The organism is Melioribacteraceae bacterium 4301-Me (genome assembly GCA_041538185.1).
Taxonomy (GTDB): Bacteria; Bacteroidota; Ignavibacteria; order Ignavibacteriales; family Melioribacteraceae; genus Pyranulibacter; species Pyranulibacter aquaticus.
Genome location: JBGORM010000001.1, coordinates 288,358 through 346,028 on the forward strand (window position 1 = coordinate 288,358; position 57,671 = coordinate 346,028).

Sequence of the window (57,671 nt, forward strand, 5' to 3'; positions counted from 1 at the left end):
TAGTAAGTATAATTTGAGAAACTCATTTTAAGTAGATGAATTTTTGTTGACAAGAAATTTTACTGCATTTCTAAGTATATCATTTGGAACCGGCTTAGCTAAATACATATCCACACCTGAATCAATTGCTGTTTTTCTGTCTTTTAAAAAAGCATGAGCTGTCAGACAGAGTATTGGTATCCTTGATGTTTTAGGAGAAGATTTTAATTCTATTGTTAAATCAATCCCGCTTTTTTCACCTTTAATTGAGATATCCATAATTATTATATCATAGTTTGTGTTCTTTATTTTCTGATAAAACTCATCAGAAGATTCACAAACATCAATCTCAAATTCCTGCTGAAATAACTTGAGAAGTACTTTTTGAGATAAAAAATCATCCTCTACTACTAACATTTTTTTCATTTATCTATCAGCACCATAGTTATTTTCACATTATTTACTTTCGCTGTTTAAGCTTTCAGCAAATATTACCCTAAATGTTGTACCACGACCTTTTTTACTTTCTACTTCTATTTGTGCATTATTTACTTCACAATACTTTTTGACAATTGCCAATCCAAGACCGTTACCTTCAAACTTTCTCGTATAACCTTGACTTTCTTGCCTAAAAGGTTCAAATAAATGTGGAATAAATTCTTCAGCTATTCCAATCCCTGTATCCTTTACTTCTACTACTAAATTATTTTTTTCATTTTTTATGTTAATCTCTACTTTACCATGTTGAGTATATTTAATTGCATTATCAATTAAATTCGAAAATATTTGATTAACGCTATATTCATCTATATTTATTATCGTATTGTCTGTAAATTTATTTAGTGTAAATGTAAGGTTTTTCTCTTGAGCCATTATTTGATATTCCTTATATAATTCTGATAGTATGTCTTCATAAATATCTACATTTGCATAAGACGCTTCATAAGCACCAATTTGCAATTCTGACATGTTTAGTATAGAGTCAACAGTTCTTATTAGCCTTTTGCCAGCAGAGGTAATTAAGTCGCTTATTTCCTTTTTTTCAGGATTATTTTTCAACTCATTATCATCGTTTAATATTTCTGAATAGCTCAACATTATATTTAGTGGTGTTCTTATTTCGTGCGACATTTGAGCAAGGAACTCTGTTTTAAGTCTATTCGATTCTTCAGCCTTTTCTTTTGCTACAACCAAAGCTTTTTCTGCTTCTAATCTTTTTTGGTCGTTGATTAGTTTCTCTATGCAGAATGAAACGTCCATTCCCATTTCTTCGAGAAGAACTATTTCATCTTTGTCAAAGAAATTCTTTTGTTCGTGATATAATTTAATTGCACCATAAGGTTTACCGAATACAATAATTGGAATACAACACGCAGAGTTGCAGCCTTTTTCTAAAGCTACTTGACCAAATAATTCATTTGCGTACGAGCTTTCTAAGTCGTTATAAGTAATACATTTTTTAGAATCTATTGTAATTACAATAGGATTAATTTTGTTTTTTTCATTAGATAAATCGATTTCCGAGTACCTATCGAGAAAATCAGCTCCTTTATTTTCAACTACTTTTAATAATTTATTTTCGGTATCTAATTTCCATATTAAGGCCATTTTAAACTTACCTTCATCAACTGCAACTTTACACACTTCTCTAAATAAAGATTGTTCATCTTGACAGCGAACAATTGATTGGTTAATACTGCTTGTAACCCTGTAGATTCTATTTAACTTACGGAGATGTTCTTCTATTTGAATTCGTTTTTCAATTTCTTGCGAGAGCTCTGCGGTCCTTTCTTTAACTTTACGTTCTAGTTGAGAGTTTAATGCTTCTAATTCTTTTTTAGCCTTTTCTAATTCATTGCTTTTTAATATTGCCGTCTCATATGTCGATAACAACAAATCGATAATTTGTAAGCGGTCGGATGTAATAGTATGACGTTTCCCGCCAAAGGAAATTTCCACACCGAGTCTTGATTTTTCATGTTTGCGTAATTCTGAGTTTGCTTTTATGTATTCTATTCTTGAGATAAGATAATTTTCGTCGTAAGGTTTAATGAGAAAATTATCTGCGCCGCTTGTCAATCCTTTAATTATGTCCTCAGGGTCAGACAATGAGGTAAGCAGTATTACAGGTATATCTCTCAGCTTTTCATTTGATTTAATTTGTTGGCATAGCTCATAGCCATCAATTTCTGGCATTACAACGTCGCTGATTATAATAAATGGTCTGTTTTTTCTTAAATAATCTAAAGCTTTTTTCCCGTCAACGGCTACAGTTACTTTATACCCTCTTTTTTCTAGTATATACCTTAACTGTTCCGCTTGCGTTAAGCTGTCCTCAACAATTAATATATGTTGGTTATGTTCTTCTATATTATTTTTTATCATTGCGTCCTCACTTTTTTAGAACAAAGTAAGCAGGGTAAAGCATTACAGCATCAGCTACAATTTATTCAATAAATTTGCTATTTCCACGGGAGGTAACGTATATACTACACCGTCAAGTTTAATTGCTTCGCCGGGCATTCCATGTACTACAGAACTTTCTAAATTTTGCACAATTGTTAATCCGCCTTTATCTTTTATTAATTTTAATTCTTGAGCACCGTCTTTCCCCATACCGGTGAGCAAAATACCAATTGCATTAGATTTAACTACACTTGCCACAGTACGAAACAAATAAGAAACAGAAGGTTTATGACCATTTTCTGTCCCGCTTTTATCGAGTAATATTTTATTAAAAGAACTTAAGCCCATATTAAAATTTTCTGGTGCAACGTAAACATTCCCAGGCTTAATTAACTGATTATGCTCAGCAATATGAATTGGCAAATTTGAAGATTGTGAAAGCCATTCAACAAACCCTTTAAGAAATCCTTCGGCGATATGTTGGACAATTAAAATTGGCAGACTAAAATCTTTGTTAATGCTTGATAAAATAGTTTGCAATACTAATGGTCCCCCCGTTGAAGCACCAATTGCAACAATTTTATATTCTTTTTTTGAACTTAACTCTGCTCTATTAAAAGACGTTTCTTTAGTTTTATCATAATCAATCAGATTTTTTTGCGCATTAGTTGAGCTACGTCTTACTACTTTAACTTCCGACATCAGCTTAACAGTTGTAATTAACTCTTCAGCTGTTTTTTGATAATCTGGGTGACCAATACCTGCAGGTCTATGAAGTACTGCAAGTGCTCCAGCTTCTATGGCTTGAAATGTACTTGTAACTTCATCGTCTAAAAACGAACTGCTTACAATAATAATTGGAGTTGGGTTGGTTTCCATTATTATTCTTGTTGCTGTTATGCCATCTAACTTAGGCATATGTATATCCATTGTAATTGCATCGGGTCTTTTCTGTTTAACCATCTCAACTGCATCAATTCCATTATTTGCAATACCTACAATTTTAATGGAAGGGTCTGTTTGCAAAATATGTTCCATAAGTTGTTGAACAACTGGCGAATCTTCTACAATAAGTACCCTTATCATCTATTACCTATTTTTATATTAACTGATTAACTATTTCTAGTAAGTTTGCCTGATCAAATTTGCTTTTAACAATATAAGCATCTGCACCGACTTCCATTCCTTGTTTTAAGCTCTCCTCTGAATCTAAAGCGGTTAGCAAAATAACTGGAATTTCTGAAAGTTTTTTTTCAGACTTTATTTTTCTCGCTAATTCAAATCCATTCATCCTGGGCATGTCTACATCAGAAATAACAAGATTAAAATTACCAGAAATTAATTTTGAATAAGCATCAATTCCGTCAATTGCAGTAGTAACTTCGTAGCCCGCAGTTTCAAGCATATTTTGCAGCAATGTGCGTGTTGTGATTGAATCCTCTGCTATTAAAATTGATTTCTTTTTCTTTGCCTCTTTTGTCTCAACAAATTCTGAAACTATAGGAGATGGTTGGCTGACTGATGATTTTATTACTTCACTAACGTTTAAAATTGGTACAACTTTACCACCGCCTGTTATAGTTACTGCTGATACTTTTTTTATTTGAGAATATTGTTCTGGTAATGGTTTTACTAATAATTCTTGTTCTGTTAAAATCTCATCTACTAAATATGCAATGCAATTATTTGAATCGCATAGAACAACAATTTGTAAATATCCATTCTTTTCCATCGTGCCATTACTATTAGAAATTCCTAATACATCTGATAATTTTAACAATGGGATTACTTGGTTTGAAATTTTAATGGTTTCTCTATTTCCAATGGTTTTAATTTCTTCCTTCTTAATTCGTGTAACTTGCTTGATATACAGACTTGGGATAACAAATTTATTTTCACCTACACTAACGAACACGCCATGGAAATTAGTTAGCATTACAGGCAGTTCAATAATAAATGTGGTTCCTTTGTTTATTTCAGAACTAACAGACAATGAGCCCCCAATGTTTTCAATTTTCTCTCGTGCAATTGCTAAGCCGAGTCCTCTTCCAGAAAGGTCGGTTACTGCTTGACTCGTAGTAATTCCCGAATAAAAAATTAATGCTAAGGTTTGCTCAGTTGTTAATTTGTCTTTTTCTTCATCTTTAATTATGCCTGACTTAACCGCAGAATCGATTACTTCCCTAAGATCAATTCCTTTGCCATCGTCTGAAATTTTTATTTCGACTTTGTTACTATTTTTCTGTGAAATTTCAATTTTTATTTCACCTTCTTCAGGTTTGCCATTTTTTATTCTTACTGAAGGCTTTTCTATTCCATGGTCAATGCAATTTCTAATAAGATGCATTATTGGAACTTTCAACTCTTCAAGAATTCTTTTGTCAACTTCTATTTCCGAACCTGTAATAAACAAATTTACTTTCTTTTTTTGGTCCTTTGCTGTATCTCTTACAAATCTTTGGAAAACATTTAATATACTTGAAACAGGCTGCATAAGAACCCTTTTCAAATCATACAGCAGACTATCCACCTTAATGCCAAATGAATGTTCTTCTTGTTTAGTGGTTCTTAGTGCCGCGTTTAATTCATGTTCTATTTTGTTGATGAAGTTGCTGCTCAACTTTACTAATTGAATAGTCTTTTCAACTATGGAATTATTTACATCGATGAATTTTGAGGTGGTTTCGTAAAATTCCATTTTCTTGCTAAGTGATTGTATAGCATTTTGAATTTTCCCCTGTTCTTTTTTCCAGTCAATAAATATTTCTTGAATGGATTTAAGTTTATTTATATGTTCGATAAAAGAAAGTTTTGTAGAAAGTAACTCTTCAGCTTGTAGTAAAATATCATCCAATTTTTGAGTAGATACTTTAATTTGATTGTCAAGCAAAGTCATCTGGCTATCTTTTGGATAAGATTCAGATGGTCTTTCTATTGATGAACCATATTGTTCAGAACTAAGAGTTGTATCCGAACTTGTAATACTTTTATTCTTAATTTTTTCTTTTTTCTCTTGGCTTTTAGTTGATATCTCGTCAAGTATTTTTTGAAGTTTTAATGCTTGATTACTAATTGAATTTTTTTCGCTTGAAGAGAGAGATAAATCAATGGTAATTATGAGCTTAGTAATAAAATCGGTGGTTATATATAGAGTATCGAAAATGTCTGAAGAAAGAGGAATCTCCTTTTTTTTAACAGCGTTAAAAACAGATTCTAACGAACCACAAATCATTTCAATTTCGCTTATATTGACGGACCGCGCAGCACCCTTTAAACTATGAGCTTCTCTGTAAATAGTTTCAATTATTTTATTAGCTCTTTCTTCACTGGGATTTTTCTCTAGTTCAATCAGCCCTTTTGTAATAACATTTATATGTTCCGCTGCCTCTTCTTTAAAGGTAGAAAGTAATTTTTTAAGAAATTTTTGATCATTTGTTTCCATTTATGTTACCTTTGTTTGAGAAGAAGTCCCAGCAGTTTTTCACAGATAAGTTTGTAGTAAAAAGTTTCATAATAATTAAAATTCTTACTTAGTTTTTTTATAAACGTGAAGCTGATCACACTTTAAATTGTTGTACTAACTCTTTTAATTTTGTTCCTAACTCATTCAGATTTTTCGCAGCACTTTCAGCTTGCTTAGTACCAACTGCATTTTGAGAACTGGCTTGTTTAATGTTTTCCATCGCTTGAGCAATTTGTTCCATGCCCACAAACTGCTGTTGACTTGAAGCTGCAATTTGAGTCGCCGCTTGTGCAGCCTCAGTAACACTTTCTGTTAATACACGAATTGATTCGCCAGCTTCTAAAGATTGTTTAACACCGGCTTCTACTGCTTTTGCTGCTTGCTCTGTAGCAAGTACAGCCGAACTCATCGCCTTTTGTATTTCACCTAAAATTGTACGTACTTGTGTAGTAGCTTGTTTTGATTGCTCGGCTAAAGACCTTATCTCTTGAGCAACTACACTAAATCCCTTACCTTGTTCTCCGGCTTTAGCTGCTTCAATTGCTGCATTTACAGCTAATAAGTTCGATTGGTCTGCTAAGTCATTTACTGCTGCAATAATTTCTCCAATAGCTTGACTTTGTTCGCTTAGCCTAACTATGCCTTCGGCAACAAATTCCATTTGCTCTTTAATCTTGTTCATTGCCTCAATTGATTCTTCAACCGACTTTTTACCCGTTTGAGAAAATTGAGAAGCTCTTTGAGAACTTTCTAAAACATATTTGGCTTTTTGAGAAGAAAGTTGAGCAGTTTGTTTTACTTCTTCAACAGTAGTGGTAGTTTGGCTTATTGATGAAGCAGTTTGTGCAGCAGCTGAGGCAATTTGTGTAGTGGTAGCTAATATTTCACTGGCTGAGGAACCTAATACATTTATCCCTTCTGTTATTTCTTTTGTTATGCTGCGAAGATTTTGGAGCATTTGCGTGAAATTATCTGATAAAAAGCCAATTTCATCTTTACGAAGTTTATGAGGTATTGTAATTGTTAAATCACCTGATGATATTTTATTAGTCGCATTAGTTATTTCTTTTAATGGTGAAGCAATAATTTTACTTAAATATAACGTTATGGCAATAGCCAATAAAATAGAAATTATACTTATTATAGTAAGAGCATTGAAGATGGCCTTTATGTTTGCATAGAAATTTTTAATGCTTAATTCAGCATCATTTTTAGCAGATTTTTCAAGTTCAATTGTAAGTTTTCTAATTCTATCATATCGAGTTGATTGAATACCAGTAGCGAGCTTTTGTGCTTCATCATACTTTTTAACTGAGAGTAAATCAAGTATTTGTTGGCGAGTTTTTCTAAACTCGGTTAATAAAGATTTTAATTCGTCAATTTTTGAAAGAGACACAGCATCATTGCTGTTTAGCTCAGTAGCAATTGTTAAAAGGCTATCTAAAGATTTTTCTTTTAAATCTACTTCATGTTTAAATTCCTTTTGGAGTTGTGGATCATTTACAAGCATCATTGTTAAAATCAATACTCGTGCACGATTAAAACTTGATCTTAACTCTGGTAAATTATTTACTAATACAAAGTCATTTTCATATAACACTTTTTGTGATATACGCATGTTCTCAATGTTAGAGTATGTGGTTATGGCAATAATTCCAATTAAGATTATTATTACCGCAAATGCAATGTATAACTTATTTCTAGTAGATAAATTTAAAAACCATCTCATAAGACAACTCCTAATTATGACCGTATTTTCATTGTAGATACTATTTTTTACTAAGTATTACTTGAGAAATTTCATCAATTGTAAAGCCTTCCTGAGCATAAACCAATAAAAAATGCATAAAGTTCTTTTAAGATGTTCTTGTGTATAGTAATGGTTATCTGCCTTTAATCTAATTGTATGTAATAAGTTTAGCTCCATCAAGAACTATTTTATGCTCTTTTGTAATACCCATTAAGAATTCAGTTTTTTTCTCTGTCAAAGCAGTAGGAGGTGCTTGAACATCGGTTAACTTTATTTTTGATATACCTATTATTTTATCTACTACGAAACCAAATTTTATCTTATCTAACTGGATTACTACAACGATGTTTTGGTTAGAAAGATTTTCTGGAGGTAAGTCAAAAATTTTTTTTATATCAATAATGCTAATAATTTTACCGCGGACATTTGCTAAACCTAAAAGATGCGGAGAAACAGCATTTATTTTTGTTATTTCTTTTAACTTGATTGCTTCACTTATATATTTTAATTCAAGGCAATAAATTTCGTTAGCGATTATGAATTCTAATGTCTCGATTAATACGGAAGAAGTTTTATCTTCTTTAGATTCACGAGCAAACAAGCTCGCACGTTTTTCCAGAATTTTGTTTTGTGTATCTATGTCTACACTAAAATTTTGGGTAAGTGACATTTCAGCATCTTTTATTTGTTTTTTTATTTTCTCCCAATTAATCTTTTGTGAACTGTTAACTTTTTCAAATGATAAAAAACGTACCATTTTTATATCTCAATATTGTAAGAAATTTTTATTAACTCTTTTATTTGCTTTACCGTTAAGCCGTCACTTTCAGGTACAATTGAATCATCATGAAATTTTTTAAGTATTGAAAGCGCACTTCTAATATTTCTTTTTGCTTCTTTAATTTTCCCAAGTTTACTAAGTATATTACCTGCTGTTAAATATGCAATAACAAAGTTTTTATCAAGGTAAATTGCTTTTTTGATAGCACTTAACGCTTCCTCTAAACAATTTTGCTCTTGAAGTATAACTGCAAATAAATAATAATTAATTGGATTAAGGCTGTCAATCGAAATAGCTTTTTTGCAATAAAATGAAGCCTCAACTAATTTTTGCAAGTTTGCATATATCCTTGCTAATAATATGAATGCTGCGGAATTGTTAGGCTTTTCATTCAAATACTGAGAGAGTAAATCAGCAGCTTCAGTAAATTTATTTTTTGAATAAAGTTCGCACGCTCGTTGGTAAGTTACAGTGGTACTATCAAGAGTTTTTTCTGTAGAACTTTTTTTGATCTTATTACTATTATTGTTTGTAGTAAGTTCTTGTTTAGTTATATCGTTTAATAAGTTATTGTATGTTAGGTTTTTTTGGGTTTCAGAGTAAGAATCAATTGTTCTCCTATTTTCATTTTTCCTATAAAGAATATTTTCTAAGTAATATTCAGAAGAAAATTTGGAAAATAGTATTTGAGAAAAATCACTTGGACTGACTATTAACCAGCCGTTATCTACTAAGCAGTTATAGAAGTTGTTTATTGTTTTATTAACTGTATCATAATTAAAGTACATGAGCACATTTCTACAGAGAATAATATCCATTGCTGTTGTATTATTATTCAATGATGGGAAATTATCTTTTGCAAGATTAATTATTGCAGGAGTAATCATTTTCTTAAATTTGTTAAGAATTTCATACTGTCCATTTTGAACTTTTGTAAAACAAGATTCTTTTAAGAATGCAGGCACACCTCTAAAAGACCATTCATTATATAGTCCTTTTTTCATTTTTTCGATAGAGATTGGATTAATATCAGAAGCGAGAATAGTAATATTCCATTCATCTATGTTTTGTATTAGTTGATTAAGCAGAAGAGCAATGGAGTATGGCTCTTCACCTGTGCTACATCCAGCACTCCAAATCCGTAAACGCTTTTCTTTTTCTCGAGATTCTATTAAAGATGGTAGAATATGAAACTTAAGTGCGTCAAAAAGCTTTTCGTCTCTGAAAAAATATGTTTCACTATTAGTTAAATAACTAGTAAGAATTTCACACTCGTTCTCAGATAAACTGAATAAGAGTAATGACTGCAAGTACTCTTCAACATTTTTTTTGTTGGATGCCTGCGCTGCTTGCATAATACCTCTTTCAAGTTCTTTCCATCGATCTTGAGGGAATGAAAGACCAAGTTTATCAGCAATAATATTACTTGCTAAATCAAGCAGCTCAGCCGAAAGCGAACTTTCAATCACTTTATACCTTTCTATTTTTCTAATGCTTTTGTTAATTTTTTATCTTCATCTAAAGAAAGAAATTCATCTACATCATGGATTAACACCAACCCGTCATCTAATTGAATAACACCACTGATTAATTTTAACTTAGGAAGAATTTTTTCTGCTGGCACCGGTTTTCTACCCCCAAGTTCAATAGCGCCTTCTACATTGTCTACAATTAAGCCAATTATTCTTTTTTTTGTACGAACGATTATTATTTTGTCGAATATATTTATTTTGCGTTCAGCTATATGAAATCGTTTTCTTGTGTTTACGATAGGAATAATTTGCTCCCCAATTTTAATTATTCCTTCTATTATTGCCGGAGCTTCAGGTAGTTTTGTTATTGCAACTGAGGGTATAACACGCTCTACATTCGAAAGGTTAAGTGCGTATTTGCTATTATCAATTACAAAAACAACTATTTGTTCTTCAATATTCATATAAGCAAATATTGTTAGATTATTGACAGAAAATGGCAGATAAAAATCCAGTAGGGAAAAAAGATCAGAAAAGGTATCTTTTAGTTGTTTTAATTAATGTTTAGGGTAAAACATAACTTAGTTTATAAATCAACAATATGATTAGATAAACTAAAACTTTTTATAAGAACATAACAAGAAATAAAATTCTGATTACCATCTACTTTATAAATTAAAAATTAATCGATATAAGTGCAATAAAAAAATTTGCTTAAAGGTCTTCTGCGAAACTGATATTGTATGAGAAAAAACATTAGAGCTAAATGATAGAATTTTCTATGAAAAGATTTAAGCTGATTATTAAAGATGCTGTGAAAGAATTAAGTCGGGTAGATAGAAAAATCATTATAATTTTTCTTTCTGTGGCAGTGTTGGAAATTCTTTCTTGGTATTATACTTCAAGAAACTTTTTTCATGAGAATTTATACTACAAGTATTTTGTAGACAATCCAAATGTTGATTTGTATGAGTTTTTGTATTGGTTTTTAGGTGACTTCATTGTGTTCTTAATAATTCCCTTGCTTATCATTAAATTCTGGTTCAAAGAAGAAATAAAAAATTATGGAATGAAATTGGGGGAATATAAGGAAGGTATTTCAATAAGCATGATGCTTATTGCAATAATGCTTATAATTGTTTGGTTTGCATCTGCAACAGAAGACTTTTACACTCAATACCCACTTTTATATTTAACAAAATACAATTGGAACATATTTTTCTTATTCGAAATTTTTCTTTTTATTTACATTGTTGCATGGGAGTTCATTTGGCGGGGATATATGCTTTTTGGTTTGGAAGAAAAATTTGGTTTTTATTCAATTTTTGTTCAAATGATTCCGTTCGTAATTTTGCATAATGGAAAACCTGTTGCTGAAGCTTTTGGTGCTATTTTAGGAGCAATTATTTTGGGAATACTTGCTTTACGAACCAGATCATTTTTCTATGGAGTTGTTATTCATTTTACTACCGTTTTTTCAATTGATTTGATTTCAATTCTGCGATACAGGTATAATGAGTATGGCGTAGGTTTAAGTTCAATTTTAAAAATAATAACGAAAACTTTATAGTTGTACAGTTGATACAATTTTTGTTTTGTTCAGCTATTTTTGTCTTTAGTTCAACAAAAAAAATTTATGGAAAACTCACGAAAGGCAATTTTATTGCTTACTTGCAAAGACCGTAAAGGCTTAGTTTCTGGCATCTCCAACTTCGTGTTCGAGCACAATGGAAATATCGTCGATTTGGATGAACATGTTGATGCTGATGAGAAAATATTTTCTATACGAATAGTGTGGGATATGGATAATTTTGCTATAAAGTCAGAACACTTAAGCGACTCACTATTACCTATGGTAAAAGAGTTTAATGCGGATTGGAAATTGTTTTTTAGTGATGAAAAAATTCGTACTGCAGTTTTTGTTTCAAAGCATGAACATTGTTTGCACGAGTTGCTTTGGCGGATGCACTTAGGTGAGTTTTCTATTGAGATTCCTTTAATAATTTCTAATCATGATGAACTAAAATCTTTAGCCGACTATTATCAGATTCCTTTTTACTATTTTCCAATAACAAAAGAAAATAAATTAGAACAGGAAAGAAAGCAGCTCCGTCTGTTGGATGAATTTAAGATTGATTCGATTATATTGGCAAGATATATGCAAATACTCTCAAAAGAATTTGTTGAGCACTATAAGAACAAAATTATAAATATTCATCATTCCTTTCTACCAGCTTTTGTTGGCGGCAATCCATATAAACAAGCTTATCAACGCGGGGTAAAAATTATAGGTGCTACTGCACATTATGTAACAGAAATTATTGATGAAGGACCAATCATTGAGCAAGATATTATTAGAATAACTCATCGTGATTCTTTGAGCGATTTAGTAAGAAAGGGGAGAGATTTAGAACGACTTGTACTTGCCAGGGCAGTTCGCTACCATTCTGAACATCGTATTTTAGTACGTGGCAATAAAACAATTATTTTTGAATGAGCATAATAAAGCAAAAGCACTGCTGTTCCATAATTTTAATTATTTTTTTTATAGACAATTTAAGGAGGGAATATGAAATTTTCTCTAAACATTGACCATATAGCAACATTAAGAAATGCACGGGGAGAAGTTCAACCTGATCCAATTACATTTGCTTTAATGGCTGAACAATACGGCGTCGATGGAATTGTTGTTCATTTGCGCGAAGATAGACGACACATTAATGAACGCGATGTAAGACTGCTTAGAGAATTGATTACAACTAAACTTGATCTTGAAATGGCGGCTGTTGATGAAATTATTGAAATAGCTCGCGATGTTCAGCCCGAATTAGCAACCATAGTACCGGAAAGAAGACAAGAACTTACTACCGAAGGTGGAATTAATGTAATAGATAACATAAATCACTTAAGAAACACAGTTGAAAGACTACATGATGCAGAGGTTCCTGTCTCTTTGTTCATTGAGCCAGATATTAATCAAATAGATGCTGCTTCTGAAATTAATGCTGATTTTATTGAAATACACACCGGCAAATTTGCTAATGCAATTAGCGAAGAGGAGATTTTTGATGAATTAGAACGCATTAGAATAGCTGCGAAACATGCTAAGAAATTAGGACTGGGTGTAAATGCTGGACATGGATTAAACTACAATAACATGAAAGAATTTATTGCAATTAAAGATATTGATGAGGTAAGTATTGGTCATGCCATTATAGCCCGCTCTGTTTTTGTCGGTATCGAAAAGGCAATTAAAGAAATGATTCAAATAATAAATAGAGCTTAATCATGTTGCTTCACTTATTATAAAGTAAACGATAACTTTAACCTTAATTTTGGTAAAAGTAATGTGCAAGAATTAGTTAACCGCAATAAAGTTGTTGTCTCGGACAGTTGACTTTTTGAAAAGTATAAAAGTTTTGACTACTTTTCATTCGTTTTTTATAACTAAATAAGTTATGTATATGAAAATGAATTGGAAGGAATTTGTCGGAAAAGTGTTAAACATAACTTTATTCGAAAATTATGGTGTAGTTTACGGTAAAAAAGATGATGAATTCCCAACTTTTTATGAAATAGTTTTTAAGACAGGTAAACTTATTGACGCTTTTGATGACGGCCTATTGCTTGAAGCTAAGAGAGAAGAGCAGACTTATAAAATTTTTGTGCCTTATTCTTCTATTAAGTGCGTGGAGATTTTTTAATGCCCAGTTTTTTACTCTTCCTTTTTTTTTATTTTCCCTTTAGTTGGTTGACTTACTCCCAAAGCATTTTAATTAAGAGCTTACGTACTTACAATTCAATTGACCAAACTGCCGCTCCAATTATAAATATGCAGGATAAAAATCTAAGTTCATTAACAATTGAGTTCGATGTCCAAAGTGATTATTCACCAAATTTGATTATTAATTTTAAGTATTGCGATCAGCAGTGGAACCCAATTGAAAATATCTTTTTGTTGAATCCCGGCTATAACACAGCATATAACTTGTGGCTGGAAAGTCTGCCAATTACTGTTAATGGTGCAAGATATCACTACATTGGTCACTTCCCTAATAAGGATGTTACTTTCCCTTTTTCGGGTAAGTGGAAATATTTTATTTACGAACAAGCAGGCGGTAATAATGTCCTCGCTACTGGACGGTTTGTTGTAATAAACCCGCAAGTAAACTTACATGTCTCCATCTCAAAGGACAGGTTAGAAGGCATAGCACCTGATAATTCTGAACTAGGAAGAGCAATTGATATTAGTACATCTTTTGAACTGCCGGATTCTTTATTCCCAGAAAATATTATGCACTTAGAAATTATAGAAAACCAAAAGTTTGATTATCCGTTCATTATAAAAAAGGAAATAACAAACAATCGATTTTACAGCTGGGATGGGTTCAGTAAATTTAATTTTACTATAAGGGATATTCTGCCAGGCAATAATTATCGACAGGTTAATTTATTGGATAAAAATAAATATGTGCCTCCATTAACTAATGCCCATTTTGAAAGGATAGAAACTTCTGATTTCTATAAATTTCATCATAACGATTTTAAAGGAGGTTCTAAATTAGTTAATTATAAAGATGATTACGCCCAGTATATGAATGTTGTTTTTAAAATTAGACCTTTAGAAAATATTAATAGTTCGATTTTTTTAGTGGGTTCATTTAATAATTGGCAGGTTTTGCCATCTTACATGCTGAGCGATGATAATGGCTTGATGTCTATAACTATAGAATTGAAAAGAGGTGTTTATGATTATCAGTATGTGACAGGTATTGTGTCTTCTGATTCAGTTAAAGATATAAACTGGCTTACATTGGAAGGAAATTTTTGGGAAGCGAAACACGATTATCATGTTTTTCTCTATTATCAATCTCAAAACTATGGCGGGTATCCTACAATAATTGGATATTCTAAAATTACAAGTGGTGATTTATGAACAAACCGAAAATAGGTGTAGTTGGGGTAGGTCATTTAGGCACACTTCACACAAAACTTTTAAATGAAATTGAATCATGTGAATTGATAGGAATTTTTGATTTGGATTTTAATAAGGCTGAACAAGTGGCCGCACAAATAAATACTTCTGCTTATCAAAGTTTAGAAGAATTATTTAACAAAATTAATTTGGTTGTGATTGCTACTACTACTAGTTCACATTATCAAGTTGTGAAAAAAGCATTAGATTATGGACTGCATGTATTTGTTGAAAAACCGATTACTTCTAAAATTTCAGAAGCTGAAGAACTTGTTAGAACGGCAGATAAATTAAATTTAATTTTACAGGTTGGTCATGTAGAGAGATTTAATCCTGCGTTAATTTCACTTGAAAAGTACAATTTAAATCCATTGTTTGTTCAGACAGATAGATTAGCACAATTTAATCCACGCGGTACAGATGTAGCAGTAGTTTTAGATTTAATGATACACGACATTGATATAATCCTAAGCTTAATTAAAAGTGAAGTAAAAAATATTTACGCAAGCGGTGTTAGCGTTGTCTCTGATACTATCGATATTGCAAATGCGCGGTTAGAATTTGAAAACGGTGCAGTTGCAAATGTAACTGCCAGCAGAATTTCTCAAAAGAAAATGAGAAAGATGAGAATTTTCCAAAGAGATGGTTATATTAGCTTAGATTTTATAACTGGCGTTTCTGAGGTCTATAGATTAATCTCACCGCACGAAATGAAAGAAGGTCATTATATAACTTTTGGTGAAATGGGAATAGGGGATAAAAAAAAGTTAGTTGTTTACGAACAACCTGAAATAAAAGAAATTAACGCACTTAAATATGAACTAGAGCTTTTTATCGATGCTGCTGTTTATCGTAAGAAGCCTGTTGTAAGTGGCTATGATGGACTGAGAGCGTTGAAGGTAGCTGAAATGATTATTAATAAAATAAATGATTCAAAGGTTTTTTTTGCGTAATAACATTCTTAATTATTAATCGTCCAATATATATGTTAAATGCAAAATGAATTTTCTAATTTAAAGGGGAAAATATGGAGAAAGAAAAAATTGCTGTTGGTGTTGACCTTGGAGGAACATCAATTAAAATTGGTTTAGTTAACCAACTTGGAAAAATTAAAAAGAAAATTAGTATTGATAGCCTTGCTGCTGATGGACCAAAAAGGGTAGTATCGCAGATAATAGCTGGTATTTACAAATTGTTAGATGGTCAAAAAATAAAGATAGAAGGTATTGGTATAGGTTCGCCTGGTATAATTATAACTGAAAAGGGGATTGTTGCTGATCCGCCAAATTTCCCCGGCTGGAAGAAAGTACCATTAGGGAAATTAATTGCTGAGGAATTCAATAAAAAAGTAGTAGTAGAAAATGATGCTAACGCAGCTGCAATTGGCGAATTGATTTACGGTGCAGGTAAGAAATTAAATTATTTTATAATGATTACATTAGGTACTGGGGTTGGCGGTGGAATTATAATTAACAAAAAAATTTATCGTGGCGAAACAGGCGGTGCAGGTGAAATTGGACATTCTTCAATTGATTATAACGGTCCTTTGTGCAAATGTGGTTCCAAAGGCTGCATAGAAACTTATATCGGGAATAGTTATTTGGTTAATAATGTTAAACAGCAACTGCCTGACCACCCGCACTCACTAATTGCTAAAATGCTGCAGGACCCAAATACTCAGTTATCACCTAAATTGATTAGTGATGCAGCTTCAATGAATGATGAATTTGCTCTTTCAATTATTGAAAATGCCGGGGAAAAATTAGGCTATGGTCTTGCTTCAGTTATAAATATTTTTGATATCACTAATGTTATTATTGGCGGCGGCGTGGCAGGTTTTGGTAAACCACTTTTTAATGCAGTTGAAAAAGCAATTAAAAGTAGAGTGATGATTCCTTTTAAATCGAGAGTGAAAGTTATACCTGCAAAACTAAGAAATGATGCCGGAATTAAGGGCGCTTCTGCTTTGGTGTTTTATAAGTCTAGTTAGTGTTGTTTCTTTATAATTAATATTGCGATACAATGAAATGGTATGGAATCTTAATATTATTTTTATTTGTTAATCTAATTTCAGCACAAGTTAAAGATTCCCTTAACATACCAATAACTAATACTGCCGTAAGCGATACTTCCTCGCCAAAAGAAAATAATATTGATAAAAAATCAAAAAAATATGATGTAGAAGCAGTTATTTATGCAACTTCTTCAGATTCTTTATTCTACGACGTGACAAACAAGAAAATGTATCTCTTTGGAAAAGGTGACCTAAAGTACAAAGATACTGAGCTACGCGGCGGCAAAATTTCTATTGATTATCAAAAAAATCTTTTGGAAGCAAGCGGCGTTGTTGATACTTCTGATACTGCAAAAGTAAAATTAAAAGAAACACCGGTCCTTACTGAAAACGGTGAAACGTACGAGGGTAAGATGTTATTATATAATTTTAAGACTACCCAAGGCTATATTTCGATGGCAAAAAATCAAGAACAAGACTCGCGCTACGAAGGCGACGAAGTAAAAAAAGTTAACCAAAATACTTATTTTGTAAAAAATGGCATGTTTACAACCTGCGATGAAAAAGACCCTCACACTTACTTTACCGCAAATGAAATGAAAGTTATTCAAAACGATAAGATTATTGCCAAATGGATTTTAATGTGGATTGGCGGAGTTCCGCTCCCTATCCCTCTACCTTTCGCTGTTATACCTAATCAGTCTGGAAGAAGAAGCGGCGTTATAATACCTACTTATGGAGAAATATCTAATAGAGGGCAGTACTTTAGAAATTTCGGCTACTTTTTAGCACTGAGTGATTATTACGACTTAACTCTTACTGGTGATTATTATACAAAAGGAGGTTATGGTTTACGAAGCAGATTTAGGTACGCTAAACGTTATGATTTCAATGGTTCAATTAATGCAGGATATTCTAAAATAATAATAGGTGAACCTTCAGACCCTAATAGAACTGAACAAACTGACTGGAATTTTTCGTTGTATCATAATCAAGATTTAAATCCTACAACAAGACTTGATGCAAACCTTCAGTTCATGTCATCAACTTTTTTGTCGAACAACGCAGTGGATTATAATGACCTTCTTTCACAAGATATTATTTCAAATGCAACTTTTAGCAAAAGATGGGATGAATCCGGCAATTATTTGGTTATTAATTACAGCAGAACTCAAAATCTGCAGAGCGGAAATATTTATGAGACGCTTCCAAGTATTACTTTTACTAAAAATCTTACTTACCCATTTAAAAGTGATAACAGTTTATCAACTTCAAATCAAAAATGGTATGAGCAAATTGCTTATAATTATACTGGGCAATTTGTTAACAGACGAAATAAAATTAATGGTGCATTAAGCATACGTGGCGGTATTCAACATAATTTAGCTTTTAGTGCTTCACCTAAAATTGGTTATTTTAATGTATCTCCGAGAATAAATTACACAGAAAAATGGTACAACAAGAGATTAAAAATTGAAAACCATGTGGTTGCGGTTAAGGATCCTAAAAGTGGACAAATTTCTTACAAAGATTCTACGGTAAATAGAGACATAAATGAAATAAATTCTGTTAGGACATTTGACTTAGGCGTTTCTGCATCAACAAAATTGTATGGAATTTTTCAGCCAAATCTTTTTGGTATTGAAGCATTTCGACACACTTTAATACCGTCAATTTCTTATTCGTACCAGCCAAACTTTGCCAACGATAATTGGGGTTATTATGATTCGTATAAAAAAGCAGATGGAACCATCGTAAGGTACGATAAATTTAATCGAGAAGTTTTTGGTGGTGCTCCAAGCGGTGAAAGACAATTTCTGAACTTCTCACTTGGCAATGTTTTCGAAATAAAAACATTGAAAGACCCGGCTGATACGAATAGATTAGATGATAACAAAATACAATTGCTGAATTTAACTGCTAACATCGGCTATAACTTTGCTGCCGATAGCCTTAAGTTTAGTGATTTGAGTCTGAGTTACAGAACGCAAGTAGGCAAATTGTTCGATTTTTCTGGCTCATCGTCTTACACATTTTATGATTTTAAAGATGGATTAAAGATAAACAAATTTTTAGCCTCAGAAGGTAAAGGATTATTTCGCCTTACTAATTTTAATTTTTCAATATCTACCAATATTAGCGGGAGTAAAAAGCAGACACCTGCTAAGTCCACTAAGAAAACAAAAGAAGAAACTGAGGAAGAGGGATTTAATGCATTTAAAAAAGCTGATTACATTACACTCTATAACGATAATCAACCCGTAGATTTTACTATCCCTTGGAATTTAAGTCTAAGTTATAATTATAATTTATCTAAGCCTACCCCTAACGAGGCTACTAAATTTTCAAACCTTAGTTTAAATATGAGTTTTAATTTGACTGAGTATTGGAAGTTTACAATTAGAGGTAGTTATGATTTTGAAAGGAAAGAAATAACTGCTCCTCAAATTACTATTTATAGGGACCTTCACTGCTGGGAGCTAAACTTTACTTGGAATCCTACAGGTTACTACAGAGGTTATAGATTAGAAATTAGAATGAAAGCACCTGAACTGCAGGATATAAAAGTTACAAAATCTGGTGGTCTATATTCTGGCAGAAGATAAATGATAGGTCTATCTTTGTGCTAATACTTTATTTAATTCAAAAAATTCATGAGAATCTACCACTTTGTGGTATGTCATCATAGTTATTATTGCTATTCATGTAACTTGTTTAACTCACTTTTCACGAAGTGTGGGAATCCACCACTTCGTGGATGAATTCCCATTTTTCTAGCCTCTCAGCAGGCTGGTGGAAAATTTAGCTTAAAGGAAGAAATGTGAGGGATAAGCTAATAAGGTTGTGTTTCTATGAAGAATGTGACATGTTACTAAGGTTAAGGAAAGAAGCGATAAGGTTTTTGCGACAGAGACAATTTGCGAAAGTAATTAAGCAAGTAAAAAAACATTAGATAACCTTAGTAAAAAGGTTGGGTTATCATAAGTTGTTAATCTTAACAACTGAGGACAGTCAAGATGAGGTAGACCTTATTAGCTTAAAGGAAGAAATGTGAGGGATAAGCTAATAAGGTTGTGTTTTTACGAAGAATGTGACATGTTACTAAGGTTAAGGAAAGAAGAGATAAGGTTTTTGCGACAGAGACAATTTACGAAAGTAATTAAGCAAGTAAAAAAACATTAGATAACCTTAGTAAAAAGGTTGGGTTATCATAAGTTGTTAATCTTAATAAGGGAGGACAGTCAAGATGAGGTAGACCTTATTAGCTTAAAGGAAGAAATGTGAGGGATAAGCTAATAAGGTTGTGTTTCTATGAAGAATGTGACATGTTACTAAGGTTAAGGAAAGAAGAGATAAGGTTTTTGCGATAGAGACAATTTGCGAAAGTAATTAAGCAAGTAGAAAACATTAGATAACCTTAGTAAAAGGTTAAGTTATTAGTGTGGCTGACCTTAGTAACAAATTTAACTAATAAGATTTTGAGAGGCACAGAGAGTGGATAGAAAATGCGCAACGGGAATAGTTAACGACAATAATTCCAAATTATGCGTAATATATGCTAATCTTGAGCATGTTCATTTTACCTCAAATTTTTCAAGCCTGCCAGCGCGGGCTGGTGAAAAATTTGGGTTAAAATAGTAGCTAATAAGGTAATCCACAAGTGGGAGTCTATCACTCCGCAATGTAGTGAGTTCTCATTGAAAGTGTTGAATTCTCAAACTCGTTTGGTGAGTCAAGTCCGCGCATAATTTTTTATGATGTCTGCTACGTATGGGTTAGATTAACTTAACATCATTCAAAAATGGTAAGCTTTCTCGTATTTCACTTACCTTTTTTAGGTCTACATCTACAGTAAAAATTTTTTCTTCCTCTCCAGCTTCTAAGATTGAATTTCCCAAAGGGTCGAATACCGAACTGCAGCCATTATACTTATAGTATGGGTCGTTGCCAACTCGATTAACGCCAACTACAAAACATTGGTTTTCAATAGCACGTGCTTTTAATAATATCTCCCAATGTTCAATTCTGGTAATGGGCCAATTGGCAATTACAATTATAACTTCCACTTTTTGTTTGCCATAGTAACGATATAGCTCCGGGAAACGCAAATCATAACAAATACTCAAACCAATTTTTGTCTGTTCAATTTTAGTTATAACTACTTCAGAACCAGCAGTATAGAAAATGTTTTCTTTAGCATAAGAAAAAGGATGTATTTTTCTGTATTTGGCAGTTATTATTCCATTGTTGTCGAAATGGTAAAGTGTGTTGTAAAACTTTGAGTTTGAGCGCTCTATTGTTCCAGCAAAAACATGCTGTTTAGTTTTTTGAGCCAGTTGAATAAAGTATCTTGTTGAAATCCCGTCAATTTCTTCTGCAAATTTTTCGGCGTGCATTGTAAAACCGGTCAATGTCATTTCAGGAAAAATTAGCAGATCTGTTTTTGTATTAACTTCACTTAAAAGCCTATCAATTTTGATTATATTTTTTGACGGGTCTTCCCATTCTGGGTTGTATTGAACTAAGCCTATTTTCATCACATTTTTTTATAAAATATTTTAGAATGAGTTTTTCGTTAATAATTTATAATTTGCAAAAAAAATATAATAATTTATGGACTAATCTGATGCTAAATTACATCTGGCTTGCCCTTCTGTTGTTGGGGATTGGTACTGCACTTTCGCTTGATATTGTTGACCAAGTAAACAATAAATACAAGAATGGTAAAACTATGCAATGCGAGTTGATTTTAGATAAAGCTGACGAATTAAAAAGCCAAAAACAATTCTCAGCAAAAATTAAAGTATTGGCAGATACTTTTTCTAAATTTTATGATTATAAAATAAATGATGATTTTCAGCAAAGCTGTAGGCTAACTTACGATTCAAAGACAAAAAAATATGCAGTATACTTTACAGTAGATAATGCTACTCCAAATTTTTGGAAACAAATGGCAAAAGTAAACGGAAAGGAAGAAGACTTAAGTGGTGAATTGGCTGTTCAAGAAAAAATTGATTCATTAAAGTATACTGCAGCTCTCAGATTAGAGGACATTTCTTTTGTTAAAATGAAAGAAGTTACAAATGCTGCAATTGATTATGCGAAGACTGCAGTGAACATTGCATTAGGTTTAATTGGTATTATGGCTCTCTGGCTTGGTATTATGAAAATAGGTGAGGAGGCAGGATTAATAAAAAAATTATCAAATGCTGTTCGTCCAGTTACAAAGTTTTTATTCCCTGATGTTCCGCACGACCATCCAGCCATTGGTTCTATGTTAATGAATATTTCTGCTAATATGCTTGGATTAGGAAACGCAGCAACTCCATTTGGACTTAAAGCTATGGAAGATTTAGATACACTTAATCCGAATAAAGGAGAAGCTACAAATGCAATGTGTACTTTTCTTGTTATAAACACTGCTGGCTTAACCTTAATACCAGCCACAGCAATTGCTGTTAGAGCAGCTGCCGGCAGCAGTGACCCTGCCATAATTATTGGTACTTCTTTTTTTGGTGCAAGTTGTGCCACTATTACAGGAATAATTTCAGCAAAAATTTTAGAAAAGTTTTACATACCTAATTTCTCCTTTATCAATTGGTTTAAAAGAAATGTTAAACTAATTATTACTTTTGCAGGCGTTATCTTTGTTTTAACTGCGTTAGTTATTACTCATTCATTTTCTTCAATTACTTTTTTGAACGTCGACTTTGTTAAAAGGTTTATTCAACTTTTTTCAGTAATTGCCATACCAGCTATAATAATTGTTTTTGTTGTGTATGCTGCGGTGAAAAAAGTTAAGATTTATGAATCTTTTGTAGAAGGAGCAAAAGAGGGATTTAATGTTGCAGTCCGTATTATTCCTTATTTAGTTGCTATGCTAATTGCCATTGGAATATTTCGCGCTGGTGGCGCAATGGATTTTCTGGTAGCTGCTATAAGTCCAATTACCAATTTAATAGGAATGCCGGCAGAAGCTTTGCCAATGGCTTTAATGAGACCGCTATCTGGGAGCGGCTCTTTGGGGGTTATGACTGAAATAATATCTGTGCACGGCCCTGATTCATTTATTGGAATTCTAGTTTCTACAATAATGGGAAGTACAGAAACTACTTTTTATGTTCTTGCTCTTTATTTTGGGTCGGTAAATATTAAGAAAACTCGGCATGCAGTAGCTGCAGGTTTATTAGCAGATGCCGCAGGAATTCTTGGCGCATTGTTTATCGTAAAATTGTTGTTTGGTTGAAATGAAAGTCCTAATTACTAGAAAAATACCTGAAATTGCCGAACATTTACTCCTTAAGCACAAATTTGAAGTTGATGTTTATCAACAGGACCAGCCCATTCCACGTAAAATTTTACTGGAAAAATCTAAAAATGTTGATGGAATTATATCGCTGCTGACTGAAAAGATTGACAAAGAGTTTATTGATAATCTGACTAACTGCAAAGTAATAGCAAATTACGCTGTCGGCTATAATAACATTGATGTTGAATATGCAAAGAAAAAAGGAATTATTGTTACGAATACCCCTGGTATATTAACAGATTCAACTGCAGATTTAACTTTGGGACTAATTCTTGCATGTGTTAGGCATATTGTGGTTTCGGATAGATTTACTCGAGCCGGTAAATTTAAAGGCTGGAAGCCAAAACTTTTTTTAGGATTTGAATTAAGAAACAAAATAGCAGGAATAATTGGAGCAGGCAGAATTGGGACTGAAGTTGCCAAAAGACTCACATCCTTTGGCACTAAAGTGATTTACTTCGATAAAACTCGTAACCCATATATTGAAAAATATGCATCAGCAAAAAGAGTAAGCTTAAATGTACTTTTGAAAAAAAGTGACATCATATCTATTCATCTTCCGTTAACTGAATCTACCTATCATTTGTTAAATAGAAATAATTTAAAGCTAGCTCGTCCAAATGCTATAATTGTCAATACAGCGAGAGGTGAAATTGTCGACGAGAAAGCATTAATTGAAATGTTAGTAAAAAGAAAAATATTTGCTGCTGGCTTTGATGTGTATGAGAATGAACCGCAGATAAAACACGAATTATTTCGTTTAGATAATGTTGTATTGCTGCCACATATTGGGAGTGCAACTTTTGAAGCTCGCAGTAAAATGGCAGAACTCGCAGCTAAAAATGTAATTGCGGTGCTTAAAGGGAAAAAAGCTTTAACCCCAGTTTAATTAATAATGTACTCTTTGCTTGGAAGTAAAAAGATTTATAAGTAAGTTGAACAAAAAAAATATAAAAAATGAGGATAGGTATTCCAAAAGAAACACACCGTGAAGAAAAAAGAGTGGCACTTGCACCAGCGGGTGTAGATGCACTTGTTAAATCTGGTCATTCGGTTTTCATTCAAACTGGTGCTGGCTACGAAAGTCATTTTTTAGATGAAGAATATGCAAAATGCGGCGCTAATATTGTTTATACTGCAGAAGAGGTTTATCAAAGAGCAGAATTAATAGTAAAAATTGCACCATTGACCGATGAGGAAGTCGATATGATGCAAGATGAGCAAATAATATTTTCTTTTCTTCATCTTGCTGTAGGTAAAAAAAATATAATTGACAAACTGCTAAAGAAAAAAATTACAGCAATTGCTTACGAATTAATAGAAAAAGGGGAACAAATACCTATTCAGCAATCGATGAGTGAAATTGCTGGTCAGCTGGTTATTCAAATTGGTGAAAAATATTTAAGCAGCGATATCCCAAATGGAAGAGGAATTTTAATGGGAGGAATTACTGGAGTTGCCCCAGCTGCGGTTGTAATTTTAGGCGCGGGTATAGTTGGTTTTAATGCAGCACGATCGGCTTATGCACGAGGGGCTCATGTAATTGTTTTAGATAAAGATTTAAGAAGATTAAGAAGAATTGAAACGAATATTTCTAAGAACATTACTACCGTTGCTGCAAATCCATCTACAATTGCAAGAGGAGTCAAATTTGCCGATGTGTTTATTGGTGCTGTTCAAATAAAAGCTGAAAAGGCTCCTAATATTGTTAGCGAAGAAATGGTTAAAACAATGAAAAAAGGAGCCGTGTTGATTGATGTCTCTATTGATCAAGGAGGCTGTGTTGAAACGAGCAGGCCAACTACAATTTCAGAACCTGTGTTTGTACTTCACGATGTAATTCATTACTGTGTGCCTAACATACCTGCCTTAGTCTCTAGAACTGCCTCTTTTGGATTGACAAATGCTTCTTTGGAATATATATTGGAAATAGCTGACAATGGTCTAACCAATGCATTGTTAAATGATTCCGGACTTGCGAAAGGAGTTTGCACTTATAATGGTTTTTGTTCGAATGAGACAATTGCCGAAACATTTAATGTTGAGTATAGAAGGTTGCATTTATTTTCAACAAATTAATTTTACATTTAATTATGACAATGGACGAAATAAGAATTAGCAAGCCGCTGAATGCTCCTTGGATAAAAAAATATCATTCAAAAATTGTTACTGCCGAAGAAGCAGTGAGAGTAATCAAATCGAATGATAATATTGTTGTGCAACCTGGTTGCGCAGCACCATTAGAATTAATAAATGCAATGGTTGCTAGGAAGGATGAGTTAAGCAATGTATCTATTTACCACATCCTTGTAGTCGGCAACATCCCATACGTTCAGCCTGGCATGGAAAAGCATTTTAAGCATATGGCTTTCTTTATTGGAGCCAACACTCGACAAGCAGTAAACGAAGGTAGAGCTGAATTTATTCCAATTTTTCTTTCTGAAGTTACAATGTTATTTAAGAAAGAAATACTTAAAGCTGATGTTGCATTAATTCATGTATCGCCGCCAGATGAACATGGTTTTTGTAGTTATGGTATTGATGTGGGAAATATTAAAACTCCAGCAGAAAAGGCAAAATGTGTAATTGCTCAGGTCAATAAAAACATGCCGCGCGGTTTAGGTAATAGTTTCATTCACGTTAATAAAATAGATTTTATTGTTGAAGTTGATGTCCCGTTAATGGAATTGCCTCAGGTCGATCCAGATACATCACCGGAAATTTTAGAGGTTTACGATAAAATAGGTCAAACCATAGCTAATATGATTGATGATGGCGCTACATTGCAAATGGGCATAGGTGCAATTCCAGATTCAGTGCTAAAATATTTGAAGAATAAAAATGATTTAGGTGTCCATACCGAAATGTTTAGTGATGGAATTGTGGAACTTGTAGAAGAAGGTGTTATAAACGGTGAAAGAAAAACTTTGCATCGCGGGAAGATTGTAGCCGGCTTTTGCCTTGGCACTAAAAAATCCTATAATTTTATTGATAATAATCCCATTATAGAATTCCACCCGCAAGAATATGTAAATGATCCTTTCATCATAGCTCAAAATGATAACATGGTTGCAATCAATTCAGCTATTGAAATTGACTTGACAGGTCAAGTCTGCGCTGATTCTATAGGAACAAAATTTTATTCAGGTATAGGCGGTCAAGTTGATTTTGTAAGAGGGGCGGCACACTCTAAAGGTGGGAAACCTATTATTGCTTTGCCATCTACAACAAAAGATTTTAAAGTGTCCAGAATAGTTCCAATGCTAAAACCTGGTGCTGGCGTTGTTACCTCTCGCGGGGATGTACATTATGTGGTTACAGAATACGGTGCGGTAAACTTATTTGGCAAATCTATTCAGGAAAGAGCTCGTGCTTTAATTGAGATTGCTCACCCTAAGTTTAGAGATGAATTATGGGAATTTGCTAAAAAAAATTATCATATCTAAAATTATTTCTAATGATTGCTATTATTGGTGATATTCACGGGTGTTATTATACCTTAGAAGCTTTGTATAAGAAGATTGTAAATAGTTACCCGCAAATACAAGTTTTTACTGTAGGAGATTTAGTTGACAGGGGGAACTACAGTCGTGAGGTAATTAATTTTGTAATCGAAAAAAAAATATTGTTTACACCAGGCAACCACGACTATATGTTTTATCATTTTTTTAAAGAGCCTTCAAGCATTTTTGCTAAATCATGGTTTTTTAACGGCAACGAGACTACCTTGCTATCTTATGAAAAAAACGAAAACCAAATTTTTGAACATATTGAAATAATTAAATCAGCACCGCTTTATTATAATTTAGACGATTGTTTTATTTCTCACGCTGGCATATCTCAAATGTACGAAAATATGCTGCCTCCTACATTCAGAGCTAATTTAGAAATTCTTAAGACGTATATTGAGAATGATTTAAAAAATGAAAGAGGAATTTTATGGACTCGTGACCCGCTATTGAACTTGGGCAAGCTGCAGGTTGTTGGTCATACTAAACAAACTGAACTTACTTTTGTAGAAGAATCAAATGCTATTTATATTGATACAGGTGCTTGTGTGGGAAATAAATTAAGCGCTGTAATTGTTCATGGGAATAAAATAGTAGATACAATTGAGGAGAAAACTAATCTTAAAGATATAATTTAAGGTAGAAATTTTTATTACTTCGTTGTTTGAAAAATATTTTATAATGTAATAATTTTCGACGGCGCTAAACAAATTGGAGGTTGTAAAGATAAATTTTACAAATATTTGTCAATAATATTTAGGTTTACCATTTTCTCTAAGTTTCTAAATATAATAGCCTTGGGAATCAAAATAGTTTTGTTTCCCTTTTTTATTTTTATTTTAGTGTTGTCCTTTGGCTTTACTCGCCAGTCAACCATAACTAACCATAATACCACATTGTTTAACGCTTCTTATAACTACTGGTCAAAATTAAATGAGTTGAGAAATTCAAATGAAAATTCCTTATCTGTTCTTAAAAACTTAGATTCCATATTATTGGCATCAAATTCAAAATTAACTAATAATATTCAACAGGGGACAAATTATCTACCTTTGTTTCCTGATACAACTAAAAGCGATACAACAAAGAAAGCCATTGCTGATTCTCTGCTGAATAAAGCAATAAGAGATTCATTGCGCAGGATTGATTCACTATCTACCGACTCAACAGCAAGATTAAAGTATTTTCATTATCAGCGCGAGGATGAGCCTTACATTGAATTTAATCCTAAAAAGCCTTCAAGTTTTTTTGTCTATCCATCTCAATCATTGTTTCAAAGGACTGTAGCTTTAGATTCAACAGGAAATAATGTAGTTATTACCGAGAAAATAGCTGGTGAAGAAATAAAACCTAAGTTAACTATACCTCTTTCACAATACATTGAAATGAGAATGAAAGCAATAAATCGTAACCTATGGCAAGATATTGGTTACAAATATGAACTGAAAAGTAGTAAACAGGATTTAAGTCAACTTATTACGAATATTACTAATATAGAAATACCTCTTCCTAGTACTTCGTTCCTTAGTATTTTTGGTCCACCTAAAATTAGCCTTAGAATAAATGGTGCGGTTGATATTCATGGTGCTTGGCGAAACGAAACTACCTCTGGCATTACCACATCACTTTTGGGTAATACGAGAAACGAGCCGGACTTTAAACAACAAGTACAAATAAATTTGAGTGGAACAATAGGGGATAAATTAAATTTATCAGCTGATTGGAACACGGAAAGGCAATTTCAGTATGAGAACCAATTGAAAATAAAATATACTGGTTACGAGGATGAAATAGTACAAAGCGTGGAAGCTGGTAACGTATCTTTACAAACTTCTCCACTTGTTGGCGGCAGTGAGGCATTGTTTGGAGTTAAGGCATTGTTTAAGATGGGACCTTTTACTTTAACTGCCCTTGCTTCTCAAAAGAAAAGTGAAGTACAAGAAGTTTCTGTTACAGGTGGAGCAAAATCACAGACTTTTGAACTTCACGCCTATAATTATTCCCAAAATCATTTTTTCATCCATGAACTTTATACTGATCCCAATTTGAATGTTTTTAATAAATACTACAACAATGCAGTACCAATACGGATTGATTCTATCTACGTAAAAAATATTGAAGTTTGGAAAACAGCTACAGGATATACAAGCGGTACAAAAAGAGCGGGCAATGCTTTTATTAATTTACCGCGTAGAAAAGGTGGTCAGTTATACAGTAAAGAATGGCGAGACAGTACTCAATTAACAATACCAGGTATCCAGGAAATTAACCGTAGATGGGAACTATTACAGCCTGGAGTAGATTACGATATTCACCCATATACTGGTTTTATAAGTTTTAAGACTCAAATACAAGACCAAGATGCAATTGCTGTAGCGTTTCAAATGCAAGGCCCAACAAGTTCAAACTCCGATGATGTTTACTTTGGTGAATTCCTTAATGATGTTGGCACCGATTCTACCGCAAGAATTGTTTTATTGCTGGTTAAACCTCCTAATCTACAACCTCAATTTAAAAAGGCATGGAAGCTGCAATTAAAAAACATTTATCCAATTGGCGGGAGAGATATTAAGCAAGAAGGATTTAAATTAGATATTCAATATAGAAAAGAAGGGCAAGAGCCTCAAAGTGATTATAACGGTGTAAAATTGATTCAAGCTTTTGGATTAGACAAAACAGATGCAAGCGGTACCGGTGGTCCAGATGGTAATTTTGACTTTAATTCAAATACAATTATCCCTTCAACAGGAGAAATAATTTTCCCGGTTCTCGAGCCTTTTGGCAAAGATTTTCCTTCTAATCTTCCAGATTCTCTTCGATACCAGTCAGTATACGATACAACAGTTACTTATGCCAGGCAGGATGTATCAAAAGATAAGTTTTTAATTACCGGTGAATACTCTGCTTCTGTTTCTTCAACTTTTAATATTGGATTCAATGTCGTAGAAAACTCTGTAAAAGTTTTTCTTGGCGGTAACCAGCTCCACGAAGGAACAGACTATTCGGTCGATTATAATGTTGGACAAATTATTATTCGTAAACCAGAGGCTTTAGTACCTGGCGCTGACCTTAAAATTACTTATGAACAAAATGACCTGTTTCAATTAGCTTCAAAGACATTGTTAGGTTTTAGAGGGATTTATCAATTTAATAAAGAAACTTCGCTTGGTTTTTCTTTCCTAAACTTAAATCAACAGACTTTAAGTGATAAAGTTAGAATAGGCGAGGAACCATTAAACAACTCAATTTTTGGGGTAGATTTTCAAACAAGTATAAATTTACCATTTTTAACAAAAGCGCTCGATAATATATTTTCTACTAGTACAATGTCGAATCTTTCTCTTAAGGGTGAATGGGCGTATATGAATCCCGACCCCAACACTAAAAAAAGTACAATAGCAAGTGACGGAGGACAAAGTATAGCCTATATAGACGATTTTGAAGGTGCAAAAAAAATAATTCCAATTGGATTAAACTATACGAACTGGCACGATATAAGTGTACCAACTGACTTACAAATAATAGGTAATTTACCAGAAAAGCAGCAAATTAATTACAAGGCTAAGACTTATTGGTTTAATCATACACCATCAGATGTAACAATTAAAGCTATTTATGGAAATCGTAAACAAGCGGCAACGCCCGAGCAATCACAAATACCGGCATTAGACCTTGTATTTTTACCTACTGTAAAAGGTTATTATAATTGGACGCCGGACCTTAGCGATAAGACAAAAAATTGGGGCGGCATGATGACTTTGCTTTCATCAACTGCTAACAACTTAACTGATGAAAATATAGACTTTATTGAATTCTGGATGAAAGTATCGCAAGCACCACAGGGTGCAAAGTTAAATATTGACTTAGGCCAAATAAGTGAAGATGTTATTCCTAATGGTGTATTAGACACTGAAGACAAAAACAACAACGGACTATTAGATGTAGGTGAAGACACTGGAATTGATGGCCTTGTTGATCAGGATGAGCCGGGTTATGACCCAGTAAATAATCCAGATCCAAGTGGCGATAATTTTAAATTTCAGCTGTCTGGTCAGAACACTGACTACTCACAAGTTAACGGAACAGAGGGTAATGGTAATTCTTCTGACCAAGGCAGAATTCCTGATACTGAAGACTTAAATGGTAATTTTACTCTTGACCGAGTAAACAGTTTTTTTAGATATGAAATACCAATTGATACAAATCGTGCAACCAATCCTTTTATTCAAGGAGGCGGCGATAATGACCATTGGTATTTAATTAGAATACCCCTTAAAGATTATGTTAAAAAAGTAGGTAACCCAACCTTATCGGTTGTTGAAACTATGCGCTTCTGGATTCAGGGTGCAGATTCGCCTATTCACATAAGATTAGCAGAAATGAATTTGGTTGGTAATCAATGGCAAAAAGTGCTGAACCCGCCTAAAGTAACAGCTGAAGATACTGTGCTAACTATTTCTACTGTGAACATTGAAGATAATCCTGAATATTATTCACCACCAGGTGTGGTAAGAGAATTAGACAGGGCGCAAAGCACTCAGGCTAATCAAAATATTTATAAAAATGAACAGTCGCTCGATTTGATAATTAAAAATCTTGAAGACGGAGATAAAAGGGAAGTTGTTCGTTACTTATATAAGCAATTAGATGTTTTCAACTATAAACAAATGAAATTATTTATTCATACAGATGATAATGATAGTCCTGGCAGTGTCTCTTATTTTAAGGATATTACTGATTATGGTGCCGACGTTTACATTAGATTTGGGTCAGATTCACTTAACTATTATGAATATAAGCAGCCATTGCGACCTAATTTAGCTGAAAGGAACTGGAGCGAAGTTGATATTTTATTTTCTGAACTAACTGCAATTAAACAAGCAAGAGACAGTGCTCAAATTACTAAAGAATATATTGTGCCTGTGCCAGGTAAAGAAGGGCATTTTTACGGAGTACGAGGCAACCCAACTTTAACTAGAATCTCTTATTTTACTATTGGTATTATGAATCCCCCTAACATTGGCCCGATTGGCCAAAAAGTTTCAGGAAGTATTTGGATAAACGAATTGAGGGTTCTGGGTGCCAATGATACGCCGGGCTGGGCATATAGTGCAAGTGCTTCTTTTAAGATGGCAGACCTTATGAGTGTTAATTTTAATATTAGTCAAACTAATCCTTATTTTCATAAATTACCTGACCGTTTTGGTTCAAGGCAGGATAGCAGAAGCTGGGGTTTAGCAGTTAATTTGGATTTGCTTAAGTTAATCCCATTTAATCTGCCTGGCAGTAATCTTCAAGTAAGCTATCAAAGAAACGAACAAACAACTAATCCGTTATATATTCCTGGCACAGACATAAGTGTTGTTGAATCACAAAATCAAATTCAAAGGCAATTAGAAGCTAAAGGCACCGACCCTGCTGAAATAAAAGCAGCCATAGATAATATTAAAGCTATTTCTCAATCTGTTTCCGTTTCTGAAACATGGAGCTTATCTAATGTTAAAATTAAAATCCCAACTGATTTATGGTATGTAAGAGATACTTTTAATAACTTAAGCTTTGGATTTAACTATAACAAGTCTTATGGCAGAACACCAACAATCTTTAAAAACGAAAAGTGGATATGGAACGCAAGCATGAATTACTCGGTAAATTTGAGTCGTGACTTATATTTTGAACCTGCTAGAATTCCTTTAATAGGCGATATACTTTCCATTTTTTCAGATTACAAAAATCTAAAAATATATTTTGCACCTTCTTCTTTAAATTTTTCTGTAACAGCTTCAAGAAGAGAAGAATTTTCTGCATCGCGCACTTTAATTTCTAAACCAAATATCCAAAGGGATTTTACTACCACCAGGTCAGCAGGCTTTAGTTGGACTTTAACAGAAGGCGGGCTGCTGAACTTAGGGCTAAATTATAACTTTGATATATCTTCATCCTTAGCTTATCTATTAACTAAGGATAATGTTGACAGACCAGAAAGTGATATTTGGTACGATATTTTTCATGGGGCATTTTTTGGAGAAGACTACAGTTTTAAACAAAGTTTTGATTTAAAAGCAAACCCAAGACTTCCTTCACTTTTTGATTTAAATAGGTATATTACATTGAGTGCGGGTTACACTGTTTCTTATGCCTGGCAAAATGATTTTCGACAAGAAAATTTAGGCAGAAGTGCTGGATACTCTAGCAGACTCAATGCTAATTTATCTATAAGATTAAAATCAATTTTTGCACCCTTGTTTAGAGAGAATACTTCCGAGAATATGCAGACGAATCGCACGCAGCACACCACTGGAAGAAGAGAAGGCAGAAGAGGTGTGCCTCGCCCCACGGGACAAGGCAAAGATGTAGATAAAAATATTAGCCCAGAAAAAAAGTTAGAAGATGATTCTAATAAAAATCAGCTTGAAGAAGATACTACTAGCACACAATCATCAGGTGGTTTCAGCCTTTTACAGCCCTTAGAATATTTGAAACTTGGAATTAAATGGCTGCTGCTTGATTATGACCAAATTAGCATAAACTTTAGCAATCAAAGTGGATTAAGTGGAAGCGGGATAGCCGGCACTGGGACAGGTTTTAAAAATTTTTGGGGTTTTACACAAAGTACTTACAATGGACCGTCAAGGCTATTTATGCTTGGCTTGTCTAACAATATTGGCGCTAGAGCTCCAAATGGTAGCTTGCAAGATAATTTTACATATAAAAATCAAATTGACATTAAGACATCACGACCACTTTGGGAAGGCGCCCAACTCGATATAAGCTGGAACGTTAGTTGGGGAATTAATAAAATTACCTCATTGAGTACTGATTCCCTTGGAAATATTACAATTAATAATCTTACTTCAACAGGGACAATTGACAGATCATTTTTAAGTTTTCCTCCTTTCTTATTCTTTAACAATGGCATTAAAAAAGTAGATGAACTTTATGATAGAAGAGCTGCTAACTTGAACCAAAGCTTATCTGATGCCTTTGTTGAAGGGTTTGAGTCCTTCTCAATTTTGTCGAAAGTTTCTTTTCTATCAAAATTTTTAAAATATTTGCCCAGACCAAACTGGAATTTTTCGTGGAGCGGTTTAGAAAAATTTCCATTTTTAAGTTTTGCTAACAGAGTATCAATTCAACATGCTTATACTTCAACATACAGCGAGGGCTGGAAAATTAACCCTGATGGAATTAAAGAAGTTCAAAGTCAAAAGGTCGATTATGGATTTTCTCCTTTACTGGGTGTTACGTTTCAATTTAATAAAATATTAGGCGGTGTTATTAATGGTAGTTTTAGATTTACAATAAAAAATTCTTACTCACTTGGCGTGTCAACAAGAAATATAACTGAATCACTCTCAAAAGATATTAATTTTACAGCAAGTTACAATAAATCCGGTTTTGAATTGCCTATTTTTGGTATTTCATTAAAGAACGATATTGAAATATCTTTAAGTTACACGAGTGGAAGAAATTCTAGTGTGCTTTATGAAATGGATAACTTTAAGGAAAATGGTATACCGCAGGATGGTACTGTTCGCACAATAATTCAACCACAGATTAAGTACGTTATGAGTTCAAGAGTTACAATGACTATTTTTTATAAACGAACCACCGTAGAGCCGGAAGGTGCTTCAAGAATTCCCCCTACCACTACAAATGAAGCCGGTGTTGATTTGCATATTGCTATTCAATAAGAAAGAAGGAGTTAAATTGGTTACAAAAAAAAATAAAATATTATGGGTTGATGACGAAATTGAGCTTCTAAGAGCGCATATAATTTTTTTGAACGAAAAAGGTTATGAAGTTGAAACAGTTACAAACGGTGAAGATGCTATCGCTGAACTTAAAAGAAATTCTTACGATTTAATCTTTCTTGACGAAATGATGTCCGGCTTAGGCGGTCTTGAGACTTTATCACAAATTAAGGAAATTAATCCAACAGTTCCGGTCGTAATGGTTACAAAAAGCGAAGAAGAAACACTGATGCACGATGCTATTGGCAGTAAAATCAGCGATTATCTAATTAAGCCTGTGCATCCTTCTCAAATACTTATGGTCTGCAAAAAATTTTTAGAAAGCAAAAAAATTTCTGTTGAGTATGTAGCTAAGGATTACTTGCAAGATTTTAATGAGATATCTAGGAAGTTGTCGTTAAATCCAGATTATGAAGATTGGATTGAAATATACCTTAAGCTGGTTAATTGGTCAATGGAACTTGATGTTCACCCTGAAGTCGACCTAAAACAAACTTTGTACGAACAAATTAAAGAGTGCAACAAAGAATTTTCTAAATTTGTTGAAAGAAATTATAAATTATGGGTTAATGACGAAGTTGAGGATAAACCCGACTTAACACCAGTGATAACAGAAAAGTATGTACTCTCCACATTAAAGAGTTTTGATGGCCCGCTTTTTTATATTGTTATTGACTGCTTGCGGTTAGACCAATGGTTAATTATGGAAAAAATTTTATCAGATTACTTTACAATAGAAAAATCATACTACTATTCAATTTTACCTACTGCAACGCCGTACGCAAGAAATTCACTTTTTAGTGGTTTATACCCATCTGAAATTGAAAAATACTATCCTGAATTGTGGACGCCTTCAGGCAAAGAAGACGAAAATAGCATGAACAAGTATGAGAAAGAACTTTTACAATTACTTATTGACAGAAAAAGAATTTCGCTCAATAGTGAATTGAAATATATGAAAATTATTGACCCTGAAGTCGGCCGAGCATTTGAACAAAATGTATTATCACACAAGAAGACTCATCTTTTTGCTGTAGTTGTGAATTTTTTGGATATGATTGCTCATGGCAGGTCAGACTCTGATATTCTCAAAGAAATTGCACCAGATGAATCTGCCTACCGCTCATTAACAAGCAGTTGGTTCCAGCATTCGTCATTATTAGGAACATTTAAAGCAATAGCAACTATTCCAAACGCAAAAGTTGTTGTTACAACTGATCATGGAAGTATTAGAACCTTGCGAGGTTCAAAAGTATTAGGCGACAAAGAAGCTTCAACAAATTTGAGATTTAAATTCGGTAGAAATTTAAAAGTAGATGATAAACATGCCGTATTTATTAAAAATCCTACTGATTATAAATTGCCAAAAAGAGGCGTGACTATTAGTTATATAATTGCTAAGGAAGATTATTACTTTGTTTATCCAACAGATTATCATAAATACCTAAGTTATTACAAAGACAGTTTTCAGCACGGCGGAATTTCAATGGAAGAAATGATTTTACCTGTAATAACTATGGAGAGTAAAGCTTAATGAACTTTCCCTTTCAAACTGTTGTAAATGATGAAAGTGAAACGAAAAAAGTGGCTGAGGATTTTAGTTTGTTGCTGAAAGCAGGTGATAAAATTCTTTTAAATGGTGAACTCGGTACCGGGAAAACTTTTTTTGTTAAGTGTGTGTGTTCTGCTTACAAAATTAATGCTGTATCAAGTCCTAGTTTCTCCATCGTAAATGAATACACAAACCATCACAAAATTTACCATTTCGACTTTTATAGAATAAAAAAAACTGTTGAATTATATGACATTGGATTTGAAGACTATATGAACGATAATAACGCTATAGTTTTTATTGAGTGGGCTGAACTAATTCCGGAAGTTTTACCTGAAAAATGTTATACAGTTTTTTTAAAGTATATTGACGAAAACAAGAGGGAAATATTAATAAAGAAAAATAATTGAATTATGCTCCCAATACTTTCAATAGAGACAAGTTCTGAGTTGTGCAGTGTTGCGTTAATGCTGAACGAAAATACTTTTTCTGAAATAAATTTAAAGCAAAAGCACATTCACTCGCAGAAATTGATAACAGTTGTTCGTCAAATTTTAGATACTTTTAACATGGAAACAAGAAATCTTGGAAGTATTGCTGTGTCTATTGGACCTGGCTCATTTACTGGACTTAGAATCGGCTTGACTGCCACTAAAGGTATTGCTTTTGGGGCAAAGCTGCCTATAATTCCTGTACCAACTTTTGAAGCAATAGCTTATTATATTTCTAAGTTTTTACCTGATTCAACTAAATACGCAATTGCCAATACTGCAAATATGGAGGAAGTTTATTTTGGTAGATTTCAAAAAAGAAATCAGATGTATAGTATAGTAGAACAAGTTCATTTAGAAAAAAAAGAAATATTAAATGATATTCTTAGTAAAGACGAACTATTATTTGGAAATGTTTTGCACTCAACGGACGATTATCTTAAAGCTAACAATGTGGCAGAATGGGCTTATTTATTTGGTAAAGATTTATTAACTTATAACTATGATTATATGGAACCTTTTTACCTTAAAAAATTTGTTACGAGGGTAAAACTATGAAAAAACTATTCTTGTTATTGTTTGTAATGACTTTTTCTTTTGTTTATTCCCAAAATCATTTGCCCAAGATTAAAGCAATAAATTCTACTAAGGATTTGGGTACACTAGTAGAGGGACAAATCGTTAAAGAAAGCTTTGTTATTAAGAACGAAGGCGATGCTGACTTAAGAATAGATAAAGTAAGAGCCTCTTGTGGTTGTACCGCTGCTGAACCGGCAAAAAAAGAACTTAAGCCCGGAGAACAAACAGCTATCAATGTTGAATTTAATTCGGCTGGCAGGTTAGGCTTGCAGCAGAAATTCGTTTACGTTTTTTCTAATGATCCAAAAACTCCAGAACTTAGACTTGCTTTTACTGCAGTAGTAGTTTCTAAAAACTCACCTGCAGTTAAAAGTCAAAAGATGCCTCACTTAAAGTTAGAGAAAAATGAATATGATTTTGGTAATGTAAAAGAAGGTAAAATTGTAACTGCAATAATAAATTTTACAAACACTGGTGAAGGTGATTTAACTATAAATGATGTTAGAACGTCTTGCGGCTGCACAGCTGCCTTGTTAAGCAGTAAAAATCTTAAACCCGGCGAAAGAGGCAGTCTGCGTATTGAACTTGACACTTCTAATCGCGAAGGTAAGTTGGCACGAACCGTTACTTTATATACTAATGACCCTGATACACCAAATCCAACAATAACTTTATTCGTAAATATTGAAAAGAGATAAATAAAATGAATTGGTTTAAAAGGTCTAAACAAAATATTTCCCCAGATAGTAAAAAAACCGACATACCTGATGGCCAGTGGTCTAAATGTGAAGAGTGTGGTGAAATTATTCATAATAAGCAGCTCGAATTAAATTTGTGGACATGCTCAAAATGTAATTATCATTTTCGTATCGGGAGCGACCAATACATTTCAATTTTATTGGACAAGAATTCTTTCAAAGAATTAAATAAAAAAATGCAATCCGCGGACCCGCTTGAGTTCGAAGACACAAAAAAATATTCAGAGCGTATTGCATCTACTATTAAAAAAACTAATTTATACGATGCTGTTAAAACAGGGATTGGAAAAATTAATGGTAAGAAAGTTGTTTTTTGTTGTATGGATTTTAATTTCATCGGTGGAAGCATGGGCTCGGTAGTAGGTGAAAAAATAGCAAGAGCTATTGATGAAGCATATAAAGATAAATTGCCACTGATTATTATTAGTCAAAGTGGCGGTGCAAGAATGATGGAAGGCGCATATTCACTAATGCAAATGGCAAAAACAAGCTCTAGACTTGCACGCTTAGCGGAAGCTAAAATCCCATTTATATCAGTTTTGACTGATCCAACTACAGGCGGCGTTACTGCAAGTTATGCAATGCTTGGCGATATAATAATTGCAGAGCCTAAGGCTTTAATTGGTTTTGCTGGCCCGCGCGTAATTAAACAAACAATTGGTAAAGATTTGCCGGAAGGATTTCAACGTTCGGAATTCCTACTCGAAAACGGCTTTATCGATTTTATTGTTAACCGCAAAGAATTAAAAGAAAAACTCTCTCTTTTAATTAACTATCTCTCATAACAAAATGTCAATTGTTATTTCTTCAGTAAAAGAAATGCATCGGCTTTCAAGTGAGTTGAAAAGGGCAAATAATAAAATTGGATTTGTCCCAACAATGGGTTATTTGCATGAAGGACATATATCACTAATTAGGGCTTCTAAAAGAAAATCTGATGCAACAGTTGTTTCTATTTTTGTAAACCCTATTCAGTTTGCACCGAATGAGGACTTTAATAAATACCCTCGTGATTTCAATAGAGATAAAAAGATGCTACAAAGTGAAGGCGTTGATGCAATCTTTTACCCAAGTTCTTCTGAAATTTATCCTGAAAACTTTCAAACTTATGTTACAGTTGAAAAAATTTCCCAAATTCTCGAGGGTACTTTTCGTCCCGCACATTTTAAGGGGGTAACAACAATTGTTAATATCCTTTTTAATTGTGTTAAGCCGGATATTGTTTTTTTTGGACAAAAAGACGCTCAACAAGCGGCAATTATCAAACAAATGATAGCAGATTTGAAAATGGATATAGAAATTTCAATAGAGCCAATTGTAAGAGAGCAAGATGGATTGGCTATGAGTTCACGAAATATTTACCTTAATGAAAAGGAAAGGAGAGATGCTTTAGTACTTTATAATTCGTTGTGTCTTGCTGAAAAACTGATTAACAGTGGTGAAAGAAATAAAGAACGCATAGTTACAGAGATGCAACTAATTATTAATTCTGTTGAATCGTCTAAAATCGATTATATTGAAATTGTTGAACAGACTACTTTTTCTATTTCTAATACACTTGAACGGGGTAAAAGTTATTATGTATTAGTTGCTTGTTGGATAGGAACTACAAGATTAATTGATAATATCCTAGTTACCATTTAAGTCATTTCTTAAATTTCTCAGTCATTTTTTTTACTATCTCAAGTGCATAATCAACTTCATCAAGGGTATTTTCTAATCCAAACGAAAACCTTATTGTTCCATTTGCATCTTCTAATGATTTACCGCTGCTTAAAATCACATGCGACGGTTTCAGTGTACCTGAAGTACAAGCAGAACCATTAGATGCTGCGATGCCATTTATATCAAGATACATTAACATTGCTTCAGAGTCGTTATTGTAAAACTCTGAACTAAAAGTAACACTTAAAATATAAGGGAAATTATTCTCGTCACCATTTATAATTAAACCATTTTTGTCTATTGTTCTTAGTCCCTCTATAAACCTTGTTCTTAATTTAGATACATACTCATAATTAGAATTCTGATGAGCATTGGAATTTTTCAAAATATTAATAGCCTCTCCTAATCCAATAATACCTGCAACATTTTCAGTGCCGCCTCTCCTATTGCGCTCTTGACTTCCGCCATAGATTAATGGTGAGATTGGAGTCCCTGACCTTACATAAGCAAAACCTATTCCTTTAGGACCGTTGATTTTATGCGCCGATGCTGTAAGTGCATCTATTAAAAGTTCATTTACATCTATTTTTACTTTTCCAAAACTTTGGACAGCATCAGTGTGAAAATATAAATTATTTTTTTTGATGGTTGATGCAAGAGTTTTAATATCATTAATTGAACCAGTCTCATTATTAATATGAATTATGCTAACCAACGATGTTTCATTGGTTACTAATTGTTGAACAGTTTGCAAGTCAACTTTAATAGTTTTATTCACATCTAAAAATTTTACTGAAAAGCCTAATTTTTCTAATTGAAGAAGTGAATCTAATACACTATGATGTTCAGCTTTTGTTGTTATTATTTCTTTTAACCCAGTTTCAATATAATTAGCATTAGCGATGCCAAATACAACAAAATTATTAGCCTCCGTTCCACCACTTGTGAAGTAAATTTCCGAAGGTTTGGCATTAATAAATTCAGCTACTGTTTCTCTAACTTTTTCTATCGCAACTCTGACTTTTCTTCCAAAAGAATGAATCGAAGAAGGATTACCAAAATCCTCCTTAAGAAATTGTACCATTTTTTCTAACACTTTTGGGTGTAATGGGGTTGTAGCAGCGTTATCAAAATAAATTTTTTTCATTTGAGATTCCTTTCATACACAGACTTAATGCCCCTTAGTACTAAGTCTTTAACAAAATAAACTTCAAAAGAGATTACTTTTTTAAAATAAGCTGAATTTCCTCCTGTTAGAAATATATAAATTTTTTTTACGCCTTTTTCCCTTTTAAGAAAATCATTAATGCGCGCCGCAGCTCCAATTGTAGAATTAACTATACCACTTGCAATTGCCGAAGGAGTAGATTTTCCTATTACACTGTTGTAGCTTTTCAAACTTACATTTGGCAATTGCTCAGTATTTTTATTTAATAAGTTCGACATCATAACAACCCCAGGCAAAATAACTCCACCCGAAAAGATATTTGGCGGCAGTATAACGTTGATTGTAGTAGCTGTTCCCAAATCAATAGTAATAATTGATTCATTTTTTTTTAGAGCATTTGATTGAAATTTTTCGCAATAAATTTCGAATGCACCCTCAGCACCGCAAATTCTATCAGTACCTAACGTTTCAGGTGTTTCGTAATCAAGCTGAAGATTAAACTTAGCATTTGAATTGATAACAAAAGGTGTAATATTAAAATTTTTTTTAAAGAAGTTTTCTAAAAATTTAGTAGCATGTGGTACAACAGAAGAAATTGCAACTGCATCGAATTTGACATCGGTTAAAAATGACATTGTCAAATTTTCTGTACGTTCAGAAAAAAACTTTGTCAATTTATTTTTGTTAAATAAACCTATCTTAACAAAATTATTTCCAATATCGCAGGCAAGAAGTTTCATCTTAAGCTCACATCTCCAAAATGAATTGTTTCAATTTTATCTCCAGTTTTTAGTATTAAAAACCCATTTTGGTCAATATCTTCAAAGATACCGTACTTACTTTCTTTTCCATCTGTTATTTTTACTTTTTCTCCTATCATGTTACATTTCATTTTCCAGTCGTTAAGAATCTTTTCCGGTTCATATTTTATGTTTGCAATTAGCGCTTCATAATTATTAAGGATTTCGCTTAATAGACGTTCTCTGCTAACAATTTCTTTGAACTCTTTGCGAATTGAAGTAGGAGGTATGTCAAACTTCCCCGGAAAATTTGTCTGATTAACATTTACACCAATTCCAATTACCAATTTTTCTATTTTATTTCCTTTAGAAGTAGACTCTAAGAGAATTCCAGCGACTTTTTTCCTATTTATCAATACATCATTAGGCCACTTTAACTCTACTTTTAATTGATAAAGATTTTCAATTGAATGGCTTACTGCAAGTGATGCTGCAAGATTGAACAAATTAATTTTTTTGCCGTGCGTAAAATCTTTTAACAAAATAGAGAATGTCAAATTTTGACCGTTATTACTTACCCATGTACGTTCTCGTCTGCCTTTTCCACTTGATTGATATTCTGCTAAGACTACCGTACCATTTTGATTAAATTCATTGCTTTCCAGCAAAAGTTTGTTTGTGGAATCAACTTCATCGCAGTAAATAAAATTTCGGCCTATAAATTCTGTATCAAGCTTAATATCAAATTCTTCAATATTAAAAAAATTTAATTCATTCTTCATAGCAATATGTTCCTTTTTGACAAAATTATTGACAATAAAACAACTTAGTGTATTAATGCACGAGTTTTAAGTCAATTTTGCTTACAAAGGTAGTTTGTCATAAATCATTGTAACTTCCTTATCTATAATAACTTAGCAATTTTTCGTAAATGGCATTACAATTGTACTTAATGTAATGTTTTTTTTATGAGGGAAATATGACAAATACATTCTTCGAACTACACAATGATATAAGAAATAATTTCCAGCGTTACTTAAATAATTGCTCCAGGAAATTTCCTTTCCATTTTTTTGAGCAAAATTTTTTTCCTAATGCAGATATAATAAACGAATATGGCAATATAAAGATATTTTTAGAAGTTCCTGGAGTTAAAAAAGAAAATATTAAAATCACATTGCAAGATAATATTTTAACTGTAGAAGGTGAAAAGAAAAATGAAGCTGATTTAATCGAGAGCGCTGAATATTTGCTGAAAGAGAGATATTTCGGTAAGTTTAAGCGAGACTTCATCTTACCTGAAAATTTGGATTACAATAATATTAAGGCGAAAATTAACGATGGTATACTCGAAATTTTTATCTCTGGATTAGATAGCACGAAACATGAAAACAAAACAATAAAAATTAACTAATTACTTTTAACATTAAAAGGAGTGATAATAATGGGAAAAATAATAGGCATTGACTTAGGAACAACTAACTCATGCGTTGCTGTAATGGAGGGCAATGAACCAGTTGTAATTCCTAACTCTGAAGGCGGCAGAACTACTCCATCGATAGTTGCTTTTACGAAGACAGGGGAAAGATTAGTAGGACAACCTGCTAAACGGCAAGCAGTGACAAATCCTAAAAATACAATCTTTTCTATAAAACGTTTTATGGGAAGAAGAATTGAAGAAGTTAGCCGAGAAATTAAAGAAGTGCCCTACCAGGTAGTTGCCGGTGAAAATGGTTCAGCTAGAGTTAAAATAGAAGATAGATTGTATTCTCCGCCTGAAATTTCAGCAATGATTTTGCAGAAAATGAAAAAAACCGCTGAAGATTACTTGGGACAAGAAGTAACCGAAGCAGTAATTACAGTACCAGCATATTTTAACGACTCGCAAAGGCAAGCAACAAAAGATGCTGGTGAAATAGCAGGCTTGCATGTGAGAAGAATAATCAATGAACCAACAGCAGCGGCATTAGCATATGGATTGGATAAAAAGCATAAAGACCAAATAGTAGCCGTTTATGATTTAGGTGGCGGTACTTTTGATATTTCTATACTTCAAATTGGAGAAGGTGTTTTTGAAGTAAAATCAACTAATGGTGACACACATCTTGGTGGCGACGATTTTGATCAACGACTTATAGATTATTTAGCTGAAGAATTTAAAAAACAAGAAGGAATAGATTTGCGGAAAGACCCTATGGCGCTTCAAAGATTAAAAGAAGCAGCTGAAAAAGCTAAGATTGAGTTGTCTTCTTCTGTTCAAACAGATGTTAACCTTCCTTTTATAACTGCTACTCAAGATGGACCAAAGCACTTAAATATTACTATAACTCGTGCTAAATTTGAACAGCTTGTAGATGATTTAATTCAAAGGACTGTTGAACCGTGTGAAAAGGCTATGAAAGATGCCGGTGTAACCCCATCACAAATCGATGAAGTAATACTTGTCGGTGGTTCAACTAGGGTTCCAAAAGTACAAGAATTAGTAAAGAAATTATTTGGTAAAGAGCCTCATAAAGGAGTTAATCCGGATGAAGTTGTAGCTGTTGGTGCTGCAATTCAAGGCGGTGTTTTAGCAGGTGATGTGAAAGATGTTCTTTTACTCGATGTAACACCTCTTTCTCTTGGAATTGAAACCTTAGGCGGTGTAATGACTGTGCTAATTCCTGCTAATACAACAATTCCTACTAAAAAAAGTGAAGTTTTTTCAACTGCTTCTGATAATCAACCCTCAGTTGAAATTCATGTTTTGCAAGGTGAACGACCAATGGCTGCCGATAACAGAACGTTAGGCAGATTCCATTTGGACGGCATTCCGCCGGCTCCAAGAGGCGTTCCTCAAATTGAAGTTACTTTTGATATTGATGCTAACGGTATTTTGCATGTCTCAGCTAAAGATAAAGCTACAGGTAAAGAGCAAAGTATTAGAATTACTTCTTCAAGCGGATTATCAAAAGAAGAAATTGAAAAAATGAAACAAGAAGCTAAAGAACACGCTGCAGAGGATAAGAAAAAGAAAGAGGCAGTCGAAATTAAAAACAATGCTGATAACCTTGTATTCCAAACTAAAAAACAAATACAGGAAATGGGCGATAAAATGCCGGCTGATGCGAAAAGCAGACTTGAAACCGAAATTGCAAAAGTTGAAGATGCGCTGAAAACAAATGATACGGATAGAATAAAATCCGCTACTGATGGATTAACTAAAGTATGGAATGAAATAGCTCAAAATCTTTATCAGCAAGCTGGCTCTTCTGCTCAACAAGCATCTGGCCCAAACGGACCTCAAGCGCAGCAGAAATCATCTGCAAAAGATGAAAAGGATGTTCAGGATGCTTCTTATGAAGTTGTTGATGATGATAAAAAATAATTTGCTCATATTTATGGAGCTGTTTAATAAGTAATGCTTTTAGGAAATTTATATAGAAAATATCTCTTGGAGCAGGTTACTGCAGAATTGAATGGTGATAAAATACTTTTTAAACAGCTCTTTTTTAAAATTTATCTCAATTAAATGCTCAACGTAAAATTCAGGCAGCTTGATGTAAATTTATTAACGATTAATTTAAGAGGAGTAATAAAATGACAGAAACAACTGAAACTAAAAAATTAACTTGGGAAGAGGCGTTAGAGTATGAACCCTGGGTAGCTCCATTGATTGATATATATGAAACAGATGAAAATTTTTATTTGATTGCTCAAATGCCAGGCGTTACTAAAGATAATATTAAAATTAAATTGGAAAATGGTCATTTGGTAATTATGGGAAGGATAGATTATGACAGCCATGTTAATAGAAAATATGTGTTAAAAGAAATTGAGTCTGGGAATTTTTACCGAAAATTTAAAATTTCTGATAATATTAATACTGATAAAATTGATGCAAAGCTTGAAAATGGCTTGCTTGAGGTAACCCTCCCAAAACAGGAAAAAATAAGACCAAGAAGAATTGACATAAAATAAATATTGTCTGTCCTTAAAATTTAGGCTGTCTATTAGCTAAAAATAAAGTTATTATTTTTAACTTTTAGGCAGCCTTTTATATTACTATCCGATTGCTGATTTACCAATTAAATTTTTTCTGATGAAAAATTTATGTTGATTGAATAACTGAACACATTTCTTTAATTTCGGCGTGTGAAAACAGCTGCATCAATATTTTTACTAATTATTCTAACTACTCTGTTTTACTTACAAGAGAATGGCATTTCTTTTCTAACTCAACACCAAAAACCAATTGGCAATTATTATAAGGGCTTATTAAAAAATGAGTTAAAAAACTACACTAAGACTGCCGATTATGATATAAAGGTCAATTTTAATCCGAGTACTAAAATTATTGATGTAAATGAAAAAATAACGTGGATAAATCGTTCTTCTTTGCCTGTGAGTGAACTTCAATTTCACTTCTACGCTAATGCTTATAAAAGTAAGAGAACATTGTTTGCTTCGGGTTGGAATATTCAGCCAGAAAATGAGACTCATATTGATTTAAGAAATTTTATGATTAATGAGAAAAAAGCAAAATTGTTTTACTTTCAACCGGAAATTTATAATCCATACGATAGCACCGTAGCAAAATCTATTTTAAGCAAACCAATCTATCCGGGCGATTCAGTAAATATTTATTTCAATTATTCTATGAAAATTCCTAAATCTATTAAAAGGCTGGGTTACGCAAGTGGCAGAAATTTTTATTTTATTTCACAGTGGTATCCTAAATTAGGTGTTTTTGAAGATGGTAAGTGGGTTTGCAGTCAATACCACCCATATACAAATTTTTATTCTGATTTTGCAGATTATAATGTGAGCATTACAGTACCTAAAAATTTCGTAGTTGGAGCTACAGGTAATTTATCTTATAGTAATGAGACTGATAATAAAATTACTTATGTTTATCAACAAGCTGCAGTTCATGATTTTGCATGGTTTACCACAGATAATATTCTCTATCGTGATCAAATCTATAGAAGAAACGACAGAAGTGAAATTTTAATTAAAGCCTTTGTCCAGCCCGAAAGAGAAAAATATTTTGATAGATATTTTAAGGTTATTAAAAATTGTTTAAGATACTTTGAAGATAACATAGGTGTTTATCCCTACGAAAATATAACTATAGTAGATGTGCCCCGCACATGCGCAGCCGGAGGAATGGAATATCCAACTTTATTTACTACAAGTGCTGAATTGTTCTCACCTGTAGAAACTCATCAGCCTGAATATGTAACAGCTCATGAATTTTCTCATCAGTTTTTTTATGGATTATTAGCTAATAACGAGGTATATGAAGCGTGGCTTGATGAAGGCTTTGCTACCTATATTTCCACAAAAATAGTTTATAATTATTATGGTGATGAGTTAGCTTTTTTTAAGATTGCTTCTTTTATACCTGTCTTTGGCCTAAATTTACTTTCATACAAAGGGATACCAATTATCTATACTCTTGCTAAAATTCCTAAACAAGAATCATCTGAACAATTAAAAGGTTATTATACAAACATTGCAATTGGAACCATCTCAGAAAAATCTTATCTGTTGCCGACTAAATTATCTTATGTGGTTAATTCTTACCTTAAACCCTCATTAGTATTAGAATCTCTAGAAAGATACTTAGGCCATAAAAAAATGATGCACATACTGAAAAAGTATTTTGACAAATACAAATTCAAGCATCCTAAAGCTGAAGATTTTATAAACGTTGTACAAGAAAATTCTGATGAAAATATGGATTGGTTTTTTAATGAGTTTTATAAAAGTGCAAATACATACGATTATTTAGTCTCAAATTTATCTTATCTTGGTAAAAATTTTTATGCTGTGTTTGTCCAGAAAAAAGGGAACGGATTCTTTAAAAACGAAGTCGCTTTAATTACAGATAAAGACACCTTATATCAAAAGTGGGATAAAGACGAAAATTATCACGTATTTATTTTTTACACCAAGAATAAAGTTAAAGCCGCAGTCATCGACCCTGAAAGGAAAAATTTGTTAGATGTTAACTTTGCCAACAATTCTTATACTATAGAACCAAATTATTCAGCTTCGCTGTCAATAACTATTCGTTGGTTCTTTTGGATACAGAATGCTTTAATGATTATAGGCAGTATTGGATAATTATGAAAAGTATATTTGTTAAAAGCATAAGAGCGGTTATTTACAATAGTAAGTTTATTCTTCTTTTTTGGGCTTTTAATGCATTGATGGCTTTGGTTTTGTCCGTGCCAATTTTTTATATCTTAACTGATAATTTAAGTCGTTCACTTATAAATGATAAATTAATGAGTGGATTTGATTACACGTGGTATATACAATTTCAAAATTTATACAAACTTCACATAGAACAAATGCCATTAAGTATTGCTTTTGTTGTTGGAATTTATACTTTAGTTCAGACTTTCTTTTTAGGCGGTCTAATTTCCATATTTAATTTACCTCAAAAAAATCTTTATGTAGATTTTTTTTACGGTGGCGTAAAATACTTTTATCGTTTTACAAAAGTACTTTTGGTAACGCTAATTTTTTATACCTTTGTTTTTCTTATTATTGATTGGCTTGGAAATTTAATTTCAACGATTTTTGCAGATTCTGAAAATGAGTTATTCGAATTTGTCTTAAGACTGCTTACGTATTTATTGCTAATTTTTTTCATTGGAATTATAACAATTATTTCAGACTATTCTAAAGTTTCGTTAGCTATAAACGACAAAAAAGAAGCAATAAAGGGAATTTTTACAGCAATTAAGTTCATAAAAAATAACTTTAATATAGCTTTTATATTTTTTTTAATAGTTGCCATTTTAGGTGCTACAGGTGCAGTATTATACAATTTTATTGAAAAAGAAATACCAAGAACGCCTGGATATTTTCTTATTCTTTCTTTTGTTCTTCAGCAAATGTTGATTATTTTTCGCCTCTATATTAGAATGTTGTTTGCTTCAACAGAAGTAAGTTTATATAAAGATTTAAGCGCAGAACAATTACACGTAGAATTAAAAGGAGAATTTAATTAATGGCAATAATTCCAATAACAGTATATGGTGACAAAATTCTAAGGCAAAAAACAAAAAAAATTAATCAAATAGATGATGAAATTATTGTTAAAATAAAAGATATGTTTGAAACTATGCATAATGCTCACGGCATAGGTTTAGCTGCTAATCAAGTTGGTTTTAATGAATCAATTTTTGTGGTAGATTTAAGTCAAGTTGAGGGTTATGAAAAAATTAAACCTGTTGTAATGATTAATCCAGAAATAATAGAAGAATCACCCGAAAAAGTTGTAATGGAAGAAGGATGTTTAAGTTTACCGCTCTTAAAAGCAGAAGTTGAAAGGTCGCAAATAATAAAAGTAAAGTTTATTGATACAGATGAGAATGAACAAACTTTAGAAGCAGATGAACTGTTTGCTAGAGTAATTCTGCATGAATACGATCACCTTCAAGGCAAAATGATTCCCGACAGAGTAACACCTGATGTAAAGAAAAAATTGCAAGCCGAACTTAAAAAAATTATGAATAGAGAAATTAAAATTGATTACCCCATTACTCAAAAATGAACCCCTTATTTTATAAGCTGCGGAGAACAAATGAAAGTTGTTTTTATGGGCACACCTGAATTTGCCGTAGCATCCTTAAAAAAAATTTACCAAAGTCAACATGAAATCCTGGCGGTAGTTACTACTCCAGACAAACAAAGGGGACGGGGTAGAGTTGTTAGTTTTACTGCAGTTAAAGACTTTGCCGTTAGATATAATCTAAGATTATTACAACCTGATGAACTGAAAGAGAAAAAATTTATTGAGGAATTAAAAAAACTTGATTCTGATCTTTTTGTAGTGGTTGCTTTTAGAATTTTGCCTAAGGAAGTATACACTATTCCAAAATTTGGCACAATAAACTTACATGCTTCATTATTACCTAAATATCGTGGGGCTGCACCAATTCAATGGGCGTTGATAAATGGCGAAAAAGAAACTGGTGTTACTACTTTTTTTATTGAAGAAAAGGTCGATACTGGCAATATTATCCTTCAAGAAAAAATTCCAATTGACGATGAAGATAACTATGGAACTTTGCACGATAAATTAATGAATTTAGGGGCGGACGTTGTTATTAAAACGATTGATAAATTATCTTCTAAAGACTATAAGCTATTTAAGCAAGATAATTCATTAGCAAGCACCGCACCAAAGATTACCAAGGAAATTTGCAAAATTAATTGGGATAAATCGGCTGTCGAAATTCATAACCTCGTGCGTGCACTGTCGCCTTACCCCGGCGCCTTTTTTGTCCATCAAAATAAACAGTATAAAATATTTAAGACAAGAATAATTGCCGACAGTGAGGAATTTGCAAATGCTTTTAAAGACTCACGATTTTTAATTCATAACACTCAACTTTTTGCTAAGACTGGTAAAGGAATTTTGCAGATTCTTGAAATCCAACTCGAGGGTCGTAAAAGAATGTTAACTGAAGAATTTTTACGCGGTTATAAATTATAATATGTAAAATTTTCACGTGAGCTGTTAAAATGAGAAATATGAAATTGAACAGTATACTTGAAGCTATAGGCAGAACACCTATTGTTAAATTGGGTAATATATCAAAGAACTTTAAAGCTACCATCTGGGCTAAACTTGAATTTATGAACCCAGGTGGTAGCATGAAAGATAGAATAGCTAAGTATATGATTGAAAAAGCTGAAAAAGAAGGTAAAATAAAACCAGGCGATACAATTCTTGAAAACTCTTCTGGAAACACCGCAATGGGACTGGCGATTGTCTGTAGGCAAAAAGGATACAAATTGAAAATTGTAATTCGCAATACTACAAGCAAAGAAAAAATTAAGATGCTCGAAGTACTTGGAGTGGATGTTATTCAAGTCGACGGTACGTTACCGCCTGAACACCCTGAATCTTACAACAATTTTGCACTTAATTATGCGAAAAATAATCCCAATGTTTATTATATCGACCAACATAATAATTTGGATAATAACGAAAGCCATTATTTAACTACTGGTCCAGAAATTTGGGAACAAATGGAAGGGAATATAGATTACTTTGTAGCCGGCGTTGGAACTGGCGGTACATTATTTGGAGCTGGGAAATACCTGAAAGAGAGGAATCCAAACATTAAGTTAATTGGCATTGATCCAATTGGTTCCATTTTTTACGACTGGTACAAGTATAAAAAAATGATAAAGCCATCACGTTATTTAATTGAGGGTATTGGAGATGAATTCCTAATTAAAACTGCACAACTTGAAATGATGGATGATATGCTAAAAATCTCAGATAAAAAGGCAATTGGATGGACTAAAAAGCTTGCATTCGAAGAAGGGATTATAGCTGGTGGTTCAAGCGGCGCAAATGTGTGGGGGGCAGTGCAAATCGCAGAAAAAATTAATAGAGAAGCTAATATTGTAACTGTTATTTGCGATACTGGCTACAAGTATTTTAGTACAATTTATAACGATAATTGGCTTGAAAAAAATAATTTGTTGTAAAAAAATATTGCTATTCGTTAAAAATTATTTTGATGCCGCAAAAATTTAACTTACTAAATCAAGTGTAAATCAAGAGATTTAACCCACATATACTTGTAATAAAATAACTTGATGAACTTTTGCATTTGACTTTTCTATTTAACTCTAATCTTAACTAATGTTTATGGTCTTCCTTTTCATCTGAAAATTTTATGCTGTCATATTCTTTAACTGAAATACGATTTAATTTTTTTACTGCAGCTACGATTGCCCAAATTTTGTCATCAGAATGTGTTTTCCCCCAAGCTGGCATTCCTGTCATTTTAATACCGTTTTTTGTTACCCAGAAAATTTCTTCAGGGGGAATAACACTTCCAAGTTTAACTAGATTGGGTGCCGGAGGATTTAAACCGACGGAAATTTCGGTTTCTGATTTGGCAGGAGAACCATGACAATCTTCACACATTTCTTTATAGTGAGCAAGTCCCTGCTTTATAAGTGAGGGATTTTCAAGATTTGGTGCTGTTATGTTTTTTATTCTCGATTCAATAGAACTTTCTCTAATTGTTCTAAGAACCCACTTTGTTAATTTATTTTCGGCGGAATTAGCACTTACATCATAACTGCCACTGTATATATAAACTATGCCTGCTATAACAATTGCAGCTAATGTAAATACAATAGTGAAAAATATTTTCATATATTATCTCCGATTATTACTGTACTAAACTAACAAATTGCTAATTAACCCCAAAATGTTAATTAGTAATGTTTTTTTATCGAATGTAGATATAAAAGGTATTGCTTGCGATCTTTTGTTTTCGGTAATAACCCCATTAGTAGCGTAAGAATTAATTAGAATTCGCCACTTTGTCCTTGATTGTAAAATTATTTATGAATTCAAAATTAATTTTGATTCAACGAGTTAATAGAAATAATAAGATTTATTAGCTAATTTTACATTAGTATCATTTACATTTATTAGTTAAAGAATTGAGGATAAATGTGGAGTATAAAAACACAATTCTTGATTTAATAGGTAATACACCGTTAATTAAAATTAATAAGATAAATAAAGGGTTAAAACCACAAATTTTTGCAAAACTTGAATCGGCAAACCCTGGTGGTAGCGTTAAAGATAGAATTGGTTACAGCATGGTAATTGACGCTGAAAAGAAGGGAATGCTTAAGCCAGGCGGTATTATAATTGAAGCAACCAGCGGTAATACTGGGATAGGTTTAGCCCTTACTGCTGCTGTAAAAGGTTACAAATGTCTATTCGTTTGCACAGATAAAGTTAGTACAGAAAAAATAAACTACCTAAAAGCATTGGGTGCAGATGTAATAGTAGTGCCTAACACTTACGAGCCAGACCATCCAGAGTATTATGTAAATGTTGCAAGAAGAATTCATCAAGAAACACCAAACTCAATTTTCGCTTATCAGTATGGAAACCCTTCTAATCCTGAAATGCACTATAGGACAACCGGGCCAGAAATATGGCGGCAGACCGACGGAAAAATAACTCATTTCGTTTCAAGCATTGGTACAGGTGGCACAATTAGTGGCACAGGAAGATTTTTAAAGGAGAAAAATCCTAATATCCAAGTTATTGGTGCAGACCCCTTAGGCTCTATTTTTAAACATTACAAAGAAACAGGTGAGATTATTAAAGGCACACCTTATTTGGTTGAAGGAATAGGTCAAGACTGCTTACCTGCAAATGTTCATTTTCAATATATTGATAAGATAATTAATATTAGCGATAAGGATTCTTTTGCAGCTGCAAGACGATTAACAAAAGAAGAAGGAATTTTTTGCGGCGGCAGTACAGGTACTATTGTTCAAGTAGTTCTAAAAATTGCAGAAGATTTAAGTGAAGATGACTTAATAGTTTTCATGGTTTGTGATACAGGTGAAAGATATCTTTCAAAAGTTCATAACGAAGAATGGCTTCGCATGAATAGAATGTTGGATACAGAAGTAAAAATTCTTCGAGATATTTCATATAATAAAAAGAGCAAAGGAATTGAGGATTTAGTTTATGTTCACGATGATACACCTATTAAAGAAGCATTAAAAATAATGAATAGTAAAGGATTTACTTATTTACCAGTGCTGAACGAGATACTAAAGCCAGTTGGCAGCTTAAGAGAGGGGAGAATCCTTACTCGAATACTTGATGATAAAAAAATGCTTGATGAACCAGTAAAAGAAATAATGGAAGAGAGCTTTTTAGTCCTCGATGCAAAATCTAGCATTAACGAGGTTCGCCGAGCACTGAAAGATTCACCTGCTATTCTTGTAAGTGATTTCGGAAGAATTATCGATATTATTACTAGATATGACTTGATAGATTTCGAATGAATTTTTATAAAATTAATGCTTACTTTAACAAAAGAGGTAAATAAATGGGTTTTTCAACAGATGCAATTCATGCGGGACAAACTCCAGACCTAACAACTGGAGCAGTTATAACTCCTATTTATCAAACGTCAACTTATGCCCAAGAAGAATTGGGTGTAAATAAGGGATATGAATATGGCAGAACGCATAATTTTACTCGCCAAGCACTTGAAAAAAATATAGCAACTTTAGAAAAAGGTAACTTTGGCATAGCCTTTTCATCCGGTTTAGCCGCAATTCAATCAGTACTTTTTCTTCTTAAACCAGGTAGCCATGTTATTGTTACAGAAAATATTTACGGTGGTACATTCCGTTTAATGGATTCAATTTTTAAAGATTATGGGATAGAGTTTACTTGGGTTGATACTTCAGACATTAGAAAGGTAAAGAAAGCTGTTAAACTAAACACAAAAATGGTATATATTGAAACTCCAACAAATCCTTTATTGAGACTAACAGACTTACGAGGCGTAGCTTACATCTGCAAAAAACATAAATTAATTAGTGTGGTAGATAATACCTTTATGACTCCTTACTTTCAACAACCATTAAAATTTGGTATTGATGTTGTTCTTCACAGTACCACAAAATACCTAAATGGCCATAGCGATGTTATAGGCGGCATTGTAATAACTAACAATTCAGAAATACATGAACGACTTCGTTATTTGCAAAATGCTGTTGGGGCTGTACCATCACCTTTTGATTGTTGGCTTACTTTAAGGGCAACTAAAACATTATCGGTGAGAATGAAACAGCATAATGAAAATGCCATAAAAATTGCTAAATACCTTTCAAAAAATCCAAAAGTTAAAAAAGTATTTTATCCTGGACTTCCAAATCATCCTCATTATAAGCTTGCTAAAAGACAAATGTCTGGTTTTGGCGGAATGTTAACAGCCGATTTTGGAAGTATAAATCTTGTTAAAAAGATTCTTAAAAGTGTTAAAATTTTTACACTTGCTGAAAGCTTAGGTGGTGTAGAAAGTTTAATTTCTCATCCAGCTTCAATGACTCACGCCTCAGTTCCCAAAAACCTGAGAGAAAAAATGGGTATTACCGACGGACTGATTAGGTTTTCAGTTGGAATTGAAGATGTGGAGGATCTTATTGCAGATATTACACAAGCAATTGGTAAATAGACATCATCTCCTCTATAATTAGAATTCAGAAAAACAAATGATTAATTTTCTGTAGTAAATTTTAGAGGAGGCACTATTATGAATAATAGCAAAGTTAGAAACGGTAAAATGCAAGTCGATGAGACAAAATATTCAATGGAAACACATATCATTTATGGCAAAAGTGTATCTGATAAGTGGGATTACTCTCATCATGTAACTGCACCAATTTCTTCCTCAACTACTTTTCGTTTAGATTCTGTTGAAAGAGGTGCTCAAGGATTTTTGCAATTTGCTCATACTGAAGAGTTTGGTGAGCATGCGCCAATTTTTATATACGACAGACTTGGCGAGCCAAATAAAGATATGCTTGAAGAAAATTTAGCCTACGTTGAAAAAGGTGAAATGGCTGTGAGTTTTTCTTCTGGGATGGCTGCTATTTCAGGTGTACTTGGAATTCTAACTTCCTCAGGCGACGAAATAATATCTCACAACACACTTTATGGCTGTACAATTTCTTTACTTCAAAACTGGTATCCAAGATACAATATTAAGTGGAAACCTATCGATCTTACATTGCCTGAAAATATTTACGATAAAATCACTGACAAAACAAAAGTTATTTACTTCGAAACTCCGTCTAATCCAAATTTAGATATTATTGATATTTCAGCTATTAGAAAAATTGTTGATGAGATTAATAAGAACAGAGAAGAGAAAAATAAAATTTACATAGTTATAGACAACACTTTTGCTACCCCATTCTGCCAGCGCCCTATTGAGCATGGCGCAGATTTTGTAGTTCATTCTTTAACTAAAGGAATTGGCGGCTTTGGAACAGATATGGGTGGCATTGTGATTGGTAAAAAGAAATTTCAAGATATTCTTCATTTGATTAGAAAAGACTTTGGGGGCGTTTTAAGTCCCAAAAATGCATGGTCTATTATGACTTATGGTCTGCCGACCTTAGCATTGCGCCAGAAACAGCAAATCAAAACTGCTATGCGTGTGGCAGAATTTCTAAATGCTCACCCAAAAATCGAATTTGTTAATTATCCTGGTCTACCTAATTTCAAAGGTTATGAAATTGCCAAAAGACAAATGGTTGATTTCAACGGAAATTTTGCACCAGGTAGCATGATTTATTTTGTAATTAAAGGAAATTCTCCTTCCGAAAGCAAAGATAACGGCAGAAAATTTATGGATTACGTTGCTGATTACGCTTATACTATGACACTTGCAGTTAGCCTAGGACATACAAGAACTCTGGTTGAGCACCCTGCATCCATGACACACTCAGTTGTACCTCCAGATGAACTTGCTAATAGAGGAATTGATGCAGGGGGTATCCGAATTGCAATCGGACTCGAAAATCCAGACGACATTTTGCTCGATCTCGATGATGCATTAAAAATAATTTGAAAACTATTGAAGAAGTTTATTATGAATGAACTGAAGCAACCTCAAGCAAAAAGATAAGATGATGAACTTTTTGCAACAGCTTATGAAAGCAAATGCTTCAATGATTGTAGGGGGCTGTCTAAAAAGTAAAATTTTTTAGAAAATAGAACACTGACAGCACAGACCTGCCTGAGCAGTCAGGTTTTAACGGATGCTTCGCTAACTCAGCACAGGTTTTCACAGCTTGCCTGCTGAACGAATTCATTCGGCAAGCAGGATTATTTAATCGAAAAATTACTTTCAACAAGATGGTGAATTCTCATTAGTCAGCTCCAATTATTCTTTGAAGAAAGGAAAATTAAGGATAAGGTAATAAGGTTAATTTTCATTTTTGTTAGGTGATGTTACTAAGGTTATTTAAAATAAAATGAGAATTCACCACATTGTGAAATGGTGGATTCCCACACTTCGTGGTAAGGTTTTGTTTATGGTATAATTGAGTCAAAAGCTCATCAATCTCTGACTGAAAGTATTATTACTCTATTGAAAGCTTATAAGCTTGTTTATGAGTCAAATAAAATCATTTCAACTGTAGGATTCAAGGGTTCTTCGCCCATTACGTTCTCCGTGAATTCTCTGTGGTTCTCCGTGTAATTAATGAGGAGAAAGCCGATGTCTCAACCAATCATGTTTTACCGTCATTGCGAACGAACGAAGTGAGTGAAGCAATCTCAAACAAAAAAGTTCAACTATTTTTCTTTTGTTAGAGGTTGCTTCGGGCTATCGCCCTCGCAAAGACGGTTTTATTTGTTTTGTTAGAGGTTGCTTCGTTCGCCTTGCTGAAGAGTGAAATGAGCTCCCTCGCAGCGACGGTGTTTTTTTTTGTCATTGCGAATCCCGACGAAGTACGTCGGGATGAAGCAATCTCAAACAAAAAAGTAAGATGATGGATCCTTTGCATTATGAGATACTTTCTTGCCGTTGCCAAGTTGCAATGACGATTAAAATAGTTTCTTTATATTAACTAAATCAACTGACACAAAGTTTGTCATACTAATTGGCAGATGTCATGAAAGCAAATGGTATCAGTAATTGCATATTGAATTTTTCAAAGGCGTTTAACTATTATACAAATAACTATTTACCGCAGAAGCAACACGTCGTCCCGCATTAATTGCTTTTACAACTAATGAAGCACCGAGAATCGAATCTCCTGTAGCAAAACAACCTGGTTGTGAACTCATGTATGTCTTATCTACTTTAATATTGCCTCTATTGTCCGTTTCAAGGTTAAGATCTTTAACGAACGTTGAGTGATCAACATGCACAAATCCCATTGCTAAAAGCACTAGATCAGCTTTGAGTTCTATTTCATCACCTGGAATTTCTTTAAAATTTCTTCTACCGTATTTATCAGGCTCTGTCCATTCAAGTTGTTTAAATCGAATTCCTTTGACTCTGTTATTTTCACCGACAAAAGAAGTTGCAGAGTATGCCCAAATTCTTTCGCAACCTTCTTCGTGTGATGAAGAGGTAAATAATATCTGAGGCCACATGGGCCACGGATTGTAAGGATTTCTTTTTTCGGGAGGTTTTGGTAGTATTTCAACTTGAGTGACCTTTTTAGCTCCTTGTCTTATTGCAGTACCTACACAATCTGAACCTGTGTCACCACCACCAATTACAACTACATTTTTATCTTTGGCATTAATAATTTTCTCTAAAGGTATTTGGTCTCCTGCATTAATTTTATTTTGCTGTGTAAGGAACTCCATTGCAAAATGAATTCCTTTTAAGTCTCTCCCTGGAATATTTAAGTCTCTTGGTATTGTAGAGCCTGCAGCAATTATTATTGCGTTAAAAGTTCTCTGCAGGTATCTCGTAGAAATATCAA

Annotated in this window: 45 protein-coding genes (1 of these 45 running past the window's edge); 31 read left to right on the forward strand and 14 right to left on the reverse strand. The window is 33.0% G+C overall.

The features are described 5' to 3' along the window. Window positions 1–27: 27 nt before the first annotated feature. The 8 genes from ABRY23_01380 to ABRY23_01415 form a co-directional block, all read right to left on the reverse strand. Window positions 28–405: a response regulator gene (locus ABRY23_01380; GenBank protein ID MFA3781697.1), complete on the reverse strand. Its 378-nt coding sequence runs from the start codon at window positions 403–405 to the stop codon at window positions 28–30. 30 nt (window positions 406–435) lie between these two features. After that, complete coding sequence (locus ABRY23_01385) at window positions 436–2,364, reverse strand: ATP-binding protein (GenBank protein ID MFA3781698.1); 1,929 nt, start codon at window positions 2,362–2,364, stop codon at window positions 436–438. A gap of 54 nt (window positions 2,365–2,418) precedes the next feature. Next, the gene (gene cheB, locus ABRY23_01390; GenBank protein MFA3781699.1) at window positions 2,419–3,471 is read right to left on the reverse strand and encodes a chemotaxis-specific protein-glutamate methyltransferase CheB; all 1,053 of its coding nucleotides are present in this window, start codon (window positions 3,469–3,471) and stop codon (window positions 2,419–2,421) included. Between the two features lie 13 nt (window positions 3,472–3,484). Further along, entirely contained in the window at window positions 3,485–5,827 is a 2,343-nt protein-coding gene (locus ABRY23_01395) for a response regulator (GenBank protein MFA3781700.1), read from the reverse strand. A 115-nt stretch (window positions 5,828–5,942) separates the two neighbouring features. After that, a complete protein-coding gene (locus ABRY23_01400) occupies window positions 5,943–7,577 on the reverse strand; it encodes a methyl-accepting chemotaxis protein (protein ID MFA3781701.1) in 1,635 nt (544 codons plus the stop codon). A gap of 169 nt (window positions 7,578–7,746) precedes the next feature. Further along, entirely contained in the window at window positions 7,747–8,355 is a 609-nt protein-coding gene (locus tag ABRY23_01405) for a chemotaxis protein CheW (GenBank protein ID MFA3781702.1), read from the reverse strand. A gap of 2 nt (window positions 8,356–8,357) precedes the next feature. Beyond that, a complete protein-coding gene (locus ABRY23_01410; protein MFA3781703.1) occupies window positions 8,358–9,848 on the reverse strand; it encodes a CheR family methyltransferase in 1,491 nt (496 codons plus the stop codon). Between the two features lie 11 nt (window positions 9,849–9,859). Further along, entirely contained in the window at window positions 9,860–10,315 is a 456-nt protein-coding gene (locus ABRY23_01415) for a chemotaxis protein CheW (GenBank protein ID MFA3781704.1), read from the reverse strand. A gap of 302 nt (window positions 10,316–10,617) precedes the next feature. Here ABRY23_01415 and ABRY23_01420 point away from each other — a divergent pair, with 302 nt between their 5' ends. From ABRY23_01420 to ABRY23_01455, 8 genes are all read left to right on the forward strand, one after another. After that, the gene (locus tag ABRY23_01420; GenBank protein MFA3781705.1) at window positions 10,618–11,421 is read left to right on the forward strand and encodes a CPBP family intramembrane glutamic endopeptidase; all 804 of its coding nucleotides are present in this window, start codon (window positions 10,618–10,620) and stop codon (window positions 11,419–11,421) included. Between the two features lie 66 nt (window positions 11,422–11,487). Continuing rightward, window positions 11,488–12,348: a formyltetrahydrofolate deformylase gene (gene purU / locus ABRY23_01425; protein MFA3781706.1), complete on the forward strand. Its 861-nt coding sequence runs from the start codon at window positions 11,488–11,490 to the stop codon at window positions 12,346–12,348. Between the two features lie 72 nt (window positions 12,349–12,420). Further along, window positions 12,421–13,137, forward strand: coding sequence for a pyridoxine 5'-phosphate synthase (locus tag ABRY23_01430; GenBank protein MFA3781707.1), 717 nt, complete (start codon window positions 12,421–12,423; stop codon window positions 13,135–13,137). 178 nt (window positions 13,138–13,315) lie between these two features. Next, on the forward strand, window positions 13,316–13,555 hold the full coding sequence (locus ABRY23_01435; protein MFA3781708.1) for a hypothetical protein: 240 nt from the start codon (window positions 13,316–13,318) through the stop codon (window positions 13,553–13,555). After that, window positions 13,555–14,787, forward strand: a complete 1,233-nt coding sequence (locus ABRY23_01440; GenBank protein ID MFA3781709.1) for a type IX secretion system plug protein domain-containing protein — start codon at window positions 13,555–13,557, stop codon at window positions 14,785–14,787. Before ABRY23_01435 ends, ABRY23_01440 begins: the two co-directional genes overlap by 1 nt. Continuing rightward, entirely contained in the window at window positions 14,784–15,779 is a 996-nt protein-coding gene (locus ABRY23_01445) for a Gfo/Idh/MocA family oxidoreductase (GenBank protein MFA3781710.1), read from the forward strand. Before ABRY23_01440 ends, ABRY23_01445 begins: the two co-directional genes overlap by 4 nt. Window positions 15,780–15,853: 74 nt before the next feature. Further along, window positions 15,854–16,816: an ROK family protein gene (locus ABRY23_01450; protein MFA3781711.1), complete on the forward strand. Its 963-nt coding sequence runs from the start codon at window positions 15,854–15,856 to the stop codon at window positions 16,814–16,816. Window positions 16,817–16,848: 32 nt separating this feature from the next. After that, a complete protein-coding gene (locus tag ABRY23_01455) occupies window positions 16,849–19,446 on the forward strand; it encodes a putative LPS assembly protein LptD (GenBank protein ID MFA3781712.1) in 2,598 nt (865 codons plus the stop codon). Window positions 19,447–20,616: 1,170 nt separating this feature from the next. On the opposite strand, the gene ABRY23_01460 is transcribed toward ABRY23_01455, so the two are convergent. Then, window positions 20,617–21,378 (reverse strand): carbon-nitrogen family hydrolase, encoded by a 762-nt coding sequence (locus ABRY23_01460; GenBank protein ID MFA3781713.1) that lies wholly within the window; start codon window positions 21,376–21,378, stop codon window positions 20,617–20,619. 89 nt (window positions 21,379–21,467) lie between these two features. On the opposite strand from ABRY23_01460, the gene ABRY23_01465 reads away from it, so the two are divergent. The 12 genes from ABRY23_01465 to panC all read left to right on the forward strand — a co-directional run bounded on the left by ABRY23_01465 (window position 21,468) and on the right by panC (window position 39,437). Further along, window positions 21,468–23,087: a nucleoside recognition domain-containing protein gene (locus ABRY23_01465; GenBank protein MFA3781714.1), complete on the forward strand. Its 1,620-nt coding sequence runs from the start codon at window positions 21,468–21,470 to the stop codon at window positions 23,085–23,087. Window position 23,088: 1 nt separating this feature from the next. Continuing rightward, window positions 23,089–24,039: a 2-hydroxyacid dehydrogenase gene (locus ABRY23_01470; GenBank protein MFA3781715.1), complete on the forward strand. Its 951-nt coding sequence runs from the start codon at window positions 23,089–23,091 to the stop codon at window positions 24,037–24,039. Between the two features lie 68 nt (window positions 24,040–24,107). Then, the gene (gene ald, locus ABRY23_01475; protein ID MFA3781716.1) at window positions 24,108–25,229 is read left to right on the forward strand and encodes an alanine dehydrogenase; all 1,122 of its coding nucleotides are present in this window, start codon (window positions 24,108–24,110) and stop codon (window positions 25,227–25,229) included. Window positions 25,230–25,249: 20 nt separating this feature from the next. Continuing rightward, complete coding sequence (locus ABRY23_01480) at window positions 25,250–26,596, forward strand: acetyl-CoA hydrolase/transferase family protein (protein ID MFA3781717.1); 1,347 nt, start codon at window positions 25,250–25,252, stop codon at window positions 26,594–26,596. Between the two features lie 11 nt (window positions 26,597–26,607). Continuing rightward, on the forward strand, window positions 26,608–27,297 hold the full coding sequence (locus ABRY23_01485) for a metallophosphoesterase (protein ID MFA3781718.1): 690 nt from the start codon (window positions 26,608–26,610) through the stop codon (window positions 27,295–27,297). Between the two features lie 159 nt (window positions 27,298–27,456). Next, a complete protein-coding gene (gene sprA / locus ABRY23_01490; protein MFA3781719.1) occupies window positions 27,457–34,353 on the forward strand; it encodes a cell surface protein SprA in 6,897 nt (2,298 codons plus the stop codon). A gap of 16 nt (window positions 34,354–34,369) precedes the next feature. Further along, on the forward strand, window positions 34,370–35,947 hold the full coding sequence (locus tag ABRY23_01495; GenBank protein ID MFA3781720.1) for a response regulator: 1,578 nt from the start codon (window positions 34,370–34,372) through the stop codon (window positions 35,945–35,947). Next, window positions 35,947–36,375 (forward strand): tRNA (adenosine(37)-N6)-threonylcarbamoyltransferase complex ATPase subunit type 1 TsaE, encoded by a 429-nt coding sequence (tsaE, locus tag ABRY23_01500; protein ID MFA3781721.1) that lies wholly within the window; start codon window positions 35,947–35,949, stop codon window positions 36,373–36,375. The genes ABRY23_01495 and tsaE overlap by 1 nt, the downstream gene beginning before the upstream one ends. Before the next feature lie 3 nt (window positions 36,376–36,378). Continuing rightward, window positions 36,379–37,014 (forward strand): tRNA (adenosine(37)-N6)-threonylcarbamoyltransferase complex dimerization subunit type 1 TsaB, encoded by a 636-nt coding sequence (gene tsaB / locus ABRY23_01505; GenBank protein MFA3781722.1) that lies wholly within the window; start codon window positions 36,379–36,381, stop codon window positions 37,012–37,014. Beyond that, window positions 37,011–37,733: a DUF1573 domain-containing protein gene (locus tag ABRY23_01510; GenBank protein ID MFA3781723.1), complete on the forward strand. Its 723-nt coding sequence runs from the start codon at window positions 37,011–37,013 to the stop codon at window positions 37,731–37,733. The genes tsaB and ABRY23_01510 overlap by 4 nt, the downstream gene beginning before the upstream one ends. 5 nt (window positions 37,734–37,738) lie before the next feature. Then, on the forward strand, window positions 37,739–38,578 hold the full coding sequence (gene accD, locus ABRY23_01515) for an acetyl-CoA carboxylase, carboxyltransferase subunit beta (protein ID MFA3781724.1): 840 nt from the start codon (window positions 37,739–37,741) through the stop codon (window positions 38,576–38,578). A 4-nt stretch (window positions 38,579–38,582) separates the two neighbouring features. Further along, window positions 38,583–39,437, forward strand: a complete 855-nt coding sequence (panC, locus tag ABRY23_01520; GenBank protein MFA3781725.1) for a pantoate--beta-alanine ligase — start codon at window positions 38,583–38,585, stop codon at window positions 39,435–39,437. Window position 39,438: 1 nt separating this feature from the next. On the opposite strand, the gene ABRY23_01525 is transcribed toward panC, so the two are convergent. Genes ABRY23_01525 through ABRY23_01535 form a run of 3 tightly spaced genes read right to left on the reverse strand, consistent with a single transcriptional unit; the run spans window position 39,439 to window position 42,148 of the window. After that, window positions 39,439–40,605 carry a cysteine desulfurase family protein gene (locus ABRY23_01525; GenBank protein ID MFA3781726.1) on the reverse strand — a complete coding sequence of 389 codons (1,167 nt, stop codon included), beginning with the start codon at window positions 40,603–40,605 and terminating at the stop codon, window positions 39,439–39,441. Next, the gene (locus tag ABRY23_01530) at window positions 40,602–41,366 is read right to left on the reverse strand and encodes a type III pantothenate kinase (protein ID MFA3781727.1); all 765 of its coding nucleotides are present in this window, start codon (window positions 41,364–41,366) and stop codon (window positions 40,602–40,604) included. The genes ABRY23_01525 and ABRY23_01530 overlap by 4 nt, the downstream gene beginning before the upstream one ends. After that, on the reverse strand, window positions 41,363–42,148 hold the full coding sequence (locus ABRY23_01535) for a biotin--[acetyl-CoA-carboxylase] ligase (protein ID MFA3781728.1): 786 nt from the start codon (window positions 42,146–42,148) through the stop codon (window positions 41,363–41,365). The genes ABRY23_01530 and ABRY23_01535 overlap by 4 nt, the downstream gene beginning before the upstream one ends. Window positions 42,149–42,345: 197 nt before the next feature. Here ABRY23_01535 and ABRY23_01540 point away from each other — a divergent pair, with 197 nt between their 5' ends. The 8 genes from ABRY23_01540 to ABRY23_01575 all read left to right on the forward strand — a co-directional run bounded on the left by ABRY23_01540 (window position 42,346) and on the right by ABRY23_01575 (window position 50,870). Continuing rightward, window positions 42,346–42,780, forward strand: coding sequence for an Hsp20/alpha crystallin family protein (locus ABRY23_01540; GenBank protein ID MFA3781729.1), 435 nt, complete (start codon window positions 42,346–42,348; stop codon window positions 42,778–42,780). A gap of 30 nt (window positions 42,781–42,810) precedes the next feature. Beyond that, the gene (dnaK, locus tag ABRY23_01545) at window positions 42,811–44,733 is read left to right on the forward strand and encodes a molecular chaperone DnaK (GenBank protein ID MFA3781730.1); all 1,923 of its coding nucleotides are present in this window, start codon (window positions 42,811–42,813) and stop codon (window positions 44,731–44,733) included. A gap of 212 nt (window positions 44,734–44,945) precedes the next feature. Further along, entirely contained in the window at window positions 44,946–45,326 is a 381-nt protein-coding gene (locus tag ABRY23_01550) for an Hsp20/alpha crystallin family protein (protein MFA3781731.1), read from the forward strand. Between the two features lie 174 nt (window positions 45,327–45,500). After that, on the forward strand, window positions 45,501–47,477 hold the full coding sequence (locus tag ABRY23_01555) for a M1 family metallopeptidase (protein MFA3781732.1): 1,977 nt from the start codon (window positions 45,501–45,503) through the stop codon (window positions 47,475–47,477). A gap of 2 nt (window positions 47,478–47,479) precedes the next feature. Next, on the forward strand, window positions 47,480–48,373 hold the full coding sequence (locus ABRY23_01560; GenBank protein MFA3781733.1) for a hypothetical protein: 894 nt from the start codon (window positions 47,480–47,482) through the stop codon (window positions 48,371–48,373). Beyond that, window positions 48,373–48,918: a peptide deformylase gene (gene def / locus ABRY23_01565; protein MFA3781734.1), complete on the forward strand. Its 546-nt coding sequence runs from the start codon at window positions 48,373–48,375 to the stop codon at window positions 48,916–48,918. Before ABRY23_01560 ends, def begins: the two co-directional genes overlap by 1 nt. Window positions 48,919–48,948: 30 nt before the next feature. Then, entirely contained in the window at window positions 48,949–49,863 is a 915-nt protein-coding gene (gene fmt / locus ABRY23_01570) for a methionyl-tRNA formyltransferase (protein MFA3781735.1), read from the forward strand. Between the two features lie 29 nt (window positions 49,864–49,892). Next, a complete protein-coding gene (locus ABRY23_01575) occupies window positions 49,893–50,870 on the forward strand; it encodes a PLP-dependent cysteine synthase family protein (protein ID MFA3781736.1) in 978 nt (325 codons plus the stop codon). 154 nt (window positions 50,871–51,024) lie between these two features. Here ABRY23_01575 and ABRY23_01580 read toward each other — a convergent pair whose 3' ends face one another. Further along, window positions 51,025–51,549, reverse strand: coding sequence for a cytochrome c (locus tag ABRY23_01580; GenBank protein MFA3781737.1), 525 nt, complete (start codon window positions 51,547–51,549; stop codon window positions 51,025–51,027). A gap of 305 nt (window positions 51,550–51,854) precedes the next feature. Between ABRY23_01580 and ABRY23_01585 the strand changes: the two genes are divergently transcribed. The 3 genes from ABRY23_01585 to ABRY23_01595 all read left to right on the forward strand — a co-directional run bounded on the left by ABRY23_01585 (window position 51,855) and on the right by ABRY23_01595 (window position 55,798). After that, complete coding sequence (locus tag ABRY23_01585) at window positions 51,855–53,216, forward strand: pyridoxal-phosphate dependent enzyme (protein ID MFA3781738.1); 1,362 nt, start codon at window positions 51,855–51,857, stop codon at window positions 53,214–53,216. 44 nt (window positions 53,217–53,260) lie between these two features. After that, on the forward strand, window positions 53,261–54,397 hold the full coding sequence (locus tag ABRY23_01590) for a cystathionine gamma-synthase (GenBank protein ID MFA3781739.1): 1,137 nt from the start codon (window positions 53,261–53,263) through the stop codon (window positions 54,395–54,397). Between the two features lie 78 nt (window positions 54,398–54,475). After that, window positions 54,476–55,798: a PLP-dependent aspartate aminotransferase family protein gene (locus ABRY23_01595; protein MFA3781740.1), complete on the forward strand. Its 1,323-nt coding sequence runs from the start codon at window positions 54,476–54,478 to the stop codon at window positions 55,796–55,798. Between the two features lie 1,097 nt (window positions 55,799–56,895). On the opposite strand, the gene ABRY23_01600 is transcribed toward ABRY23_01595, so the two are convergent. Continuing rightward, window positions 56,896–57,671, reverse strand: partial view of a glutamate synthase subunit beta gene (locus ABRY23_01600; protein ID MFA3781741.1) — the 3' portion only. Its footprint extends 655 nt past the window's final position; 776 of the gene's 1,431 nt are visible here — the last part of the coding sequence; the start codon falls outside the window, past its right edge — the gene reads right to left on this strand; its stop codon occupies window positions 56,896–56,898.

Bases quoted from the DNA above. Each gene is read 5' to 3' on its own strand.
- ABRY23_01380 (MFA3781697.1), bottom strand. From the start codon at position 405: ATGAAAAAAATGTTAGTAGTAGAGGATGATTTTTTATCTCAAAAAGTA.
- ABRY23_01575 (MFA3781736.1), top strand. From the start codon at position 49,893: ATGAGAAATATGAAATTGAACAGTATACTTGAAGCTATAGGCAGAACA.
- accD (MFA3781724.1), top strand. From the start codon at position 37,739: ATGAATTGGTTTAAAAGGTCTAAACAAAATATTTCCCCAGATAGTAAA.
- ABRY23_01415 (MFA3781704.1), bottom strand. From the start codon at position 10,315: ATGAATATTGAAGAACAAATAGTTGTTTTTGTAATTGATAATAGCAAA.
- ABRY23_01595 (MFA3781740.1), top strand. From the start codon at position 54,476: ATGAATAATAGCAAAGTTAGAAACGGTAAAATGCAAGTCGATGAGACA.
- panC (MFA3781725.1), top strand. From the start codon at position 38,583: ATGTCAATTGTTATTTCTTCAGTAAAAGAAATGCATCGGCTTTCAAGT.
- ABRY23_01405 (MFA3781702.1), bottom strand. From the start codon at position 8,355: ATGGTACGTTTTTTATCATTTGAAAAAGTTAACAGTTCACAAAAGATT.
- ABRY23_01465 (MFA3781714.1), top strand. From the start codon at position 21,468: ATGCTAAATTACATCTGGCTTGCCCTTCTGTTGTTGGGGATTGGTACT.
- ABRY23_01460 (MFA3781713.1), bottom strand. From the start codon at position 21,378: ATGAAAATAGGCTTAGTTCAATACAACCCAGAATGGGAAGACCCGTCA.
- tsaB (MFA3781722.1), top strand. From the start codon at position 36,379: ATGCTCCCAATACTTTCAATAGAGACAAGTTCTGAGTTGTGCAGTGTT.
- ABRY23_01440 (MFA3781709.1), top strand. From the start codon at position 13,555: ATGCCCAGTTTTTTACTCTTCCTTTTTTTTTATTTTCCCTTTAGTTGG.
- ABRY23_01435 (MFA3781708.1), top strand. From the start codon at position 13,316: ATGAAAATGAATTGGAAGGAATTTGTCGGAAAAGTGTTAAACATAACT.
- ABRY23_01530 (MFA3781727.1), bottom strand. From the start codon at position 41,366: ATGAAACTTCTTGCCTGCGATATTGGAAATAATTTTGTTAAGATAGGT.
- ABRY23_01525 (MFA3781726.1), bottom strand. From the start codon at position 40,605: ATGAAAAAAATTTATTTTGATAACGCTGCTACAACCCCATTACACCCA.
- ABRY23_01590 (MFA3781739.1), top strand. From the start codon at position 53,261: ATGGGTTTTTCAACAGATGCAATTCATGCGGGACAAACTCCAGACCTA.
- ABRY23_01430 (MFA3781707.1), top strand. From the start codon at position 12,421: ATGAAATTTTCTCTAAACATTGACCATATAGCAACATTAAGAAATGCA.
- dnaK (MFA3781730.1), top strand. From the start codon at position 42,811: ATGGGAAAAATAATAGGCATTGACTTAGGAACAACTAACTCATGCGTT.
- ABRY23_01485 (MFA3781718.1), top strand. From the start codon at position 26,608: ATGATTGCTATTATTGGTGATATTCACGGGTGTTATTATACCTTAGAA.
- ald (MFA3781716.1), top strand. From the start codon at position 24,108: ATGAGGATAGGTATTCCAAAAGAAACACACCGTGAAGAAAAAAGAGTG.
- ABRY23_01445 (MFA3781710.1), top strand. From the start codon at position 14,784: ATGAACAAACCGAAAATAGGTGTAGTTGGGGTAGGTCATTTAGGCACA.
- ABRY23_01420 (MFA3781705.1), top strand. From the start codon at position 10,618: ATGATAGAATTTTCTATGAAAAGATTTAAGCTGATTATTAAAGATGCT.
- ABRY23_01470 (MFA3781715.1), top strand. From the start codon at position 23,089: ATGAAAGTCCTAATTACTAGAAAAATACCTGAAATTGCCGAACATTTA.
- fmt (MFA3781735.1), top strand. From the start codon at position 48,949: ATGAAAGTTGTTTTTATGGGCACACCTGAATTTGCCGTAGCATCCTTA.
- ABRY23_01510 (MFA3781723.1), top strand. From the start codon at position 37,011: ATGAAAAAACTATTCTTGTTATTGTTTGTAATGACTTTTTCTTTTGTT.
- ABRY23_01580 (MFA3781737.1), bottom strand. From the start codon at position 51,549: ATGAAAATATTTTTCACTATTGTATTTACATTAGCTGCAATTGTTATA.
- ABRY23_01540 (MFA3781729.1), top strand. From the start codon at position 42,346: ATGACAAATACATTCTTCGAACTACACAATGATATAAGAAATAATTTC.
- cheB (MFA3781699.1), bottom strand. From the start codon at position 3,471: ATGATAAGGGTACTTATTGTAGAAGATTCGCCAGTTGTTCAACAACTT.
- ABRY23_01550 (MFA3781731.1), top strand. From the start codon at position 44,946: ATGACAGAAACAACTGAAACTAAAAAATTAACTTGGGAAGAGGCGTTA.
- def (MFA3781734.1), top strand. From the start codon at position 48,373: ATGGCAATAATTCCAATAACAGTATATGGTGACAAAATTCTAAGGCAA.
- ABRY23_01400 (MFA3781701.1), bottom strand. From the start codon at position 7,577: ATGAGATGGTTTTTAAATTTATCTACTAGAAATAAGTTATACATTGCA.
- ABRY23_01450 (MFA3781711.1), top strand. From the start codon at position 15,854: ATGGAGAAAGAAAAAATTGCTGTTGGTGTTGACCTTGGAGGAACATCA.
- ABRY23_01535 (MFA3781728.1), bottom strand. From the start codon at position 42,148: ATGAAGAATGAATTAAATTTTTTTAATATTGAAGAATTTGATATTAAG.
- ABRY23_01455 (MFA3781712.1), top strand. From the start codon at position 16,849: ATGAAATGGTATGGAATCTTAATATTATTTTTATTTGTTAATCTAATT.
- purU (MFA3781706.1), top strand. From the start codon at position 11,488: ATGGAAAACTCACGAAAGGCAATTTTATTGCTTACTTGCAAAGACCGT.
- ABRY23_01560 (MFA3781733.1), top strand. From the start codon at position 47,480: ATGAAAAGTATATTTGTTAAAAGCATAAGAGCGGTTATTTACAATAGT.
- ABRY23_01385 (MFA3781698.1), bottom strand. From the start codon at position 2,364: ATGATAAAAAATAATATAGAAGAACATAACCAACATATATTAATTGTT.
- ABRY23_01395 (MFA3781700.1), bottom strand. From the start codon at position 5,827: ATGGAAACAAATGATCAAAAATTTCTTAAAAAATTACTTTCTACCTTT.
- tsaE (MFA3781721.1), top strand. From the start codon at position 35,947: ATGAACTTTCCCTTTCAAACTGTTGTAAATGATGAAAGTGAAACGAAA.
- ABRY23_01480 (MFA3781717.1), top strand. From the start codon at position 25,250: ATGGACGAAATAAGAATTAGCAAGCCGCTGAATGCTCCTTGGATAAAA.